General features: G+C 70.3%; 51 protein-coding genes and 1 pseudogene (2 of these 52 cut by a window edge). 44 read left to right on the forward strand and 8 right to left on the reverse strand.

From position 1 onward, the window contains the following. Positions 1-366, forward strand: partial view of a hypothetical protein gene (locus tag JOF40_RS08655; RefSeq protein WP_209674469.1) — the 3' portion only. Its footprint begins 195 nt before the window's first position; the window shows 366 of its 561 coding nt (coding positions 196-561); its start codon lies off the left edge, out of view; it ends in the stop codon at positions 364-366. 4 nt (positions 367-370) lie between these two features. Continuing rightward, a complete protein-coding gene (locus tag JOF40_RS08660; protein ID WP_246152914.1) occupies positions 371-1,402 on the forward strand; it encodes an AMP-binding protein in 1,032 nt (343 codons plus the stop codon). A gap of 94 nt (positions 1,403-1,496) precedes the next feature. Here JOF40_RS08660 and JOF40_RS08665 read toward each other — a convergent pair whose 3' ends face one another. Further along, complete coding sequence (locus JOF40_RS08665) at positions 1,497-2,156, reverse strand: SDR family oxidoreductase (RefSeq protein ID WP_129185498.1); 660 nt, start codon at positions 2,154-2,156, stop codon at positions 1,497-1,499. Between the two features lie 120 nt (positions 2,157-2,276). Here JOF40_RS08665 and JOF40_RS08670 point away from each other — a divergent pair, with 120 nt between their 5' ends. The 7 genes from JOF40_RS08670 to JOF40_RS08700 all read left to right on the forward strand — a co-directional run bounded on the left by JOF40_RS08670 (position 2,277) and on the right by JOF40_RS08700 (position 12,302). Beyond that, positions 2,277-3,221, forward strand: coding sequence for an o-succinylbenzoate synthase (locus JOF40_RS08670; protein ID WP_129185499.1), 945 nt, complete (start codon positions 2,277-2,279; stop codon positions 3,219-3,221). After that, positions 3,218-4,774 carry a 2-succinyl-5-enolpyruvyl-6-hydroxy-3-cyclohexene-1-carboxylate synthase gene (gene menD / locus JOF40_RS08675; RefSeq protein ID WP_129185500.1) on the forward strand — a complete coding sequence of 519 codons (1,557 nt, stop codon included), beginning with the start codon at positions 3,218-3,220 and terminating at the stop codon, positions 4,772-4,774. The genes JOF40_RS08670 and menD overlap by 4 nt, the downstream gene beginning before the upstream one ends. A gap of 68 nt (positions 4,775-4,842) precedes the next feature. Next, complete coding sequence (locus tag JOF40_RS08680) at positions 4,843-6,423, forward strand: GMC family oxidoreductase (protein WP_129185501.1); 1,581 nt, start codon at positions 4,843-4,845, stop codon at positions 6,421-6,423. A gap of 63 nt (positions 6,424-6,486) precedes the next feature. Further along, entirely contained in the window at positions 6,487-8,004 is a 1,518-nt protein-coding gene (locus JOF40_RS08685) for an aldehyde dehydrogenase family protein (RefSeq protein WP_129185502.1), read from the forward strand. A gap of 152 nt (positions 8,005-8,156) precedes the next feature. Next, positions 8,157-11,063: a helix-turn-helix transcriptional regulator gene (locus JOF40_RS08690; protein ID WP_129185503.1), complete on the forward strand. Its 2,907-nt coding sequence runs from the start codon at positions 8,157-8,159 to the stop codon at positions 11,061-11,063. Positions 11,064-11,103: 40 nt separating this feature from the next. Next, on the forward strand, positions 11,104-11,868 hold the full coding sequence (locus JOF40_RS08695; protein WP_129185504.1) for an SGNH/GDSL hydrolase family protein: 765 nt from the start codon (positions 11,104-11,106) through the stop codon (positions 11,866-11,868). Positions 11,869-11,873: 5 nt separating this feature from the next. Then, positions 11,874-12,302 carry a hypothetical protein gene (locus JOF40_RS08700; protein ID WP_129185505.1) on the forward strand — a complete coding sequence of 143 codons (429 nt, stop codon included), beginning with the start codon at positions 11,874-11,876 and terminating at the stop codon, positions 12,300-12,302. A 21-nt stretch (positions 12,303-12,323) separates the two neighbouring features. On the opposite strand, the gene JOF40_RS08705 is transcribed toward JOF40_RS08700, so the two are convergent. Further along, positions 12,324-13,574, reverse strand: a complete 1,251-nt coding sequence (locus JOF40_RS08705) for an isochorismate synthase (RefSeq protein WP_246152912.1) — start codon at positions 13,572-13,574, stop codon at positions 12,324-12,326. Between the two features lie 68 nt (positions 13,575-13,642). Between JOF40_RS08705 and JOF40_RS08710 the strand changes: the two genes are divergently transcribed. The 16 genes from JOF40_RS08710 to JOF40_RS08785 all read left to right on the forward strand — a co-directional run bounded on the left by JOF40_RS08710 (position 13,643) and on the right by JOF40_RS08785 (position 31,407). Beyond that, on the forward strand, positions 13,643-14,395 hold the full coding sequence (locus tag JOF40_RS08710) for a demethylmenaquinone methyltransferase (protein ID WP_209674471.1): 753 nt from the start codon (positions 13,643-13,645) through the stop codon (positions 14,393-14,395). A 144-nt stretch (positions 14,396-14,539) separates the two neighbouring features. Further along, positions 14,540-14,899: an NADH-quinone oxidoreductase subunit A gene (locus tag JOF40_RS08715; RefSeq protein ID WP_119702611.1), complete on the forward strand. Its 360-nt coding sequence runs from the start codon at positions 14,540-14,542 to the stop codon at positions 14,897-14,899. Further along, positions 14,899-15,453 (forward strand): NuoB/complex I 20 kDa subunit family protein, encoded by a 555-nt coding sequence (locus JOF40_RS08720; protein WP_056605838.1) that lies wholly within the window; start codon positions 14,899-14,901, stop codon positions 15,451-15,453. Before JOF40_RS08715 ends, JOF40_RS08720 begins: the two co-directional genes overlap by 1 nt. Before the next feature lie 13 nt (positions 15,454-15,466). Next, a complete protein-coding gene (locus JOF40_RS08725; RefSeq protein ID WP_129185508.1) occupies positions 15,467-16,216 on the forward strand; it encodes an NADH-quinone oxidoreductase subunit C in 750 nt (249 codons plus the stop codon). Next, the gene (locus JOF40_RS08730) at positions 16,213-17,556 is read left to right on the forward strand and encodes an NADH-quinone oxidoreductase subunit D (RefSeq protein WP_129185509.1); all 1,344 of its coding nucleotides are present in this window, start codon (positions 16,213-16,215) and stop codon (positions 17,554-17,556) included. Before JOF40_RS08725 ends, JOF40_RS08730 begins: the two co-directional genes overlap by 4 nt. 124 nt (positions 17,557-17,680) lie before the next feature. After that, entirely contained in the window at positions 17,681-18,463 is a 783-nt protein-coding gene (nuoE, locus tag JOF40_RS08735; protein ID WP_129185510.1) for an NADH-quinone oxidoreductase subunit NuoE, read from the forward strand. A gap of 164 nt (positions 18,464-18,627) precedes the next feature. Next, positions 18,628-19,971 carry an NADH-quinone oxidoreductase subunit NuoF gene (nuoF, locus tag JOF40_RS08740; protein ID WP_129185511.1) on the forward strand — a complete coding sequence of 448 codons (1,344 nt, stop codon included), beginning with the start codon at positions 18,628-18,630 and terminating at the stop codon, positions 19,969-19,971. Further along, positions 19,971-22,391 carry an NADH-quinone oxidoreductase subunit G gene (locus tag JOF40_RS08745; protein WP_129185815.1) on the forward strand — a complete coding sequence of 807 codons (2,421 nt, stop codon included), beginning with the start codon at positions 19,971-19,973 and terminating at the stop codon, positions 22,389-22,391. The genes nuoF and JOF40_RS08745 overlap by 1 nt, the downstream gene beginning before the upstream one ends. Continuing rightward, on the forward strand, positions 22,384-23,631 hold the full coding sequence (gene nuoH / locus JOF40_RS08750) for an NADH-quinone oxidoreductase subunit NuoH (protein WP_129185512.1): 1,248 nt from the start codon (positions 22,384-22,386) through the stop codon (positions 23,629-23,631). The genes JOF40_RS08745 and nuoH overlap by 8 nt, the downstream gene beginning before the upstream one ends. Then, the gene (nuoI, locus tag JOF40_RS08755) at positions 23,628-24,227 is read left to right on the forward strand and encodes an NADH-quinone oxidoreductase subunit NuoI (RefSeq protein WP_129185513.1); all 600 of its coding nucleotides are present in this window, start codon (positions 23,628-23,630) and stop codon (positions 24,225-24,227) included. The genes nuoH and nuoI overlap by 4 nt, the downstream gene beginning before the upstream one ends. After that, positions 24,224-25,003 carry an NADH-quinone oxidoreductase subunit J gene (locus JOF40_RS08760; protein WP_129185514.1) on the forward strand — a complete coding sequence of 260 codons (780 nt, stop codon included), beginning with the start codon at positions 24,224-24,226 and terminating at the stop codon, positions 25,001-25,003. Before nuoI ends, JOF40_RS08760 begins: the two co-directional genes overlap by 4 nt. Before the next feature lie 20 nt (positions 25,004-25,023). Then, positions 25,024-25,293 (forward strand): NADH-quinone oxidoreductase subunit NuoK, encoded by a 270-nt coding sequence (gene nuoK, locus JOF40_RS08765; RefSeq protein ID WP_245343497.1) that lies wholly within the window; start codon positions 25,024-25,026, stop codon positions 25,291-25,293. Between the two features lie 13 nt (positions 25,294-25,306). Further along, positions 25,307-27,199, forward strand: a complete 1,893-nt coding sequence (gene nuoL / locus JOF40_RS08770; RefSeq protein ID WP_129185516.1) for an NADH-quinone oxidoreductase subunit L — start codon at positions 25,307-25,309, stop codon at positions 27,197-27,199. Continuing rightward, a complete protein-coding gene (locus JOF40_RS08775; RefSeq protein ID WP_129185517.1) occupies positions 27,196-28,749 on the forward strand; it encodes an NADH-quinone oxidoreductase subunit M in 1,554 nt (517 codons plus the stop codon). The genes nuoL and JOF40_RS08775 overlap by 4 nt, the downstream gene beginning before the upstream one ends. Next, the gene (gene nuoN / locus JOF40_RS08780) at positions 28,746-30,383 is read left to right on the forward strand and encodes an NADH-quinone oxidoreductase subunit NuoN (protein ID WP_129185518.1); all 1,638 of its coding nucleotides are present in this window, start codon (positions 28,746-28,748) and stop codon (positions 30,381-30,383) included. Before JOF40_RS08775 ends, nuoN begins: the two co-directional genes overlap by 4 nt. A 34-nt stretch (positions 30,384-30,417) precedes the next feature. Beyond that, the gene (locus JOF40_RS08785) at positions 30,418-31,407 is read left to right on the forward strand and encodes a polyprenyl synthetase family protein (RefSeq protein WP_129185519.1); all 990 of its coding nucleotides are present in this window, start codon (positions 30,418-30,420) and stop codon (positions 31,405-31,407) included. Positions 31,408-31,539: 132 nt separating this feature from the next. On the opposite strand, the gene JOF40_RS08790 is transcribed toward JOF40_RS08785, so the two are convergent. Continuing rightward, positions 31,540-33,561, reverse strand: a complete 2,022-nt coding sequence (locus JOF40_RS08790; protein WP_129185520.1) for a right-handed parallel beta-helix repeat-containing protein — start codon at positions 33,559-33,561, stop codon at positions 31,540-31,542. Further along, the gene (locus tag JOF40_RS08795; protein ID WP_129185521.1) at positions 33,558-34,820 is read right to left on the reverse strand and encodes a glycosyltransferase; all 1,263 of its coding nucleotides are present in this window, start codon (positions 34,818-34,820) and stop codon (positions 33,558-33,560) included. Before JOF40_RS08795 ends, JOF40_RS08790 begins: the two co-directional genes overlap by 4 nt. A 113-nt stretch (positions 34,821-34,933) precedes the next feature. Here JOF40_RS08795 and JOF40_RS08800 point away from each other — a divergent pair, with 113 nt between their 5' ends. Then, positions 34,934-35,947: a right-handed parallel beta-helix repeat-containing protein gene (locus tag JOF40_RS08800; RefSeq protein WP_129185522.1), complete on the forward strand. Its 1,014-nt coding sequence runs from the start codon at positions 34,934-34,936 to the stop codon at positions 35,945-35,947. A gap of 13 nt (positions 35,948-35,960) precedes the next feature. On the opposite strand, the gene rarD is transcribed toward JOF40_RS08800, so the two are convergent. Next, positions 35,961-36,869: an EamA family transporter RarD gene (gene rarD, locus JOF40_RS08805; protein ID WP_209674473.1), complete on the reverse strand. Its 909-nt coding sequence runs from the start codon at positions 36,867-36,869 to the stop codon at positions 35,961-35,963. 44 nt (positions 36,870-36,913) lie between these two features. Here rarD and JOF40_RS08810 point away from each other — a divergent pair, with 44 nt between their 5' ends. The 13 genes and pseudogenes from JOF40_RS08810 (at position 36,914) to JOF40_RS08870 (ending at position 47,998) form a co-directional block, all read left to right on the forward strand. Beyond that, positions 36,914-37,507 (forward strand): class I SAM-dependent methyltransferase, encoded by a 594-nt coding sequence (locus JOF40_RS08810; protein ID WP_129185523.1) that lies wholly within the window; start codon positions 36,914-36,916, stop codon positions 37,505-37,507. Between the two features lie 173 nt (positions 37,508-37,680). Next, a complete protein-coding gene (locus JOF40_RS08815; RefSeq protein ID WP_129185524.1) occupies positions 37,681-38,514 on the forward strand; it encodes an SDR family oxidoreductase in 834 nt (277 codons plus the stop codon). A gap of 159 nt (positions 38,515-38,673) precedes the next feature. Next, entirely contained in the window at positions 38,674-39,390 is a 717-nt protein-coding gene (locus JOF40_RS08820; protein ID WP_209674475.1) for a YwaF family protein, read from the forward strand. Positions 39,391-39,492: 102 nt separating this feature from the next. Continuing rightward, positions 39,493-39,858: an NADH-quinone oxidoreductase subunit A gene (locus JOF40_RS08825; RefSeq protein ID WP_129185525.1), complete on the forward strand. Its 366-nt coding sequence runs from the start codon at positions 39,493-39,495 to the stop codon at positions 39,856-39,858. Then, positions 39,849-40,418 (forward strand): NADH-quinone oxidoreductase subunit B, encoded by a 570-nt coding sequence (locus tag JOF40_RS08830; RefSeq protein WP_425458200.1) that lies wholly within the window; start codon positions 39,849-39,851, stop codon positions 40,416-40,418. The genes JOF40_RS08825 and JOF40_RS08830 overlap by 10 nt, the downstream gene beginning before the upstream one ends. Then, positions 40,415-40,981 (forward strand): NADH-quinone oxidoreductase subunit C, encoded by a 567-nt coding sequence (locus tag JOF40_RS08835; RefSeq protein ID WP_246152904.1) that lies wholly within the window; start codon positions 40,415-40,417, stop codon positions 40,979-40,981. The genes JOF40_RS08830 and JOF40_RS08835 overlap by 4 nt, the downstream gene beginning before the upstream one ends. Further along, positions 40,974-41,942: a complex I subunit 1/NuoH family protein gene (locus JOF40_RS08840; protein ID WP_129185527.1), complete on the forward strand. Its 969-nt coding sequence runs from the start codon at positions 40,974-40,976 to the stop codon at positions 41,940-41,942. Before JOF40_RS08835 ends, JOF40_RS08840 begins: the two co-directional genes overlap by 8 nt. Positions 41,943-42,231: 289 nt before the next feature. Next, positions 42,232-42,456, forward strand: a pseudogene (locus tag JOF40_RS20240) (4Fe-4S binding protein); the annotation flags it as partial. Positions 42,457-42,677: 221 nt separating this feature from the next. Then, positions 42,678-43,175, forward strand: a complete 498-nt coding sequence (locus JOF40_RS08850) for an NADH-quinone oxidoreductase subunit J family protein (RefSeq protein ID WP_246152902.1) — start codon at positions 42,678-42,680, stop codon at positions 43,173-43,175. Continuing rightward, a complete protein-coding gene (gene nuoK / locus JOF40_RS08855) occupies positions 43,175-43,471 on the forward strand; it encodes an NADH-quinone oxidoreductase subunit NuoK (protein WP_129185529.1) in 297 nt (98 codons plus the stop codon). Before JOF40_RS08850 ends, nuoK (JOF40_RS08855) begins: the two co-directional genes overlap by 1 nt. Beyond that, positions 43,468-45,177, forward strand: coding sequence for an NADH-quinone oxidoreductase subunit 5 family protein (locus tag JOF40_RS08860; protein ID WP_129185530.1), 1,710 nt, complete (start codon positions 43,468-43,470; stop codon positions 45,175-45,177). The genes nuoK (JOF40_RS08855) and JOF40_RS08860 overlap by 4 nt, the downstream gene beginning before the upstream one ends. Further along, positions 45,174-46,604, forward strand: coding sequence for a complex I subunit 4 family protein (locus JOF40_RS08865; RefSeq protein WP_188111887.1), 1,431 nt, complete (start codon positions 45,174-45,176; stop codon positions 46,602-46,604). The genes JOF40_RS08860 and JOF40_RS08865 overlap by 4 nt, the downstream gene beginning before the upstream one ends. Next, positions 46,601-47,998, forward strand: a complete 1,398-nt coding sequence (locus JOF40_RS08870) for an NADH-quinone oxidoreductase subunit N (protein ID WP_129185532.1) — start codon at positions 46,601-46,603, stop codon at positions 47,996-47,998. The genes JOF40_RS08865 and JOF40_RS08870 overlap by 4 nt, the downstream gene beginning before the upstream one ends. A 5-nt stretch (positions 47,999-48,003) precedes the next feature. Here the strand turns inward: JOF40_RS08870 and JOF40_RS08875 are convergent, their stop codons facing one another. Together JOF40_RS08875 and JOF40_RS08880 are read right to left on the reverse strand one after the other, a co-directional pair. Next, positions 48,004-49,395, reverse strand: a complete 1,392-nt coding sequence (locus tag JOF40_RS08875; RefSeq protein ID WP_188111886.1) for a carboxylesterase family protein — start codon at positions 49,393-49,395, stop codon at positions 48,004-48,006. Positions 49,396-49,453: 58 nt separating this feature from the next. Beyond that, positions 49,454-50,698 carry an ROK family protein gene (locus JOF40_RS08880; RefSeq protein WP_129185534.1) on the reverse strand — a complete coding sequence of 415 codons (1,245 nt, stop codon included), beginning with the start codon at positions 50,696-50,698 and terminating at the stop codon, positions 49,454-49,456. Between the two features lie 136 nt (positions 50,699-50,834). Between JOF40_RS08880 and JOF40_RS08885 the strand changes: the two genes are divergently transcribed. From JOF40_RS08885 to JOF40_RS08905, 5 genes are read left to right on the forward strand one after another with little or no spacing between them, the layout of a single operon-like run. Next, positions 50,835-51,863 carry a substrate-binding domain-containing protein gene (locus tag JOF40_RS08885; protein ID WP_129185535.1) on the forward strand — a complete coding sequence of 343 codons (1,029 nt, stop codon included), beginning with the start codon at positions 50,835-50,837 and terminating at the stop codon, positions 51,861-51,863. Between the two features lies 1 nt (position 51,864). Next, positions 51,865-52,878 (forward strand): ABC transporter permease, encoded by a 1,014-nt coding sequence (locus JOF40_RS08890; RefSeq protein WP_129185536.1) that lies wholly within the window; start codon positions 51,865-51,867, stop codon positions 52,876-52,878. After that, positions 52,875-53,666 (forward strand): ATP-binding cassette domain-containing protein, encoded by a 792-nt coding sequence (locus JOF40_RS08895; protein ID WP_129185537.1) that lies wholly within the window; start codon positions 52,875-52,877, stop codon positions 53,664-53,666. Before JOF40_RS08890 ends, JOF40_RS08895 begins: the two co-directional genes overlap by 4 nt. After that, positions 53,663-55,201 (forward strand): class I adenylate-forming enzyme family protein, encoded by a 1,539-nt coding sequence (locus tag JOF40_RS08900; RefSeq protein ID WP_129185538.1) that lies wholly within the window; start codon positions 53,663-53,665, stop codon positions 55,199-55,201. Before JOF40_RS08895 ends, JOF40_RS08900 begins: the two co-directional genes overlap by 4 nt. Before the next feature lie 28 nt (positions 55,202-55,229). After that, complete coding sequence (locus tag JOF40_RS08905) at positions 55,230-56,825, forward strand: cellulase family glycosylhydrolase (protein ID WP_188111885.1); 1,596 nt, start codon at positions 55,230-55,232, stop codon at positions 56,823-56,825. Positions 56,826-56,844: 19 nt separating this feature from the next. On the opposite strand, the gene JOF40_RS08910 is transcribed toward JOF40_RS08905, so the two are convergent. Next, positions 56,845-56,884 carry the 3' portion of a hypothetical protein gene (locus JOF40_RS08910; protein WP_129185540.1) on the reverse strand. The gene runs 170 nt beyond the window's last position, so 40 of the gene's 210 nt are visible here — the last part of the coding sequence; its start codon lies off the right edge, out of view; the stop codon is at positions 56,845-56,847.

The following is a 56,884-nucleotide window of genomic DNA, read 5'->3' on the forward strand; positions in this document are numbered from 1 at the left end:
TGGGAGGCAGTCGGGTCGGCCCTCGGCATGAGCCGCCAGGCCGCCCAGCAGCGCTTCGGCCACAAGACCCCCGCCGTCCCCGGCACGACCGAGCACCGTCAGCTGGTGGGGCTCACGGCGTTCAGCGAGATGGAGCAGCTCGACCTGTGGGGACGTCACGGCTGGCACTCGATCGGCTACGGGCCGCTGTTCCACGACGTCGAGCGGTCGGAGACGCAGTGGGAGCACAAGCGCGCCGTGGTCGGCAGCCGCAGGGCCCGCGACCTCGAGGCCCAGGGCTGGGAGCGGATCGGCTCGATGTGGTTCCCGTGGGTCTACTTCAAGCGTCCCCTGCCACTGCCGGCCGTTCCGGGTGAGCCGGGCTGACGACGTGAGTGCGTCCCTGCGGCCCGTGGCCGGTCCCGCCCGTGAGGTGCTCGAGCTCGTTCGCGCCTGGGTCCGTGACGGCGGCGACCCGATCGTCGTGCGCACCTCGGGCAGCACCGGCGAGCCCAAGGACGTCGTGCTGTCGCACGCGGCCGTCACGTCCTCGGCGCGCGCCAGCCTCGACCGGCTGGGCGGACCGGGCGGGTGGCTGCTGGCGATGCCGGTGACGGGCGTGGGCGGCCTGCAGGTGCTGGTCAGGTCGGCGCTCGCCGGCGTCGATCCCGTCTTCGCCGACGACCACGCCTCGCTGGCCGATGCGGTCGCGGCGGTCCGCGGACCGCGGCGCTACGCCTCGCTCGTCCCCACCCAGGTGCACCGCCTGGTCGAGGCCGGTGAGGTGGACGCGCTGCGGTCGCTCGACGGGCTGCTGATCGGCGGCGCTGCCGTGTCGCCCGACCTGCTCGCGGCGCTCGACGAGGTGCGGGTCGTGCGCACCTACGGCATGAGCGAGACCAGTGGCGGATGCGTCTACGACGGGGTGCCGCTCGACGGAGTGCGGTTGCGCGTCGACGACGCCGGTCAGGTGCACGTCTCGGGGCCCGTGCTGTTCGACGGCTACGCCGATGCCGCTGCGACCGCCCGGGTGCTGAGCGACGGCTGGTTCGCCACAGCCGATCTCGGGACGATCGACGCATCCGGACGGCTCAGCATCACAGGCCGCCGCGACGACGTCGTCATCAGCGGCGGCGTCAACATCGCACTTCCGGCGGTGACCGAAGCGCTGCAACGGCTCGACGGCGTCCGCGACGCGATCGCTCTCGGCGTGCCCGATGTCGAGTGGGGGCAGCGGGTGGTGGCGTACGTCGTGCCAGCCGGGGATGTGTGCCTCGACGCGCTGCGGCTGGACGAGCTGCGCGACGGGGTCGAGGCCTGCGGGCTGCCCCGCACGTGGGCGCCTCGCGCGCTCGTCCTCGTCGACGAGCTGCCGTTGCTGCCCGGCGGCAAGGTCGACCGTCAGGCGCTACAGGGCCGCTGACCCCGCCGTCCGGGGTGGTGCGCTGGCGTCCACGATCGCGACGCGGGTGGACGCCGACGCACCGCCCACGGGACGGGGTCGGCGGCGCTGGACGCTAGCGCACCGCCGCGGCGATGGCGTCGGCGATCGGGGTGGACCCGCCGACGAGCTCCCACTGTTGGCGGTGCGTGGCCGGGTCGTCCAGCACCGCGGCGATGACCGCGGCGACGTCGGCGCGCGGGATCTGGCCCCGGTCGACCTTCTCGGCGATCGTCACCTGCCCCGTCGGGGCGTCGTCGGTCAGACCGCCGGGACGGATGATCGTCCAGTCGAGGTCGCTCGCGCGCAGGACGACATCGGCCTCGCGCTTGGCGTCGACGTAGGCCTTCCAGGAGTCCTCGACGTCGTCGGCCAGGGGCTCGTCGACGCTGATCGCCGAGATCTGCACGAAGCGGCGGACGCCCGCAGCCGTGGCCCCCGCGATCGACTTGAGCGAGCCGCCGAGGTCGACGGTCTTCTTGCGCTCGACATTGCCGTCTCCGCCACCGCCTGCGGCGAACACCACGGCGTCCGCGCCGGTGAAGGCCTGTGCGAAGTCGTCGTCGCCCGACGCCTCGATGTCGAGCAGGACGACCTCGGCCCCGAGCTCCTGCAGCTCGGCGGTGTGGTCGGGGTTGCGGACGAGGGCGACGGGCTGGTGGCCGCCGTCGACCAGGACGGGGATGAGGAGGCGGGCGATCTTGCCGTGGCCTCCGACGATGGCGATTCGGGTCATGCCGTCACCTCCTTCGAAGAAGGACGGTAAGTAGGTACCGGCATGACCTGTGTCTGTCGTTTCACTCGCTGGCGCTCGCTCATGCCTCCAACGTAGGTCGGTGCCGGTAAGTTGCCAGTCGTGCAGCCCCGTACCTTCTCGATCCCGATGCCGACGACGTTCCGCGGCATCACCCGGCGCGAGGGGATGCTTCTCGAGGGCCCTGCAGGCTGGGCGGAGTTCAGCCCCTTCCTCGACTACGACGCCCGCGAGAGCGCCCCGTGGCTGGCCGCGGCGATCGAGTCGGCCGAGCGCGAGTGGCCGACTCCGCTGCGCGACCGGGTGCCGGTCAACTGCACCGTTCCCGCGATCGGGCCCGAGCACGCGGCTGCGATCGTCCGCCGCAGTGGCTGCTCGACGGCCAAGGTCAAGGTCGCCGAGAAGGGCCAGACGCTCGCCGACGACATCGAGCGCGTCGAGGCGGTGCGCGACGCCATCGGGCCGCGCGGACACGTGCGGGTCGACGCCAACGGCGGGTGGACGGTCGACGGTGCGGTCAGTGCGATCGCCGCGCTCAACCTGGCCGCGCACGGTCTGGAGTACGTCGAGCAGCCGTGCGCGTCGGTCGAGGACCTCGCCGCCGTCCGCCGCCGTGTCGGCGTGCCGATCGCCGCCGACGAGTCGATCCGCCGAGCCGACGACCCGCTGCGCGTCGCCCGGCTCGGGGCCGCCGACATCGCGGTTCTCAAGGTCGCGCCACTGGGCGGGGTGCACGCGTGCCTGCGTATCGCCGAGCAGATCGGGCTCCCGGTCGTCGTCTCCAGCGCCGTCGACACGTCGATCGGGCTCGCCGCCGGGCTGGCCCTCGCCGCGGCGCTGCCCGAGCTGCCGTACGCCTGCGGACTGGCCACCACGTCGTTGCTCGACGGGGACGTCGTCGCGTCGCCGCTCGTCCCGGTCGACGGATCCCTGCCCGTCGGTCGGCAGTCGCTCGACCTCGCCGCCTACGACCTGGTCGCGGCCGACGGCGAGACGGACGCCCGCTGGCAGGCCCGTCTCTCAGCCGTCCGGGCGGTGCTGGCATGAGCGAGCAGACCTCGGTGGGAGTCGCCCGCCGTCTCGTGATGCAGCTCCTGGCCCACGAAGTCAACGACGCGGTGCTCGCGCCCGGATCGCGCTCGGGTCCCCTGGCCCTGGCCCTGGCCGCTGCCGACGACCAGGGGCTCATCCGTCTGCACGTGCGGGTGGACGAGCGCGAGGCCGGGTTCCTCGCGCTGGGTCTGGCCAAGGCCTCGCGGCGTCTCGTCCCGGCGGTGACCACCTCCGGCACCGCGGTGACCAACCTGCACCCGGCGATGCTCGAGGCGTCGCACGCAGGCGTCAGCGTCCTGGCCGTCACTGCCGACCGCCCCGGGCACCTGCGGGGCACCGGGGCCAACCAGACGACCGACCAGCGCCGCATCTTCCCGGGAGTCGACTTCATCGATCGGGTCAACGCGATCACCGGCCGTGTGCAGCACCTCAACCTCGAGCTCGACGAGCCGCTGATCGAGCCGGTCGAGTGGGAGTTCCCGACGAACTCATCGGTGGTGGGCTTCTCGGCACCGGGCGACTCGATCCGCCTCGACCTCGGCCCGCGCACCGTCGTGGTCGCGGGCGACGACGCCCGCCAACCCGCCCGCGTCGTGGCTCGCGACGCCCGCTGGCCCCTGCTGGCCGAGCCGTCCTCGGGTTCGCGCAACGGCGAGGCGCTCGTCGCCTACCGCCAGCTGCTGGCGCACTCGCCGCTGGCCGGCCAGGTCGAGCGGGTCGTCAGCTTCGGCCACGCCACGCTCACGCGTCCGGTGTCGCGGCTGCTGGCCCGCACCGACATCCCGATCGTGCACGTCGGCTCGCAGGCGACCTTCCCCGTCCCTGCCGGACCCAACGTGACGTTCACGGGCGGCGTCGAGGTCGAGGCTGCGGACGACGGTCAGTGGCTCGACGAATGGCTCGCCGCCGACGCGCTCGCGACCGCCGCGATCGACGGACTCACTGCTGGCACGCACTACGAGCTGGCCCGCGCGGTCAACGCCGCCGTGCCGCCGGGCGGCCTGCTGTTCGTCGGCTCGTCCAGCCCGATCCGCGACCTCGACCTCGTGGCCCGCCCGTACCCCGTGGGCGACAAGCGGCTGATCATCGCCAACCGCGGCCTGGCCGGCATCGACGGCGTGCTGTCGTCGGCGATCGGCGCGGCCCTCGGTCGTCCGTCGAGCCGGGCGATCGCCTACGTCGGCGACCTGACGTTCCTGCACGGCAGCAACGGCCTGCTGATCGGGCCGGGGGAGCCGCGACCCGACCTGACGATCGTGGTGGCCTCCGACGACGGCGGCAGCATCTTCACGACGCTCGAGCAGGGCGCTCCCGACTACGCGGCATCGTTCGAGCGGGTCTTCGCGACGCCGACGGGTGCTGACATCGGCGCGCTGTGCGCCGGCTACGGCGTCGCGCACCGGGTCGTCGAGGTGCCCGACGTCGCCGCGGCGCTCGCCGAGGACGTCACCGGCATCCGGGTGCTGGAGGTGCCGGTCGACCGGACAGGCCGTCGCGAGCTGGACGCCCGGATCGCGGCCTCGGTCGCTGCCGCGCTGGCTCGTTGACAGTGGTTGTGTCAGCGACATACTCGCAGTAGGTTTGTGGCCCACGTCACCTGCCGGAAGAAGGAACCATGGGCCAGGAGTCCTTCGACTACATCGTCATCGGATCGGGCAGTGCCGGCGGGGTGGTCGCGGCTCGGCTCTCCGAAGATCCGCAGGTGTCCGTCCTGATGCTCGAGGCAGGCCCGCAGGACGACGACGAGATGATCCACATGCCGCTGGGCTTCTCGACCCTGTTCAAGACCAAGTGGGACTGGAACTACGAGACGACCCACCAGAAGCACCTGGCCGGACGCCGTGCCTACTGGCCGCGCATGAAGGCCCTCGGCGGCTGCTCGTCGATGAACGCGATGATCTACATCCGCGGCAACCACGCCGACTACGACGAGTGGCGCGACGCCCACGGCGCCGAGGGGTGGGGCTACGACGACGTCCTGCCGTACTTCAAGAAGGCCGAGACCAACACCCGTCTGGGCAATCCGTTCCACGGCACCGACGGGCCCCTGCACGTCGAGGACCGCCGCTACGACCACGAGCTCAGCACCGCATTCGTCGAGGCCGGCGTCGCCGCAGGCCTCAAGCGCAACGACGACTTCAACGGTGCCGCGCAGGAGGGTGTCGGCCTCTACCAGGTCACGTGCAAGAAGGGACGGCGCTGGTCGGTCGCGGACGCCTACATCCGTCCGGCCGAGGACCGTCCCAACCTGACGATCCTCACCGAGGCCTTCGCGACCCGCATCATGCTCGAGGGCAACCGCGCCGTCGGCGTCGCCTACACGCGCGGCGGGGAGTCCTTCGTCGTGCGGGCCGACGCCGAGGTCGTCCTCAGCGGAGGGACGATCAACAGCCCGCAGCTCCTGATGCTGTCGGGCATCGGACCCGGCGCACATCTGCGCGAGATGGGTATCGACGTGGCCGTCGAGTCGTCCGGAGTGGGGCAGAACCTGCAGGACCACCCCGTCTCCGGCGTGCTCAGCTACACCAAGGACACCACCGACATCGCCGAGATGCTGGGCCTCGGCAACCTGGTCAAGTGGCGTGCCACGGGCAAGGGGCCGCTCGGCTCCAACGTCGCCGAGGTGGGGGCGTTCCTCGCCTCCCGCGACGACCTCGACCTGCCCGACATCCAGCTGCACGTGGCCCCCACGGGCTTCTACGACAACGGCGTGCACGAGCCGACGCGGCGGGCGCTCACGACGGCGGTCACGCTCGTCAACGTGCAGAGCAAGGGCCACATCAGGCTGCGGTCGGCCGACCCGACGTGGCACCCCGAGATCGAGCCCGGCTACTTCGACGACCGCGCCGACCTCGACGCGATGATCAGCGGGTACCGCCGGACGCTCGACATCCTGCGTGAGGGGCCGATCGCCCGCTACATCGACGAGCCGTGGATCCCCGCGACGGCCGAGCCGACCGACGACGACATCATCGAGACGATCGGTCGACACGGCCAGACGCTCTACCACCCCGTCGGCACCTGCGCGATGGGCACGATCGAGGGCAGCGTCGTCGACGCCGAGCTCAAGGTGCACGGCGTCGAGGGCCTCCGGGTCGCCGACGCGTCCGTCATGCCGCGGGTGCCTCGCGGCAACACCAACGCCCCCACCATCATGATCGGCGAGAAGTGCGCCGACCTCATCAAGGCCACCTAGGGCTGTGCCTCCCAGAAGCCAGTGCCATGCAGTTCCCAGTGCCCACCAACATCAGGAGACCCGATGACCGCCACGCTGGACCCGACCACCGCCACGGATGCACCGGTCGAGACGTTCGACTCGTTGAACCCGTCCAACGGCGACCTCGTCGGCACCTACCCGGTCGCGTCGAAGGCGGACGTCGATGCCGCCGTCGCGCGGGCGCGTGAGGCGGCCGGCTGGTGGGGGTCGCTGTCCTTCGCCGAGCGTGCCGAGCACCTGCTCACGTGGCGCAGCGTCATGACCCGCCGCATCGCCCAGCTCGCCGACCTCTCGCACCGCGAGACCGGCAAGCCGCACGGCGACGCACAGCTCGAGATCGTCCTCGCGATCGACCACGTCGCCTGGGCCGCCAAGAACGCCAAGAAGGTGCTCGGACCGCACAAGGTCAAGTCGGGCCTGCTGATGGCCAACCAGGCGTCGACCGTCGAGTACAAGCCGCTCGGCGTCGTCGGCGTCATCGGGCCGTGGAACTACCCGGTCTTCACGCCGATGGGCTCGATCGCCTATGCGCTGGCCGCCGGCAACACCGTCGTGTTCAAGCCCAGCGAGTACACCCCCGGCGTCGGCCAGTGGCTCGCCGACACGTTCGCCGAGGTCGTGCACGGCCGCCCCGTGCTGCAGGTCGTCACGGGTCTCGGTGCCACCGGCAACGCGCTGTGCACCGCCGACGTCGACAAGCTCGCGTTCACCGGATCGGGCGCGACGGGCAAGAAGGTCATGGCCGCGTGCGCCGACAACCTGACCCCCGTCATCATCGAGGCCGGCGGCAAGGACTCCCTGATCGTCGACGAGGACGCCGACCTGACCAAGGCCGCGGAGGCAGCGCTGTGGGGCGGCATGTCGAACGCGGGCCAGACCTGCATCGGCACCGAGCGCGTCTACGTCCACGAGAAGGTCTTCGACTCGTTCATGACCGAGATCCTCGACCAGGCCAAGGGGCTGCGGGCCGGAGCCGACGAAGGGGCCAAGATCGGGCCCATCACGATGCCGTCGCAGATCGACGTCATCCGCCGGCACATTGACGACGCCATCGCCCAGGGCGCGGACGTCGCGCTCGGCGGTGCGGACGCCGTCGGTGAGCGGTTCGTGCAGCCCACGATCCTCACGCACGTCCCCGAGAGCTCGACGGCCATCACGGAGGAGACCTTCGGCCCGACCCTCGCGATCAACCCCGTGCGCAGCATGGACGAGGCCATCGAGCTGACCAATGCGACGTCCTACGGCCTGGCCGGTGCGGTGTTCTCCAAGTCCAAGGGCATGGAGATCGCGCGGCAGATCAGGTCGGGCATGACCTCGGTCAACTCCGTCATCGCCTTCGCCGGCGTCCCGACGCTGCCGTTCGGCGGGGTCGGCCAGTCGGGCTTCGGCCGCATCCACGGCCCCGACGGCCTCAAGGAGTTCACCTACGCCAAGGCCATCACGCGGCAGAAGTTCAAGCCCGTCATGATGTTGACCTCGTTCGAGCGCACCGCCAAGGACGACGGACGCGTCGCCCAGCTCATGACGCTCCTGCACGGGGGCAAGCAGACGCTGAAGTAGGGCGCGGCCCTCGTTCCTCGGGCCTCCCGCTGCTCGTACCTCGCAGCGGCCGGGCTTCGCCCGGGCGCCTGCCTTCGCTCGCTGCGCTCGCTCGGCCTGTGCTGACGGCGAATGAAGGGGCAGTCGCCCCCGAAGCGTCCGAGGCTTCGGCCATGATGGACGGCATGGCCAACCACCGTGCTCCGTCGACGCCGCTGGTGGGTCGCGACCGCGAGCTGGGTCTGCTGCTCGCACTGGCAGGAGTCACCGCGCCCGACGCCCGCGACGTCGTGCTGCTCGGCGGCGATGCCGGCATCGGCAAGACCCGTCTGCTGCGCGAGCTCGGTGCCGCCGCCAGCGACGCGGGCCATCGGGTCATGGCCGGTCACTGCCTCGACCTCGGCGACAGCGCCCTGCCCTACCAGCCGTTCGCCGAGGCGTTCGCGGGTCTGTCCGACGACGATCGTGACGAGCTGGCGGCACGGTTCCCGGCCGTGGGCCCGCTCCTGCCGTGGCCGACGCCCGCCCCGGGACCCGGCGTCGAGCGGGCCGAGCTGTTCGCGTCCGTCGTCGCGGCCCTCGACTCGCTGGCCGACGCGGGTCCCGTCCTGCTGGTCATCGAGGACGCCCACTGGGCCGACGCCTCCACGCGCCACCTGATCCGGTACGTCCTGGCCCAGAGGTTCCGCGGCGCGGTGCACGTCGTGGTCAGCTACCGCGCCGACGACCTGCACCGTCGCCACCCGCTGCGCGAGGCGCTCGCCGAGTGGGTGCGGCTGCCGCGGGTGCGTCGCGTCGAGCTCGAGCCGCTCGCCGATGCCGATGTCGTCGACCTCGTGCGGGCACGGGCCACCGCCGAGCTGCCACCCGATGCGATGAGCGCCGTCGTGCGACGCTCCGGGGGCAACGCGTTCTTCGTCGAGGAGCTGCTCGACGCAGGCCTGGCCGACCACCGCTCGGCGCTGCCCGAGACCCTGGCCGACCTGCTGCTGGTGCGGCTCGAACGGCTCGACGACGCCACGCGGAGGCTCGTGCGGGCCGCCTCGGTCACCGACGGACGGGAAGGCTTCGGGGCGCTCGCCGCTGCTGCCGGCCTGACCGACGACCAGCTCGACGTCGCCCTCGGATCGGCCGTCGACCACAAGGTGTTGCGGCGCGCGGGCGACGACTACGCGTTCCGCAATGCCCTGCTGGGCGAGGCGCTGCGCGACGACCTGCTGCCGGGCGAGCGACGTCGCATCCATGTCGCGTTCCTCGAGGCGTTGACCGACGAGGCTCCGCCCGCGACGATCGCGCGGCACGCCCTGGCCGCCGGCCGACGCGAGACGGCCTTCACGGCCACGGTGCGGGCGGCCGAGGCGGCCGGCCGCGTCGCGGGCTACGACGAGGCGGCCCAGCACTACGAGAGAGCACTCGAGCTGATCGACGCCGCCCCGCCCGGCACCGACGAGATCGATCTCGTGATCGACGCGGCCGACGCGCTCGTGACGTCCGGCCAGCTGCTGCGGGCACTCGGCCTCCTGCGCGACCACCTCGCGGCCCTGGCGACCGACGTCCACCGCGACTGCCACGGTCGCCTGCTCGTCGCGATCGGCAACACGAGCTACTTCGCCAACCTCGACGCCGACGCCGAGGAGGCCAGCGTTCGGGCCATCGAGGTGGTGCCCGAGGGTGCGACGACCCTGCGCGGCGAGGTCGCGGCGCTGCGGGCGCGCGTGCTGTCCAACCGGAGGCACGACCGGGAAGCGGCCGAGTGGGGCGAGCAGGCCCTGCAGATCGGCGAGCAGCTGCGTGTCGACGCGATCGTCTTCGATGCCAAGGCCACCTTGACGCGCATCATGGCGCGCACCGGCGACGCGCCCGGCCAGTCGGTCACGGCGTTCCGTGAGCTCATCGACGCCTCTCGCGCATCTGGGCACGTGCTGGGCGAGCTGCGCGGACTCAACCAGCTGGCGTTCGTGCTGCTCAACGCCGGACAGCTCGACGCCGCCGACGAGGCCTTCACCGAGGGCATGCGTCGTGCCGCCGAGACGGGCTGGTCGTGGGGTCCGTACGGCTTCGACGGCCGCTTCTTCGGTGCGCTGATCGCCTACCTGCGTGGCCGGTGGGACGACGCCGTCGCCCTGTGCCACGTCGATGGAGGCGCTCCTGCGCAGTTCGAGTCCTACCTGGCGGCGATCTCGCTGCTCGTGGCGGCTGGCCGCGGCGAGACGAGTCAGGTCGAGCGGACCCTGCCCCACCGTGCGATGTGGCGACTCGACGAGGCCTCGGCCATCCACAGCACCTCGGCCTTGATCGAGCTCAGCGCCGCCGCTGGCGATCTCGCCGGGGCCCGACAGCACTACGACGACCTGGTCGAGCTGCACCGACGCGCATGGGACTCCCCGGAGTTCCCCGCGACGATCCGGCTGGTCGCGCTGCTGGTGGGCCGCTACGCCGATGCCGTGCAGGTCCTCGACCGCAGCGCGCGGCAGTCGCTCGTCGACCAGCTGCCGGGTCTGGCCGACGACGTCGACCGGGTGGTGGTCGCCACGCCGTCGCTCGGACCCGAGGCTCGGGCGTGGCAGCTGCGGGTCCGTGCCGAGATGGCCCGCCTGCGCTGGCTGGCGGGCCTCGAGGCCGGAGCAGGGACGGATGCGGCCGCGGCCGGCGAGCTGGTCGAGGCCTGGCGGGGCGTGCGCGCCGCCTTCGTCGAGCTCGGCGATCCCTACGAGTCCGCGAGATCGGCTGCTCGTCTGGCAGCAGTGCTCGCCACGTCCGGCGGCGACGCCGAGGCGTCCGCGCTGGTGGCTGAGGCACGGCAGGCTGCCGAGCGGCTCGGGGCACGTCCCCTGCTGGCTCAGCTCGACCTGCTCGTGCCGAGACCGGCGAGGTCCGACGTCGACCTGACGCCGCGCGAGCGCGAGGTGCTGCAGCAGGTCGCCCTCGGTCGCAGCAACGGCGAGATCGGCAGCAGGCTGTTCATCAGCACCAAGACCGTGTCGGTGCACGTCTCCAACATCCTCGCCAAGCTCGGTGCCGCCGGACGCACCGAGGCGGCCGCGATCGCACGTCGCAGGGGGCTGATCGACGAGGGCTGATCGACGAGTAGGGCTGCGTGCCGAGGGCTACGCTGTTCCGGTGACCTTCCACCGCTTCGTCGCGCTCGGCGACTCGTTCACCGAGGGCGTCGGCGACCCCGACGAGACACGTCCCAACGGGGTCCGCGGCTGGGCCGACCGGGTCGCCGAGGTCTTGGCCGGCGACGACTTCACGTACGCCAACCTCGCGATCCGCGGCCGCAAGCTGCTGCCGATCGTCGACGAGCAGATCGAGCCGGCCGTCGCGATGTCGCCCGACCTGGTCAGCATCTACGCGGGTGCCAACGACGTGCTGCGTCCGCGCATCGACGTCGACGTCCTCATCGAGGCCTACGACGCCGCGATCGGACGGCTGACGGGCGCCGGTGCGCTCGTCGTGATGTTCACGGCCTACGACCCCGGCGGATCGCCGGTGTTCGGGGCGCTGCGCGGACGGTTCGCGATCTACAACGAGCTGGTGCGCGAGGTCGCCGATCGCCACGGGGCGACCTTGGTCGACTTCTGGCGGCTGCGCGACTACCGCGACGATCGGTTGTGGGACGGCGACAAGATGCACATGTCAGCGGCCGGGCACCAGCGGATGGCGATCGCGGTGCTCGACGCGCTGGGCGTCGACCACGACCTCGCGCCCCTGCGGCTCGACGAGCGTCCCGTGCTGTCGGCGAGCGACCGACGAGCCGCCAATCTCGAGTGGGCGCGTTCCCACGCCGGCCCGTGGGTCAAGCGGCGGCTCACCGGCACCTCGTCGGGCGACGGCCTCGCCCCGCGGTGGCCGCAGCTCGCCCCCGTGGTGGCGGCAGGCTGACCAGCATGGTCCGTCTCCCGCGGCTCGGCCCGCGGCTCGCCGCCGCACCGACGGACCTCGACGACGACTCGATGGAGCGTCTCGCCGAGTTCACCCGCATGACCGGCGACGACAAGGTCGTCAGCACGAAGCGGCTGCTGTGGCTCGCGGTGGTGTTCGCGGGGCCGCTGAAGCTCAAGGACGACGAGGCCCCCAGGCCGTCCGGCGACGTGGTCGTGCTGAGCCCGCACGCCGTCGTGATGACGCCGCAGCAGCTCGTGGGCGTCGCCAAGGTCAACTACTACCTGACCGAGCTCGACGCCGGTCGGACGATCAAGCCGGCCAAGGTCTACGAGGTGCAGGACGGCAACGGGTGGTGGCACCTCGACGGCCTGCACCGGCTGCTGGCGGCGCGCATCCTCGGCCAGTCGCTCGAGGCCACGGTGTACCGGTAGGTCTGCGCGACGCGGTCAGCGTCAGCTGAGTGCTTCGCGCACGGGGACGAGCTTGGCGTCGGACTCGGCGAGCTCGTCGGCGGGCACGGAGTCGGCGACGATGCCGCACCCCGCGAACAGCCGCACGGTGCGCCCGTCGTCGCCGACCTGGGCCGAGCGCAGGCCGATGCCCCACTCGCCGTCGCCGCGGGCATCGATCCATCCCACGGGGCCGGCGTAGCGTCCGCGGTCGAGCTGCTCGAGCTCGGCGATGAGCCGGACCGCCTCGGCCGTGGGGGTGCCGCCGACCGCCGCCGACGGGTGCAGCGACGCCGCCAGCGTGAGCGCGCTGGCACCGTCCTTCATGACGCCGGTGACGTCGGTCGCCAGGTGCATGACGTTGGGCAGGTGCAGCACGAACGGGGTCTCGGGCACGAACATGTTGGTGCAGTGCGGAGCGAGGGCATCGGCCACCGACCGCACGGCGTACTCGTGCTCCTCGAGGTCCTTGCTCGACCGGGCGAGCGACCCGGCGAGGGCGAGGTCGTGGGTGTCGTCGCCGGTGCGGCGGATCGTCCCGGCCAGCACCCGCGACGTGACGAGTCCGCGTTCGAGGCGCACCAGCATCTCGGGGGTCGACCCGAAGAAGCCGTCGACGTGGAACGTCCAGCAGCTGGGGTAGTCGGCAGCGAGACGGGCCAGGGGAGCGCGGACGTCGAGGGGCTCGTCGAGGGTGGCGACGAGGTCGCGCGCCAGCACGACCTTGTCGAGCGCATCGGCCTCGATGCGGGTCACGGCCTCGGCGACCAGCTGCTGCCACGCCTGGCTGTCGACCGGCCCGTCGGCGAACGTGGCACCCGAGGGCTGGCGCGGGGGAGCCCCGGCCACGAGGGCAGGCACAGCGCCGATGCCGGTGCCGATGACGGTGATCCACGTGACGCCGTCGCGTCGACCGACCACGACCTCGGGCACGACCAGGACGCTGCCCTCGGCGTCGTCGGCGAAGGTGAACGAGCCGAAGGCGACCAGACCCGAGCCCGGTGTGCCCACCTCGTCGCGGACGACGGCGCGCGCCGACAGGTCGCGCCACCAGGCGGCCGCGTCGGCGAAGCGGGAGGCACCCGCGGTGTGCAGCTCGGCGGCCCGGCCCCAGCCCACGAGTCCGTCGCCGCCGTGGACCCACGCGTAGGCGTCATCGGGTGGCAGGAGCGACAGCAGCGCACCGGGGTCGGCGACCGGTGCAGAACGGACCACGAGGGGTCCGCTGCGGGGGTCGACGGCGGGGTGGCTCACAACACTTGAGCCTACTCGCGGGGTCCCGCGGACGCTCAGGATGTGTCGAGACAGACACCCGCCGCGGCATGCGATCGACTCGGCCTGAGGGGGCGGCCGCATCGCCGTGGCCGTACGATTCAGCGGTGAGCAGAGCCGGTCTGGACAAGCAGCCCCACGACGTCGCGAAGATGTTCGACGGCGTGGCCGAGAAGTACGACCTGACCAACGACGTCCTGTCGATGGGGCAGGACCGCCGCTGGCGGCGACGGGTCGTCGACCTCGTGGCGCCCATGCCCGGTGAGGTCATCCTCGACCTCGCGGCCGGCACCGGCACGTCCAGCCAGCCCTTCGCCGATGCCGGCGCGACCGTCGTCCCGTGCGACTTCTCGATCGGCATGCTCGAGGTCGGCAAGCGCGACCGGCCCGACCTGCCGTTCACGGCCGGCGACGGCATGCGGCTGCCGTTCGGCGACGACACGTTCGACGCCGTGACGATCTCGTTCGGCCTGCGCAACATCGTCGACCCGATCGAGGGCCTGCGCGAGCTGCTGCGCGTCACGCGTCCGGGCGGTCGCATCGTCGTGTGCGAGTTCAGCACGCCGACGTGGGGCCCGTTCGACGCGGTCTACACCAACTACCTGATGCGCGCGCTGCCCCCGGTGGCCCGGGCCGTGTCGTCCAACCCCGAGTCGTACGTCTACCTGGCCGAGTCGATCCGCGCCTGGCCCGACCAGAAGGGCCTCGCGCTGCGCATGGTCGAGGCCGGTTGGGGACGTGTCGAGTGGCACAACCTCTCGGCCGGCATCGTCGCGCTGCACCACTCGGTCAAGCCGTCGTAGACGACAGGCTGTACTTAGTGTGACCTAAGTTACATCCCGAATTCGGCGGGCGTAGGGTGAGACCGCGATCACGTTGTGAAGCAATTCACAAGCACACGATCGCGCTGGATCCACGCTTCGGTCGCACAAGACCCGGGAGGTGCCGTGACGGACTACACGCCGATCCTCGTGCTCGGAGGTCTGGCCGCGCTGTTCGCGATCGGCTCCGTGGCCATCGCCCCGCTGACCGGACCCAAGCGCTACAACCGCGCCAAGCTCGACCGCTACGAGTCGGGCATCGAGCCGAGCCCCCTGCCCGAGGGCGGCGGACGCATCCCGGTCAAGTACTTCTTCACGGCCATGATGTTCATCGTCTTCGACATCGAGATCGTGTTCCTGTACCCCTTCGCGGTGGCCTTCGACCAGATGTCCTGGTTCGCGGTCTTCGCGATGATGCTGTTCCTCGTCAACGTCACGATCGCCTACGCCTACGAGTGGCGCCGCGGCGGAATGGAGTGGACCTGATGGGTCTTGAGGAAAAACTGCCCAGCGGTGTCCTGCTGTCCACGGTCGAGGGACTGGCCGGCTACATGCGCAAGGCCTCGTTCTGGCCCGCGACGTTCGGGCTGGCCTGCTGCGCGATCGAGATGATGACGTTCGGCGCTCCGCGCTTCGACTCCGCGCGCTTCGGCATGGAGGTCTTCCGCCCGTCGCCGCGCCAGGCCGACCTGATGATCGTCGCGGGCCGCGTCAGCAACAAGATGGCCCCCGTCGTGCGCCAGATCTACGACCAGATGGCCGGACCCAAGTACGTCCTCGCGATGGGTGTCTGCGCCAGCTCGGGCGGCATGTTCAACAACTACGCGATCGTGCAGGGCGTCGACCACGTCGTCCCCGTCGACATGTACCTGCCGGGCTGCCCGCCGCGGCCCGAGATGCTGATCGACGCGATCCTCAAGCTGCACGACCAGATCCAGCACACCAAGCTCGGCTCGAACCGTCTGGCCGAGATCAAGGAGGACGAGCGGACGGCGCTGCTGGCCACTCCGACCTCGGCCATGAAGGGGCTCATGCGATGACGGGTGAGCAGCCATGACCGATCCCAAGGGCGATCGCGACGCGCGCGACGCAGGCACCGAGACGCAGGACGTCTCGCACGAGTCGCACGACAACCTCGTGCGAGCCGACGTCACCCAGCTCGAGGTCGTCGAGATCCGCGAGGGGGCCTTCGGTGCTCACGGCACGGGCGACACCAGCGGCTTCGGCGGACTGACCCGCCCCGTCGTCATGCCCGGACCGAGCCAGCGTCCCTTCGGCGGCTGGTTCGACGAGGTCGCCGACCGGTTCGCGGGCGGCCCGGGGCTGGACGGCGCGATCGAGAAGATCGTCGTCGACCGCGGCGAGATCACCTTCTACGTCCGCCGGCAGCTGCTGCTGGAGGCCGTGACCCACCTGCGCAACGATCCCGTGCTGCGCTTCGAGTTCTGCTCCAGCGTGAGCGGTGTCGACTTCCCTCACGAGACCGGCCGCGAGCTGCACGTCGTCTACCACCTGCTGTCGATGACCCACAACCGTCGCATCCGCGTCGAGACCACGACGCCCGACGACGACCGGCACGTGCCCAGCGTCGTCCCGATCTACCCGACGGCCGACTGGCAGGAACGGGAGGCGTGGGACATGTTCGGCATCATCTTCGACGGTCACCCCGCGCTCACGCGCATCCTCATGCCGGACGACTGGCCCGGCCACCCCCAGAGGAAGGATTACCCCTTGGGTGGCATCCCGGTCGAGTACAAGGGCGGCACGATCCCGCCCCCGGACCAGCGCAGGAGCTACTCATGACTCAACAGAGCTCGACGATGGGCAGCGATCCCTACGCCGGCACCACCGACTCGTCCGAGGGGCCGGTCTTCACCGTCACTGGCCAGGACTGGGACACGATCGACGTCTCCGACCTGCAGGGCGACCGCCTCGTCATCAACATGGGTCCGCAGCACCCGTCGACGCACGGCGTGCTGCGGCTCGTGCTCGAGATCGACGGCGAGACCGTTCGCGACGCGCGCGCCGGCATCGGCTACCTGCACACCGGCATCGAGAAGAACATGGAGTTCCGCACCTGGACGCAGGGCGTGACGTTCTGCACCCGGATGGACTACGTTGCCCCGTTCTCCAACGAGGCCGCCTACGTCATGGCGGTCGAGAAGCTGCTCGGCATCGAGGCACCCGAGAAGGCGCAGGCCATGCGGGTGCTGCTGCTCGAGCTGAACCGCATCTCGTCGCACCTCGTGTGCCTGGCCACGGGCGGCATGGAGATCGGTGCCCTCACCGTCATGACCTGCGGCTTCCGCGACCGTGAGCTGATCCTCGACCTGTTCGAGATGATCACGGGCCTGCGTATGAACCACGCCTTCTTCCGTCCCGGCGGCGTCGCCCAGGACCTGCCCGAGGGCGCGATCGAGAAGATCCGTTCCACCGTCACGCTGCTCAAGAAGCGCCTGCCCGAGTACGCCGCGCTGTGCAACGCCAACCCGATCTTCAAGGGGCGGCTCAAGGGCGTCGGGCACCTCGAGCTCGCCGGCTGCCTCGCGCTGGGCCTGACCGGGCCCGTCCTGCGGTCGACCGGCTACGACTGGGACCTCCGCAAGAAGCAGCCCTACTGGGGCTACGACACGTACGACTTCGAGGTCGTCACCCGCGACGAGCCCGACGCCTACGGACGGTTCCGGGTGCGGCTCGACGAGATGTGGGAGTCCATCAAGATCGTCGAGCAGGCCACCGAGCGGCTCGCCGGCATGGAGGGCCAGCCCGTCATGGTCGCCGACAAGAAGATCGCCTGGCCCGCGCAGCTGAGCGTCGGTGCCGACGGCCAGGGCAACTCCGCCGAGCACATCAAGCACATCATGGGCGAGTCGATGGAAGCGCTGATCCACCACTTCAAGATCGTCACCGAGGGCTTCAGGGTGCCGGCCGGCCAGGCCTACGGGGCCGTCGAGGCACCGCGTGGCGAGATCGGCTGCCACCTGGTCTCCGACGGCGGCACGCGTCCGTACCGGGCGCACTTCCGCGATCCGTCGTTCGTCAACCTGCAGGGCACGTCGGTCATGAGCGAGGGCGGCATGATCTCCGACGTCATCGTCGCCGTGGCCAGCATCGACCCGGTCATGGGCGGTGTCGATCGGTGAGCCTTCAGTCGCTGCGCTCCCTCGGCTCGCCGATCGCCGGACGACTTCGTCGTCCCCGCGCTCCGCGCGGCCGCTACCCTCGCTTCGCTCGGGCCGTGGTTGCGTCCGGATGGGATGGTTCTCGATGACGCTTTCTGACACCACCAAGGCCGAGCTCGTCGAGCTGGGGTCTCGGTATCCGGAGGCTCGTTCGGCTCTGTTGCCGATGCTGCACCTGGTGCAGTCGGTCGAGGGCAACGTCACGAACGAGGGCATCGAGGTGTGTGCCGACATCCTCGGCATCACGGCGGCCGAGGTGTCGGGCGTCGCGACGTTCTACACGATGTACAAGCGTCGGCCGATGGGTCGCCACCACGTCGGCGTGTGCACCAACACGCTGTGCGCCGTCATGGGCGGCGACCTGATCTTCGAGCGGCTCAAGGGTCACCTCGACGTCGGCAACGACGAGACGACCGACGACGGTGCCGTGACCCTCGAGCACATCGAGTGCAACGCGGCCTGCGACTTCGCGCCCGTCATGACGGTCAACTGGGAGTTCTTCGACAACCAGACGCCTGAGTCGGCGATCGAGGTCGTCGACCGGCTGCGCGCCGGAGAGACGGTGCAGGCCACCCGCGGCGCGACGATCACGAGCTGGCGCGAGGCCGAGCGGGTCATCGCGGGCTTCGAGGACGGACTGGTCGACGAAGGCCCCACCGCGGCCGGAGCGTCGCTCGCCGGCTTCGAGATCGCCCAGGAACGTGGCTGGGCGGCTCCCGCGTTCGGGGCTTCGACGGCCGCGGACGGCGAGGGCGCCGCCGACACCAAGCTCGAGGCCGAGCAGCAGGCCGACACCACGCGCGCCGGCACCGAGACGCTGATCGAGGAGTCTCCGGCGGACACGGCAGAAGAGGGAAACGATGACTGACCTGCTCGTCCCGACGGTCCACCGATCTTTCGGCCTTTCAGCAGCTCCGACGGCCGAAACGCAGAAAGCTCCGTCCCTGGCGGCGTCGCAGGGGACCGATGTCTCTGCCTTTGCGTCGCCAGGGCAGCCGCAACGCAGAAAGATCGGTCCACACGGAGGCAACGATGACTGATCTGCTGACCCCCGTCCTCACCGCCGACTGGGGCACCGACCGTGCCTGGACGCTGGCCGAGTACCGCAAGACGGGTGGCTACGAGGCGCTCGAGAAGGCCCTGAAGATGGCTCCCGCCGAGGTCGTCGAGCTGGTCAAGGAGTCGGGCCTGCGCGGCCGCGGCGGTGCAGGCTTCCCGACCGGGATGAAGTGGGGCTTCATCCCCCAGGACAACCCGAAACCGAAGTACCTGGTCGTCAACGCCGACGAGTCCGAGCCCGGCACGTGCAAGGACATCCCCTTCATGATGGCGACGCCGCACACCCTCATCGAGGGCGTCATCATCGCGGCGCACGCGATCGGTGCCCAGCAGGCGTTCATCTACGTCCGCGGCGAGGTGCTGCACGTCATCCGTCGCCTGCGCGCCGCGTGCCGCGAGGCGTACGAGGCCGGCTACCTCGGTGACGGCCTGAACGGCAAGGGCATCCTCGACAGCGGCATCAGCATCGATCTCGTGATCCACGCCGGGGCCGGTGCCTACATCTGCGGCGAGGAGACGGCGCTGCTCGACTCGCTCGAGGGACGTCGCGGCCAACCGCGCCTGCGTCCGCCGTTCCCGGCCGTCGAGGGTCTCTACGCCAGCCCGACCGTCATCAACAACGTCGAGTCGATCGCCTCGGTGCCCTCGATCGTCCGCGGCGGCCACGAGTGGTTCGCCTCGATGGGCACCGAGAAGTCCAAGGGCTACGTCATCTACTCGCTGTCGGGGCACGTCAAGAAGCCCGGGCAGTACGAGGCCCCGCTGGGCATCACCCTGCGCCAGCTGATCGACCTCGGCGGCGGCATGCGCGAGGGAGCTGCGCTCAAGTTCTGGACGCCCGGCGGGTCGTCCACTCCGCTGCTGACCGCGGAGCACCTCGACATGCCGCTCGACTACGAGTCGGTCGGCGCGGCCGGCTCGATGCTCGGCACCCGTGCGCTGCAGATCTTCGACCAGACGACCTCGGTCGTGCGGGCCGTGCTGCGCTGGACCGAGTTCTACAAGCACGAGTCGTGCGGCAAGTGCACCCCGTGCCGTGAGGGGACGTGGTGGCTCGTGCAGACCCTGCAGCGCCTCGACGCCGGCGAGGGCAAGGAGGGCGACATCGAGCTGCTCGTCGACCTCTGCGAGAACATCCTCGGACGCTCGTTCTGCGCCCTGGGCGACGGTGCCACGAGCCCCATCACGTCGGCGATCCAGCACTTCCGCGAGGAGTTCGAGGCCGGCATGCACACGCCGTCGAGCGAGCTCTTCCCGCCCGCGGCGTCGATGCTGTTCACCGACCGCTCCTTGAGCCTGTCGAAAGGACGTGCGTGATGACCGTGCAGGACGTTTCGACCAGGTCAACGGGCGACGTGCCCGTCGAGCTCGTCACGCTGACGATCGACGACGTCGAGGTCAGCGTGCCGAAGGGCACCCTGGTCATCCGCGCCGCCGAGCTCGTCGGCACCGAGATCCCGCGATTCTGCGACCACCCGCTGCTCGACCCCGTCGGGGCGTGCCGCCAGTGCCTCGTCGAGATCACCGATGCCGGCAACGGTCGCGGCTTCCCGAAGCCGCAGGCCTCGTGCACGATCGAGGTCGCCGCGGGCATGGTCGTCAAGACCCAGGTCACGTCGCCCGTCGCCGAGAAGGCGCAACGCGGCAACATGGAGTTCCTGCTCATCAACCACCCGCTCGACTGCCCCGTGTGCGACAAGGGCGGCGAGTGCCCCCTGCAGAACCAGGCCATGACGCACGGCCAGGGCGAGTCACGGTTCACCGAGACCAAGCGGACGTTCCCCAAGCCGATCAAGGTCTCCGAGCAGGTGCTGCTCGACCGCGAGCGCTGCGTGCTGTGCGCCCGGTGCACGCGTTTCTCCGAGCAGATCGCCGGCGACCCGTTCATCGCGCTGATCGAGCGCGGTGCCCACCAGCAGGTCGGCATCTACGAGGAGGAGCCGTTCAGCTCGTACTTCTCGGGCAACACGATCCAGATCTGCCCCGTGGGCGCGCTGACCAGCGCCGACTACCGCTTCCGCTCCAGACCGTTCGACCTCGTGTCGGCACCGTCGATCGCCGAGCACGACGCGAGCGGCTCGGCCATCCGGGTCGACCACCGTCGCGGCAAGGTCATGCGCCGGCTCGCCGGTGACGACCCCGAGGTCAACGAGGAGTGGATCACCGACAAGGACCGGTTCGGCTTCGCATGGGCCACGCAGGGCGATCGTCTGACGACGCCGCTCGTGCGCAACTCCGCGACGGGTGAGCTCGAGGTCGCCTCGTGGCCCGCGGCCCTCGCGGTCGCCGGTCGCGGGCTCGCCGCCGCAGGTGGCAAGGTCGGCGTGCTCACGGGCGGACGACTGACCGCCGAGGACGCCTTCGCGTACGCGAAGTTCGCCCGCACCGTGCTGCGCACCAACGACGTCGACTTCCGCGCCCGGGCGCACTCGGCCGAGGAAGCCGCCTTCTTGGCCTCGCACGTCGCCGCCACCTCGCTCGACGTGACCTTCACCGATCTCGAGAGCGCATCCGTGGTGGTGCTGGTGGGCTTCGAGCCCGAGGACGAGAACGGCAGCATCTTCCTGCGCCTGCGCAAGGGCGCGAAGACCCGCGGCGTCCGGGTCGTGGCGATCGCCAGCCACGCGACGCGCGGGCTCCGCAAGATGTCGGGCGAGCTGGTGCCCACCGTGCCGGGCGACGAGCCCGCCGCGCTGGCAGGTCTCGACCTGCCCGCCGGCGCGATCATCCTGGCGGGTGAACGCCTGGCAGCCGTGCCAGGTGGCTTCAGCGCGGCGCTCGCCGCGGCAGACGCCTCGGGTGCCCGTCTGGTGTGGGTTCCGCGACGCGCCGGAGACCGCGGAGCCGTCGAGGCCGGATGCCTGCCGACACTGCTGCCCGGCGGACGCCCGCTGGCCGATGCCGAGGCACGCGCCGACCTGGCCGCCGCCTGGGGAGTCAAGACGATCCCCGCCACCAAGGGTCGCGACACGTCCGCGATGCTCGCCGCCACATCGTCCGGGACGCTCAAGGCTCTGCTGGTCGGTGGCGTCGAGATCGACGACCTGCCCGATCCTGCGGCCGCCCGCGCGGGCCTCGAGGCCGCGGAGTTCGTCGTGAGCCTCGAGGTGCGGCACAGCGCCGTCACCGCCCTGGCCGACGTCGTGCTGCCGATCGCTCCGGCCGTCGAGAAGCCCGGCACGTTCGTCAACTGGGAGGGCCGCGTCCGCACGTTCGACGCCGTCCTGCACCAGCCCGCCTCGCTGACCGACATCCGCGTGCTGGCCGGCATCGCCGAGGAGATGGGGCAGTCGCTGGGCTTCCGCACCGTCGCCGCGGCGCGCCGCGCTATGGCCGAGCTCGGCCCCTGGGATGGTGCGCGGGCCGAGGCCCCCGCGGTCGCGGCGAAGGGCCTTTCGACAGGCTCACGGGGCAAGAAGGGGACGGTCGTGCTCGACTCCTGGCGACTGATGGTCGACGACGGACGCGGTCAGGACGGCCAGGCGCAGTACAAGGCCACGGCCCGCCCGGCGGTGCTCCGCGCGAGCGCGGCGACGCTGGGTGCGTTCGGCATCGACCCCGGCGGCCCGGCCTCGATCTCGACGACGGCGGGCAGCGCGACGTTCTTCACGGAGGTCGCCGACCTGCCCGACGGAGTCGTGTGGGCACCGGCCAACTCCGGGGTGAGCCTGCGGGCCACGCTCGGGGCGGGCTTCGGCGACCGCGTCACGCTGACGGCGGGAGCCGACCATGAGTGATCTGTTCGGGAACGAGCCGTTCTGGGTCGTCGCGCTCAAGGCGCTGCTGATCTTCGTCTTCCTGCTGCTCTATACGCTGTTCAACATCTGGTTCGAGCGGCGCGTCGTGGCCAAGATGCAGCACCGCATCGGCCCCAACGTCAACGGTCCGTTCGGCCTGCTGCAGAGCCTCGCCGACGGCGTCAAGCTGGCGCTCAAGGAGGACATCGTCGTCAAGGCGGCCGACAAGGCCGTCTACATCCTCGCGCCGATCCTGGCCGTCATCCCGTCGTTCCTGGCGTGGGCGGTCATCCCATTCGGCCCCGAGGTGCGCATCCCGTTCACCGACACCGTCACCCCGTTGCAGCTGACCGACCTGCCGGTCGCGGTGCTCTACGTCCTGGCCGTCACGTCGATCGGCGTCTACGGCATCGTGCTGGCGGGCTGGGCGTCCGGCTCGATCTACGCGCTGCTCGGCGGCCTGCGCTCCAGCGCCCAGGTCATCTCCTACGAGGTGGCGATGGGCCTGTCGTTCGTGTCGGTGTTCATGTACGCCGGCTCGATGTCGACGTCCGAGATCGTCGCCGCGCAGAGCGACATGTGGTACTTCATCCCGCTGTTCCCCTCGTTCGTCATCTACTGCATCGCGATGGTCGGCGAGACCAACCGTGCGCCGTTCGACCTCCCCGAGGCCGAGGGCGAGCTGGTCGGCGGGTTCCACACCGAGTACTCGTCGCTCAAGTTCGCGCTGTTCTTCCTGGCCGAGTACATCAACATGGTGACGGTGTCGGCGCTCGCGACGACCCTGTTCCTGGGCGGCTGGCGCGCCCCGTTCGGCATCGGGCAGATCAACGACGGCTACTTCAACACCGGCTACTGGCCCGTGCTGTGGTTCTTCGGCAAGACGCTCGCGTTCATCTTCATGTTCGTCTGGCTGCGCGGCACGCTGCCCCGCATGCGGTACGACCAGTTCATGACCTTCGGCTGGAAGATCCTGATCCCGATCTCCCTGGTCTGGATCGTCGCGGTCGCGTTCATCCGCAAGGCCAAGAGCGAGGACATGCTCGACCAAGGCGTCATCGTGCCCGTCGCGATCGTGTTCGGGGTGCTCGCCCTGCTGACCTTCCTCATCCCCGAGAAGAAGCAGGAGCCCGAGCCGGACGAGGTCGAGTTCGACGCCTTCGCCGGCGGCTACCCCGTCCCTCCGATGCCCGGCCAGCGCGCCGAGCACACCACCGACACCAGCGAGGTGAACTCATGACGAACCCGGTCAAGGAGACGCTCTGGGACCCCATCGCCGGCTTCGGCGTGACGTTCCGGACGATGTTCCGCAAGCCCGTCACCGAGCAGTACCCGTTCACCAAGGTGCCGACCGCGCCGCGCTTCCACGGCCGCCACCAGCTCAACCGCTGGCCCGACGGCCTCGAGAAGTGCATCGGCTGCGAGCTGTGCGCGTGGGCCTGCCCGGCCGATGCGATCTACGTCGAGGGCGCGTCCAACATCGACGACGCCGACGGCTCCGGGCGCTTCAGCCCGGGGGAGCGGTACGGCCGCGTCTACCAGATCAACTACCTGCGCTGCATCCTGTGCGGGCTGTGCATCGAGGCGTGCCCGACGCGTGCGCTGACCATGACCAACGAGTACGAGCTGGCCAACGACAACCGCGCCGACCTCATCTGGGAGAAGGGCGACCTGCTCGCCCCGCTGCTGCCGGGCATGGTCGAGCCGCCGCACGAGATGATGATCAGCGACGACCACCACGACTACTACCGCGGCAAGCAGCTGCCCATCGTCGCGGTGTCGGCGGGTTCGCCAGCCTCAACGGGCGAGACGACGGGCGTGGGGGGCGAGGAGTGACGACCTTCTGGATCCTCGCGCCGATCATGGTGATCGCCGCGCTGGGACTCATCTTCGCCCGCAAGGCCGTGCACGCGGCGCTCGCGCTGGCCGTCGTCATGATCAGCCTCGCCGTCCTCTACGCCGCGCAGGGCGCACCCTTCCTGTTCGCGGTGCAGATCATCGTCTACACCGGCGCGATCATGATGCTGTTCCTGTTCGTCCTGATGCTCGTGGGCGTCGACACCTCGGAGTCGCTGCGCGAGACGATCGGCGGCCAGCGGCTCGCCGCGACCGCGGTCGGCCTGTCGTTCGGCATCGTCATGGTGACGGTCGTGGGCCAGGGCGTGTCATCCTCGGTCGTGGGGCTCAAGGACGCCAATGCCGGCGGCAACGTCGAGGGCCTCGCCGCCTTGATGTTCGGGCCCTACATCCTCGCGGTGCAGTTCACCGCGGCGCTGCTCATCACGGCGGTGCTCGGGGCCATGGTCATGGCGCACCACGAGAGCCTCGTGCCGAGGCGGACGCAGGCCGATCTGGCCCGTCAGCGCATGCGCGACTATGCCGAGTCGGGCGTCCACCCCGGCAACGCGCCCACCCCCGGCGTCTTCGCGCGGCACAACGCCGTCGACACCCCGGCCCTGCTGCCCGATGGCAGCCCGCTGGAGGCGTCGATTTCCGACAGCATCATCGGACGCGGGCAGGTGCGCGACGGCTACGACGAGGCGGTCGAGGAGATGACGCAGCAGCTCGAGGCGTCCGACGGCGAGCGCGACGAGGACGGTGACGGCAAGTGAACGAGTACATCACCCTGTCGATGATCCTGTTCACGATCGGAGCCGTCGGCGTCCTCGTGCGGCGCAACGCGATCATCGTGTTCATGTGCGTCGAGCTGATGCTCAACGCCACCAACCTGGCGTTCGTGAGCTTCTCGCGCCAGCACGGCAACCTCGACGGCCAGCTCGCCGCCTTCTTCGTGATGGTCGTGGCCGCCGCCGAGGTCGTCATCGGCCTGTCCATCATCATCTCCATCTACCGCGCGCGACGGACGACCTCGGTCGACGACGCGAGCCTGCTGAAGTCCTAGGAGCGCCGAGACCGTGTTCGATCTTCAGTGGCTGCTCATCGCCATTCCCCTCGCCTCCGGTGCCCTGCTGCTCATCTGGGGCAAGGAGTCCGACCGTTTCGGCCACCTCATCGGCACCGCGGCGTCCGCGGCCTCGTTCGTGCTCGGCGTGGTGCTGTTCGTCGCCCTGCTGGGTGACGCCGCCGACGACCGGTCGCACGCCACGTCGCTGTTCACCTGGATCGACGCCGGCACGTTCCACGTCGAGATGAGCTTCGTGTACGACCAGCTGTCGGCGCTGTTCGTCCTGCTCATCACGGGCGTCGGCACGCTGATCCACGTCTACTCGATCGGCTACATGGAGCACGACGAGCGGCGACGCCGGTTCTTCGCGTTCCTCAACCTGTTCATCGCCGCGATGCTGACGCTGGTGCTGGCCGGCGACTACCTCGTGCTGTTCCTCGGCTGGGAGGGCGTCGGCCTGGCCTCGTACCTGCTGATCGGCTTCTGGCAGCACAAGCCCAGCGCCGCTGCTGCCGCCAAGAAGGCCTTCGTCGTCAACCGGGTCGGCGACATCGGCATGGCCCTGGCGATCATGCTGATGTTCGCCCAGTTCGGCACCTCGGCGATCGCGGCGGTCAACGCCGCAGCGCCCGGTGCCACCGACGCCGTCACGACCTCACTGGGCCTGCTGCTCCTGCTCGGCGCGTGCGGCAAGTCGGCGCAGGTGCCCCTGCAGAGCTGGCTGCTCGACGCGATGGAGGGCCCCACCCCGGTGTCGGCCCTGATCCACGCGGCCACGATGGTCACCGCCGGCGTCTACCTCGTGGTGCGCAGCAACGCGATCTTCGACGCCTCCGAGGTGGCCCGCACCGCGGTCATGATCGTCGGTCTCGTGACGCTGCTCGCGGGTGCCTGGATCGGTTGCGCGAAGGACGACATCAAGAAGGCGCTGGCCGGCTCGACGATGAGCCAGATCGGCTACATGATGCTCGCCGCGGGACTCGGCCCCGCCGGCTACGCGTTCGCGATCTTCCACCTCATCACGCACGGCTTCTTCAAGGCCAACATGTTCCTCGGTGCCGGGTCGGTCATGCACGGCATGACTGGGCCCGACGGTGAGGGCGACGTCGACATGCGGCACTACGGCGGCTTGCGCACGATGATGCCGGTCACGTTCGCGACGTTCGCCCTCGGCTATCTAGCGATCATCGGCTTCCCGGGGTTCTCCGGCTTCTGGTCCAAGGACAAGATCATCGAGACCGCGTTCGGCGAGAACCTCTGGGTGGGGCTGGGTGCCCTGCTGGGTGCCGGCGTCACGGCGTTCTACATGACGCGCCTCATGATGATGACGTTCTTCGGCGAGCAGCGCTGGAAGGACGACATCCATCCGCATGAGTCCCCGAGGGTCATGACCTGGCCGCTCATCGCGCTCGGAGCGCTGTCGCTGCTGGGCGGCGTGCTGCTGATCGGCGACTGGATCGTCGAGTGGCTCGAGCCCGTCGTCGGCCACGGCGAGCACCACGAGCTGACGATCCCGGCCATCGCGTTGACCGTCATCATCACGCTCGTCGCCGCCTCGGGCGTCGCGCTGGGCTACATCACGTACGGCACGAGGCCCATCGCGGCCGAGACACCGGCCGACAGCTCGGTGTCGGTCCTCGCCCGCGTCGGCCGCCACGAGCTGTACGGCAACGAGATCAACGACGCCGTCGTCGTCCGTCCGACCCGTCACCTGACCCGCTTCCTGGTCTGGTTCGACGGCAAGGGCATCGACGGCTTCGTCACCGGCCTGGCCGACCGCCTCGGCGACACCTCGCAGTTCCTGCGCAAGCCGCAGACCGGCTTCGTCCGTTCCTATGCCCTCACGATGTTCGCTGGCGTGGCCATCGTCGTCCTGTGCCTCCTGGCGGTGACCCTCGCATGATCCTCTCGATCCTCGCCGCGACCCCGATCGTGGGCGCCCTCGTGCTCGCGCTGATGCCGCGCGGCGCGACCCACAGCTCTCACCTGCAGGCCAAGGCCGTCGCCCTCGGCGTCTCGCTCGTCACGCTGGTGCTGTCGCTGGTCGTGCTGGCCCGCTACGAGCCCACCCGGGGCGGCTACCAGCTCACCGAGGAGCACACCTGGATCCAGGCCTTCGGCGCCCACTACTCGATCGGCGTGAACGGCATCGCGATCACGCTGGTGCTGCTGACGACGATCCTGGTGCCGATCGTCGTCCTCGCCTCGTTCGACGACCGCCTGCCCGACCCGAAGGGCACCAACGCCTACTTCGCGTGGATGCTGGCCGTCGAGGGGCTCGCGCTCGGTGCCTTCATGGCCACGGACGCGTTCTTGTTCTACGTCCTGTTCGAGGCGACGCTGATCCCGCTGTACTTCCTGATCGGCAGCTTCGGCGGACCCGGTCGGTCGTACGCGGCGGTCAAGTTCCTGATCTACAACCTGGTCGGCGGCCTGCTGATGCTCGCCGCGATCGTCGGGCTGTACGTCGTCAGCTCACGCCAGGGCGATGCGTCCTACCTGCTGAGCGATCTCAAGAACCTCGACATGGGCCAGAACACCGAGCGCCTCCTGTTCCTCGGCTTCATGGCCGCGTTCGCGATCAAGGCACCGCTGTGGCCGCTGCACACGTGGCTGCCCGATGCCGCCAAGGAGGCGACGCCCGGCACGGCGGTGCTGATGGTCAGCGTCGTCGACAAGATCGGCACGTTCGGCATGATCACGTGGTGCCTCAACCTGTTCCCCGAGGCTGCCGACTGGGCGAGCCCCGTCATCATCACGCTCGCGGTCATCAGCATCGTCTACGGTGCCCTGCTCGCGATCGGGCAGGACGACATCCGCCGGCTCATCGCGTTCACCTCGGTGTCGCACTTCGGCTTCATCATCCTCGGCATCTTCGCGTTCACGTCGACGTCGATGGCCGGCTCGACGCTCTACATGTTCAACCACGGACTCTCGACCGCGGCGCTGTTCCTCGTCACCGGCATCATGGTGTCGCGGCGCGGATCGGCGAAGATCTCCGACTTCGGCGGCGTCCAGAAGATCGCGCCGATCCTGTCGGGCGTCCTGCTGCTCGCAGGCCTGTCGAGCCTCTCGCTGCCCGGCCTCGCGCCGTTCGTGTCGGAGTTCCTGGTGCTGGCCGGCACATTCACCGTGTCGATCCCGGCCGCGGCCGTCGCGACGCTCGGCATCGTCCTCGCGGCGCTCTACATCCTGATCATGTACCAGCGCACCATGACCGGTCCGCTGGCTCCCGGGGCCGAGGGCGTCACCGACCTGCAGCCGCGCGAGATCGCAGCACTGACCCCGGCGATCATGCTGATCATCGGGCTCGGCTTCTTCCCGCAGCCCGTGCTGAACGCGATCAACCCGGCCGTCGACACCGTCGTCAGCCACCTCGGCAAGAGCGATCCGGTGCCGAAGACGCCCACGCCGATCTCTGCGCAGACCACGGACGAAGGAGGCCACGAATGAGCACGCTCCTGTCGAGCACCTCGCTCGCGTCGGCCACCGACCTGCCGCCGATCCCCGCCGCCGACATCGAGTACTCGCTGATCGCGCCCCTGCTGATCATCGCCGGAGCCGCGATCGTGGGCGTGCTCGTCGAGGCGTTCTGGCCGCGGGCCACCCGCTTCACCGCCCAGGCGGTGCTGGCCTGCCTCGCGATCGTCGCGGCGCTGGCCGACACGGTCTGGGTCTACACCGATCTCGACCGCGTCGAGGCGAGCCTGCAGGCGCGCGGCCAGGTGGCCGCCGAGGGCGCGCTGTCGGTCGACGGCCCGGGCGTCTTCACATGGGGCATCCTGCTGGTGTTCGGGCTGCTCAGCATGCTGCTGTTCGCCGAGCGACGTCTCGAGGGCGGGCTGAGCCAGTTCACCGGACGCGCTGCCGACGCACCCGGCTCGGCCGCCGAGGCCGACGCCGTCCGTCGTCGCCTCGAGCACAGCGAGGTGTTCCCGCTCGCGCTGTTCGCGCTGGTCGGCATGATGCTGTTCGCGACCGCCAACGACCTGCTGACGATGTTCGTCGCGCTCGAGGTGCTGAGCCTGCCGCTCTACATCCTGTGCGGGCTCGCCCGACGTCGCCGGCTGCTGAGCCAGGAGGCGGCGCTCAAGTACTTCCTGCTCGGGGCGTTCTCGTCGGTGTTCTTCCTGTACGGCGTCGCGCTGGCCTACGGCTACTCCGGCAGCTTCGAGCTGTCGGCGATCGACACCGCCGTCACCAACCGCACCGGCAGCGAGACGATGCTCCTCGCGGCGACCGCGCTGATGGCGGTGGGCCTGCTGTTCAAGATCGGTGCCGCGCCGTTCCACACCTGGACGCCCGACGTCTACCAGGGCGCGCCGACCCCCGTCACGGCATTCATGGCCGCCGGCACCAAGGCGGCGGCGTTCCTCGCCCTGCTGCGGGTCTTCTACGTCGCCTTCGGTGGTTCGCAGTGGGACTGGCGGCCGACGATCGTGGCGATCGCGATCATCACGATGTTCCTGGGCGCCGTCGTCTCGATCTCGCAGACCGACGTCAAGCGGATGCTCGCGTACTCGTCGATCGCCCACGCGGGCTTCCTGCTGGTCGGCTTCGTCGGCGTCTACGCGGGCGTCGCCGGGTCGGACCGCGTCACGTCCGTCTCGAGCGTCCTGTTCTACCTCGCGGTCTACGGCCTGTCGTCGATCGGCGCGTTCGCGGTCGTGACGCTCGTGCGCGACTCCGGCGGCGAGACGACCCACCTGTCGAAGTGGGCCGGACTCGGTCGGACGTCACCGCTGCTCGCCGGTGCGTTCGCGATTTTCATGCTGTCGTTCGCTGGCATCCCGCTGACGGGCGGCTTCATCGGCAAGTGGGGCGTCTTCAGCGCCGCATACTCCGGCGGGTTCTGGTGGCTCGTGGTCGTCGGCGTGCTGGTCAGCGCCCTCGCGGCGTACTTCTACGTGCGGGTCATCGTGCTGATGTTCTTCACCGACCCGGTCGGCGACGGCCCGACGGTTGCCGTCCCCAGCCTGCTGACTACCGTGGTGATCGTCGTCGCTGTGGTGGGTACGGTCGGACTCGGTATCATTCCGGGACCGGTGCTGGATCTCGCACAGCATGCGGGCGCGTTCGTGCGCTGAACCACTTGCGAGTTCCACCGGCTAGGAGATCTGCGTGTCCACTCTGGGTGTCTCGTTCACCGACGCAGCCCTCGAGGCGCGGGTGTCCGCCGGGGTCGACGAGGTCGAACGGCAGCTCGTGGCGGCCGTCGACAGCCCGTCGCGGCTCGTCGCCGAGGCCGCGGCGCACCTGCTCAACGCCGGCGGCAAGCGGTTCCGGCCCCTGCTGGTCATGCTGGCCGCGGAGTTCGGCGATCCCAGCCGTCCAGAGGTGGCCAACTCAGCCGTCGTGGTCGAGCTGACCCACCTCGCGACGCTGTACCACGACGACGTCATGGACGAGGCCGACATCCGCCGCGGGGCGCCCAGCGCCAACTCGCGCTGGGGCAACTCGGTCGCGATCCTGGTCGGCGACTTCCTGTTCGCGCAGGCGTCCGACCTGGTCTCCGACCTCGGCCCCGATGCCGTCCGTATCCAGGCCCGCACGTTCTCACGCCTCGTGCAGGGACAGATCCGCGAGACGATCGGACCCGACGAGACCGAGGACGCCCTCGCGCACTACCTCGGGGTGGTCGCCGACAAGACCGGCTCGCTGATCGCGACGGCCGCCCGGTTCGGTGCCATGATGGCCGGCGCGAGCGACGACGTCCAGGAGACGCTCACCGAGTTCGGCGAGCGCATCGGTGCGGCGTTCCAGCTGGCCGATGACGTCATCGACGTCGCCAGCGAGACGGGCGATTCGGGCAAGACGCCCGGCACCGACCTGCGCGAGGGCGTCCCCACCCTGCCGACGCTCATCGCGCTGCGCTCCACCGACGACGCCAGCGCGCGGCTGCGCGAGCTGCTGTCGAAGCCGCTGACCGACGACGCCGAGCACGCCGAGGCGCTCGCGCTGCTGCGCGTCCACCCGGCGATCGCCGAGGCGCGGTCGTACGTGCAGGCCGAGGCCGACGCGGCCGGCGTCCTGCTGGCCAAGCTGCCCGACTCCCCGGCGCGCGCGGCCCTGCAGGAGCTCTGCGACACCGTCGCGACCCGCCTCGGCTAAAGCGCGCGGCTGATCCGCTGGGGGCACCTCCCGCTTGCGGGGGAGTGGTGCGGACTGGACGATCTGGGACGGCGTGTCTGTCCACTGCGCAGCACTCGGGGCCCGGAATGCACCACTCGCGAGGCAGTCGGGCTACGCCTGCGTGCGCTGTTCGTGTTGCCTGAGCCAGCGCTCCACGACGGCGACCGGCACCTGCAGGGTGCGGGCGACGTGGATGGGCGACTTGCCGCCCTGCAGCACGGCGTGGATCGCGAGGTCCTCGGCCGAGGCGAACTGCCCCATCGCCCCGCGGGTGACGAGGCGGTCGGTGCGGGTGACCTCCTCGGGGGGTGGGGGCGGGGGCGGGATGGTCGCGGGCCTCGTCTCGACAGGTGCCGTGGCTGACGCGGCGGCCGGTGCGAGGACGGGGTCGAGGACGATCGCGGGGGCGACGGGCGTCCCGCGGCGGCGCGCCTTCGCCATCGCGATGACGGTCTCCTCGGTCAGCCGTCGGAGATCGCGGTGCATGCGATGGCGACGCAGGATGAACGTGACGCCGATCGCCGGTACCAGCAGGATCGCGACCCACAGCGGGGCGAATGGGTTGTGCTCGACCCACTCCAGGACGCGGTGCGTCGTCCGCCATCCGGTGGTGGTGTTGTCGGCGACCGTCACTGTGCCGGACGCCTCGGGCACCGCGAAGGCGTCGGGTCCCTCGCCGACCACGGTGTTGCCGCGGATCGTGCCGGCAGCCCTCGCGCCGGCAACGGAGACCGCGATGCCTCGTCCGACGGTGATCTCGTTGTCGACGACCTCGACCTGTGAGGAGGTCACGTCGACGCCCGAGGTCGTGCCCACGAGCGTGCTGCGGCGGAGGACGACGCCGCGCGCGCCGTCGTCGACCTGCACGACGGGTCCCCGCCCCGAGGTCAGCGAGCTGTCGCGCACCACGGTGCTGGTCGAGCGTCCGACGAGGCGCAGTGGTCGCCGGTCCTGCGTGACCGTCAGCCCGTCGAGCGCGACCTCGTCGGTGCCCGAGACCTGCACGCCGCCGGAGGCGTTGCCGCTGACGGTCGTGCGCGACACCGTCAGCCCCGTCGCGCTGTCCACCCCGTAGCCGAGTGCGTTGGGGCCGCTCGCGCGCGGGCGGCCGTCGATCGTGATCCCGTAGCCGGCACTGCCGGTCAGGCGGGCGTCGACGATCCGCAGCTTGCTGCTGTGGTCGTGGGCCCGCAGTCCGTTGAGGCCCGCGCCGTCGACCGTGACGGCCGTGAGCCGCGCCCCCGTCGACCGGTCGAGCTCGATGCCGTCCCGGTCGGTGCCCGTGATGGACGTGCGGGCGACCGACACGCCCTTGGTGCCGTAGAGGTACAGGCCGATGTGGTCGTCGGCGATCCGGCTGTCGCGGACGCGCGCCCGGCCGGGGTCGAATGTCGTGCCGGTCACGGCCGTGCCGCCGGTACGTCCGCTCCAGAACCCCAGGTGGGTGAGCACCGTGTCGCGGAGGTCGAGCCGTCCCGAGTGGGCCCGCAGGTAGCCGCGACCGTCCGTGACGTCGGTGTCGCCCGTGCCGGCCACGGTGTCCCAGCCCTCGACCGTCAAGGGCTTGCTCGTCGATCCCCGCAGCGACAGGGAGCCGCCCCACGCGACGATGCTCGCGAACGAGTCGTCGGCACCGCCGAGGCGCAGGGTCAGGCCGGGGCGGTGGATCTCCAGCCTGGCACCCGTGCGGACGACGACCGACTGGTCGAGCGTGACGACCGACGGGCTCGTGCGCGTCGCGGCACCCAGCGTCACGAGGTCGTCCAGGCCGTAGGCACCACCCACGTCGCGGCGGTCGAGCACGACCGTCCGCACCCCGCCGCTCGTGCTGGTGCCGAGCGAGACGGCCTTCCAGATGCGGGCGTCCTCGTCCTCCACCAGCTGCGCCTGCGCGATGTCGCCCGCGGCAGGTGCGGATGCGTCGGGCAGTGCCCTCGCCGACGGTGCGGCCGCGGCAGGACGGTCTGGGCGGTTCGGGGCGTCATCGGTCCGGTCGGCACCGAGGGCGATGCCGACGACCGCCGCGGCGATCAGCACGGCGACTCCGGCGAATGCCGCGATGCGCCGTCGGCGGCTCACGGTCGTGCCGCGCTCCTCGTCGGTCAGGCCGGGCGACGGCAACTCGTCGCTCATCGGGCCACCTCGGGAGTCGTGTCGGGAACGGTGACGCTCTTCTCGCTCTGCCCCTCGCCGCCGATCGAGTCGTCGGTGCGGGTCAGCCAGCCCTGCTTGTTCATCGTCACGAGCGCGTAGACCTTGATCGGCAGGGCGATGAACGCGACGACGACGCTGACCAGAGGCAGGAGCCAGATGTCCTGGGGGCGGCGCCGCAGGTGCGACAGGCTGCGGATGCCCCGGCCGATCATGAGCCATGAGCAGGCCAGGCCGAGCGTCGCCCCAGGGTGCTCGCTGCGCAGCGACAGCACGACGTAGGTCATGGCGACGGCCATCGTGACGGGGGTGAAGAGGATCTGCATGACGGTCAGCTGCGAGATGAACGGGACCCGGAAGATCCAGCCGTTGCGGATCGCCGTGAGGTAGCAGCGGTACGAGTTGCGACTCCACCGGATGCGCTGCTTGACGAAGGCGCGGAACGTGTCGGGGAACATCGACAGGGCGCGGGCGCTGTCCTGGTGGCCGACGCGGTAGCCCTGTGACAGCACGAGCCACGTGAGCCGGCCGTCGTCGCCGGCGATGCACTCGCGTCCCAGGAAGATCTCGTGCTCGAGGTCGGCGATACGGGGCAGCACGACGCTGGACCGGTAGGCGGCGGTGCGTCCCGAGGCGCAGATGACGCCGCCGAACCGTCCCATCGCCGGGGCGTAGTCGCAGTAGCGGAGGTCGATGATCCAGTCGGCCACGCGACGCCAGATGCTGGTGGAGGGACGGTAGACGTTCTGGCGGGTGCTGACCGCCCCGATCGCGGGATCGGCGAACGGCATCTGCACCGCCGCGAGGAGTCCCTCGTCCCACGCGGTGTCGGAGTCGACGAGCACGACGAGCTCGGTGTCGACCATGCGCATCCCGACGCCCAGCGCGGACCGCTTGCCGCGGTGCTGGAACATGACGGCCTCGACGGTGGGGTCACCCAGGGCCTCGATGCGGCGCTGGGCCTCGGTGTCGGCGACGTCGAGCACGATCAGGATGCGGTCGGGTGCCTGGTGCCGCCACGTCGCCAGGCACCGCATCAGCACGTCGGGATCCTCGTGGAACGACGGGACGACGACCGAGACGGAGGTCTCGAACTCGTTGACGGTCGGCCGGCTCGTCGCCGACAGCACCTTGCGCAGCAGCCACACGCCCCAGGAGATCGCACCGAACAGGCCGAACGGCACGAGCCACGTCAGCGAGGACGGCAGCGCCGAGGCGTCGACCGACCACGAGGGTGTCATCGCGCGTCCTGACGGGGTTGGGGGGCGTCCGTCGCCCCCACGACGCTGGAATGCCGCCGAGATCCCCGTGTCCCGACTGCACCTGACATCGTAGGTGTGGGAGGGTTCACCCCGTGTCGGCGAGGTGGCGTCAGATGGTGCGGGGCGGCGTCGGCGTGCTCGGTCTGCTCGGCGTGCTGCTGCTCGCCTCCGGCTGCGGGGCCGGCGCCCCCGAGCGCGGCTCGCTGCCGGGATGCCCCGACGGTGAGCTCGTCAGCGGGGCATCGCAGCTGGTCGACCGGCTCGCGTCGGCCGCCCCCGGCGACGTCCTGCTGCTGCGGCCGGGGACGTACGAAGGGCACTTCGTGATCGACCGGTCCGGGTCGGCCACGGCCCCCGTCGTCCTGTGCGGGGGACGCGATGCGGTGCTCGACGGCGGGTCGACGGCGGACGGCTACGCACTGCACCTCGAGGGGGCCGACCACTGGCGGGTCACGGGAGTCACGGTGAGGGGCGCCGCCAAGGGCATCGTGCTCGACGGCTCGTCCGACAACGAGATCGTCGGCGTGGCGGTCGAGCGGACAGGCGAGGAGGGGGTGCACCTGCGCCGTCACAGCAGCCGCAACATCGTGCGCGACAGCACCGTCACCGGCACGGGGCTGGCCCGCCGCGACATCGGCGAGGGCATCTACGTCGGCTCGGCCGAGGGCAGCTGGTGCCGGCTCACCTCGTGCGAGCCCGATCGCAGCGACGGCAACCGGGTGGTCGGCAACCGGGTGTCGGAGACGTCGGCCGAGCCGATCGACGTCAAGGAGGGGACGACCGGCGGGCTGCTGAGCGGAAACCACCTCGACGGCACGGGCAGCGACGCGGACTCGCTGATCGACGTCAAGGGCAACGGGTGGACGGTCGAGGGCACGATCGGCGCGGGGTCGTCCGGCGACGGTGCCGCGGTCTACCGCATCCTCGACGGCTGGGGGCAGGGCAACGTCTTTCGCGGCAACCGGTTCGAGGTGCCCGCGTCGGGATGGGCCGTGCAGATCGTCGGTCCGGCACGGTCGCAGGGCAACCTCGTCGACTGCACCAACGTCGCGGCGGTCTCCGGCCGGCCGGAGACCGCACGGGTGACCCCCGGCGGGTGTCGCTGAGCCGCGGCGGCGGTCAGATCGCGGCGGCCTCCGCCGTCCGCCTCAGCAACCGGCGACGGTGGACGATCGCATCGGCCGTGAAGACGACCAGCGCGAGCCACACGAGCATGAAGCCGGCCCAGCGGGCGGCGGTCATGTCCTCGCCGAAGATCGTCAGGCCCACGATGAACTGGATGATCGGGCCGAGGTACTGCAGCAGTCCGATCGTGGTCAGCGACAGGCGTGTCGCGGCGGCCCCGAACAGGAGCAGGGGGATCGCCGTCACGATGCCCGTGCCGACCAGGAGAGCCATGTTGGCGGGTCCGTCGTGCCCGAACGTGAGGCTGCCGCGCAGCTGCAGCACCACGAGGAACGTCAGGGCGACGGGGAAGAGGATCGCCGTCTCCATGCCGAGCCCCTCGAACGCGCCGAGGTCGGCCTTCTTCTTCAAGAAGCCGTAGGTCGCGAACGAGAACGCCACCATCAGCGCGATCCAGGGGAGCCGGCCGTAGTCGATCGTCAGGACGACGACGGCCGACCCGCCGACCGCGATCGCGGTCCACTGCACGGGGCGCAGCGTCTCCTTGAGGACGAAGACGCCGAGCAGCACCGTCACGAGCGGGTTGATGAAGTAGCCCAGCGAGGTCTCGATGACGTGTCCGTTGGTGACGCCGTAGATGAACCCGCCCCAGTTGAGGGCGATCGTGACCGAGGCCGCCGTGAGGATCAGCATCAGCCGGCGGTCGCGGGCGATGGCCCGGAACTGGGCCCACCGGCCCATCGCGGTGATCGCCACGAGCACGAACACCATCGACCAGACGAAGCGGTGGGCGAGCACCTCGAGCGCGCCGGCCGGCTCGAGCAGCGGCCAGTAGAGCGGGAAGAACCCCCAGCACAGGTAGGCGCTGACGCCGAAGGCCACGCCGCGGCGGGAGTCGTTCACCCGCCGAGCGTACGCCGCGGGGAGGCCTGGTGGACGATGGGGCGATGACCGACATCCCCCGCTGGTTCACCGACACCAAGGACGGCCACTCGCAGTGGTACGTCGACCGGTTCCGCACGCTGGCCGCGGAGGGTGCCGATCTCGCGGGGGAGGCCCGGCTCGTCGACGCGATCGTCGCTCCCGGCTCGCGCGTCCTCGACGCGGGATGCGGACCGGGACGGCTCGGGGCCGTGCTGCACGACCGGGGGCACACCGTCGTCGGGGTCGACGCCGATCCCGTGCTGATCGCCGCCGCGACCGAGGACCACCCGGGTCCGCGGTGGCTCGTCGGCGACCTCAGCACGCTCGACCTCACCGCCGACGAGGAGCCGTTCGACCTGGCGGTCGTCGCCGGCAACGTCATGGTGTTCGTGGCGCCCGGCACCGAGGTGGCCGTGCTGCGGTCGCTGGCCCGGCACGTCCGTCCCGGGGGCCGCGTCGTGCTGGGGTTCGCGACCGACCGCGAGCTCTCGCTCGCCGACTTCGACGCCGCGGTGGAGGGCGCTGGACTCGTGCTCGAGCAACGCTTCGCGACCTGGGACCTCGTCCCGGTCGACGACGCCTCCGACTTCGCGGTGACGTTCCTGCGCGTCCCCTGATCCGGAGCGTCCCCGGGGACGTCATCACCGACGCTGCGACCCAGGTACCGACGTGATGACGTCCGACCGTCCGACCGGGGACGTCATCATGGCGGTGGCCATCCAGGTACTGACGTGATGACGTCCTGGCTTCGAGTTGCGCTGGAGTGCGCTCCAGGTCGTAGCGTCGATGCATGACTGACAACGCCTCCAAGACCTGGTTCATCACCGGCACGTCGCGCGGCTTCGGCCGCGAGTGGACGATCGCCGCCCTCGAGCGTGGCGACCGAGTCGCCGCGACGGCCCGCAACACCGACTCCCTCGACGACCTCGTGGAGCGGTTCGGCGACGCGATCCTGCCGATCGCCCTCGACGTCAACGACCGAGCTGCCGACGTCGCGGCCGTCCAGAAGGCGCACGACCACTTCGGCCGGCTCGACGTCGTCGTCAACAACGCCGGCTACGGCCACTTCGGGTTCATCGAGGAGATCACCGAGGACGAGGCCCGGGCGCAGATCGAGACCAACCTGTTCGGCGCGCTCTGGGTCACGCAGGCGGCGCTGCCGTTCCTGCGCGAGCAGGGCTCGGGCCACATCATCCAGGTGTCGTCGATCGGCGGCATCTCGGCGTTCCCGCTGGTGGGCATCTACCACGCCTCCAAGTGGGGCCTCGAGGGCTTCTCCCAGGCGCTCGCGCAGGAGGTCGCCGACTTCGGCATCCACGTGACCCTCGTCGAGCCCGGTGGCTTCTCGACCGACTGGAGCGGCGACTCGGCGTCGCGTTCCGAGGAGAACCCCGCGTACGCCGACGTCCGTCGCAGGACGATGGAGCAGCGCAGCTCGCGCAACGCCACCCCCGGCGATCCGCACGCGTCCGCCGCCGCGATCCTCGACGTCGTCGACGCCGAGGTGCCGCCGCTGCGGGTCTTCTTCGGTACGGCCCCGCTCGGCATCGCCAAGGCCGACTACGCCAAGCGCCTGGAGACCTGGGAGCAGTGGAACCACGTCGCCGAGAAGGCACAGGGCTGACCCCTCCCCGAGGGTGGTGACCTTGTCGCCCGTCCTTCAGGCCATCGGCGACCTGGTCGTCCTTGCCGGGTCCGGGCGGTGCCGCAGTCGTCCATCACGGGCGTGACAGGCGACTGACGCACCGCTGGGTGACGAGGACGATGGGCTAGCCTCGCGGTCATGATGCTGGCCGCTGACGAGCGCTTCGAGGCCTACGGCACGTCGCATGTGACGGTGCTGGTGGTCTTCGCGGTCGGCGTCGTGGTCGCGATCGTCGCAGGACGCCGGCTCAGCGGCGGCGACCGCGAGCAGCTCGTGCGGCGGACGTTCGCGGTCGTCCTGCTGTGCGTCACGATCCCGTTGCAGGTCCTGCAGCTGACGCCCGACGAGTGGAACCTGCGGACGTCCCTGCCGTTCCAGCTGTGCGACCTGGCCTGGATGTTCGCCGCCCACGCGCTCTGGACCCGCAACCGGCTCACGTCGACCATCACCTACCTGTGGGGCATCACGCTCACGACCCAGGGCATGCTGACGCCCGATCTCGCGTCGGACTTCCCGGAGCCGCGGTTCCTGATGTTCTGGGGCATGCACGTGCTGATCGTGTGGGCGTCGTTCTTCCTCGTCGTGGGGCTGCGCATCCTGCCGACCTGGCAGACGTACCGCCGCACGGTCGCCGTGACCCTCACGTGGGCGGTCGCGGCCTACGTCTTCAACGTGGTCGCCGGCACCAACTACGGCTATCTCAACCGGCTGCCGCAGAACGCGTCCCTGCTCGACCACCTCGGCCCGTGGCCGCTCTACGTCGTGCTCGAGATCGCGATCGTCGCGGCGGTGTGGGCGCTGCTGACGTGGCCCTGGACCCGCGCGAGCGTGCGCGAGACGTCCAGGGTCGCCTGACGCCCAAGATGTCGGCACTTATCGACCGCACCACGGTCCGGAAAGGTCGATAAGTGCCGACATCTCGTGGGCCGGGGTCGGATCTTGCCTAGAGTGTCTGCCATGGACGCCTACCTCGAGCAGTACGCGGCGGTCGGCGCGATCGTCGTGGCCGGCGTCCTGCTCGCGACCGCGATGCTGGGCGTCAACCGCCTCATGCGCCCACAGGTCGCGTCGCGCGACAAGCTCACGACGTACGAGTCGGGGGTCGACCCGGTCGGGCAGGGCTGGTCGCAGTCGACGGTCCGCTACTACGTCTACGCCTTCCTCTACGTCATCTTCGCGGTCGACGCGGTGTTCCTGTTCCCGTGGGCGCTGGTGCTGGAGCAGATCGGCCACGCCGCCGCCGTCGAGATGGGCGTCTTCGTCGGCGTCCTCGCGGTCGGTCTCGCCTACGCGTGGCGCAAGGGGGTGCTGTCGTGGACGTGACCGGAGCCGTCGACCTGCCGATGCCGACCCTGGCGGCGCCGACCCTCGGTGCGGGGTCGCAGAACGCGCCGAAGGCCGCCCGTTACCTGCTCAACTGGGGGCGCAAGTACTCCCTGTGGGTCTTCAACTTCGGCCTGGCCTGCTGCGCGATCGAGTTCATCGCGACGTCGATGTCGCGCCACGACTTCATCCGGCTCGGCGTCATCCCGTTCGCGCCGGGTCCGCGGCAGGCTGACCTGATGGTCGTGTCGGGCACCGTCACCGACAAGATGGCACCGGCCATCAAGCGCCTCTACGACCAGATGCCGGAGCCCAAGTACGTCATCAGCTTCGGCTCGTGCGCCAACTCCGGCGGGCCCTACTGGGACTCGTACTGCGTCACCAAGGGCGTCGACCAGATCATCCCCGTCGACGTCTACGTGCCCGGGTGCCCGCCCCGGCCCGAGGCCCTGCTCGACGGCATCGTCCAGCTGCAGGCCAAGATCGCCGGTGAGAACCTCGCCGAGCGCTACGCCCGCCCGGCGACATCGCTGCTGAGCCCCCGCATCGAGGCACCGTGACCCTCGAGACCAATGCCTTCGGCCCGCCGCACCGGGTCGTCGAGCGTGCTGCCTGGCACGATGCCGTCGCGGCGCTCGAGGCCGATGGATTCGGCTACTTCGACTGGCTGTCGGCGGTCGACGAGCATCCGGAGGGGTTCCGGCTGGTGCTGCACGTGGCGAGGGTCCCTTCGACGGGCTCAGGGAGCGGGTCAGGCGGCGGGCTCGAGCACCTGCTGCTGGTGACCTACCTCGACCGCGAGTCGCCGAGCGTCCCCTCGATCGCCGACGTCTACGCGGGTGCGGCGTGGCACGAGCGCGAGACCCACGAGATGTTCGGCATCGCCTTCACGTCGTCCGCGTCGGGCGAGGCGGTCGACCTCGACCCGCTGCTGCTGCCCGACGGCTTCGAGGGCCACCCGCTGCGCAAGGAGTTCGTCCTGGCGTCGCGGGTCGCGAAGGCGTGGCCCGGCGCGAAGGAGCCGGGCGAGAGCGACGCCGACTCGGCGCACTCGCCGGGACGTCGACGGGTCAAGCCGCCCGGCGTCCCCGACGACTGGCTGCAGGACGGTCGCGATGGGTGAGGTCGTCGACGTCGTGCTGCGGTGCGTCGTCGTGCTGATGGCGTTCCTGACCCTGCCGCTGCTGGTGGGGCAGATGGAGCACAAGGCCATGGCGCACATGCAGAGCCGGGTCGGGCCCATGGCGGCCGGCGGGTTCCACGGCTGGGCGCAGCTCGTGGCCGATGGGGTCAAGTTCGTCCAGAAGGAGAGCATCACGCCGGTCGCCGCCGACCGCCGCGTTTTCGAGCTGGCACCGGCAGTGGCGCTCGTGCCCTATCTCGTGGCGATGCTCGCGGTCCCGCTCGGCCCCTTCTTCGGGCAGGGAGTCCTCATCGGGCAGGATCTTGACGTCGGGCTGTTCTTCGTGCTCGCGGCCATGAGCGTCGGCGTGCTGGGCACCCTGATGGGCGGCCTCGGCAGCGGCAACAAGTACTCCTACATCGGCGGCATGCGGGTCGCGGCGCAGCTCATGTCGTACGAGCTGCCCATGGTGCTGGCGGCGGCGAGCGTCGCGATGCTCGCCGGCACGCTGTCGCTGGTCGGCATCGCGGACGCCTTCGAGCCGTGGTGGCTGCTGCTGCAGCTGCCGGGTCTCGTGGTGTTCTTCGTCGCGGGTCTGGCCGAGCTGCAGCGCCCGCCGTTCGACGCGCCACTGGCCGATGCGGAGCTCGTGATGGGGCCGCTGACCGAGTACGGCGGGATGCGGTTCGCGATGTTCCTGCTCGCGGAGTACGCCGGCATCGTCGTGCTGGCGGCGCTGACGACCGTCCTGTTCCTCGGCGGCTGGGCGGGGCCGTGGTCCGACCAGCTGGGCTGGGCATGGACGCTGCTCAAGATCGTGGCGGTGTCGTTCCTGGTCATCTGGGCGCGGGTCGCCTACCCGCGGCTGCGCGAGGACCAGGTCAACGTCCTGGCCTGGAAGGTGCTGGTGCCGCTGGCGCTGGCGCAGCTGACGCTCACGACCCTGGTGGTGGTCTGGTGACGATTCCCCAGAACGACCGATCTTTCTGCGTTCGTGCTGCTCTGACGACGTCAACGCCGAGACATCGGTCCCTCCGCGCACGTCGGTGCACCGATGTCGCTGCGTTGATGCAGCCGGGACGACCGGAACGCCGAAAGATCGGTCACCCTGAGGGCGGAGGGGCGTCATGAGCTGGGGCAAGGGACTGTGGCAGGGGCTCGCGGTGACGTGGCGCAACCTGACCCGGCGCAGCATCACGGCGCACTACCCCGACGTGCAGCCCGATCTGCCTCCGCGCAGCCGCGGCGTCATCGCTCTGCAGGAGGAGAACTGCACCTCGTGCATGCTGTGCGCCCGGGAGTGCCCCTCGTGGTGCATCACGATCGACTCCCACAAGGAGGTCATCCCCGCAGCCACGGAGGGCGGCCGTGACCGCAGCCAGAACGTGCTCGACCAGTTCGACATCGACTACTCGATCTGCATGTACTGCTCGATCTGCATCGAGGTGTGCCCCTTCGACGCCCTGCACTGGTCGCCGGAGTTCGCCTACGCCGAGGGCGACCTCAAGGACCTGACGCACGACATGAACCGGCTCCGCACCTGGATGGACACCGTGCCGCCACCGCAGGCCCTCGACCCGGGGGCCGAGCAGGGCAAGGAGCTGGACGCGTACGAGCGGACGCGGGCGACCGAGGCCGTACCGCCCGTTGTGCCTGTCGAGACGTCCTTTCGACAGGCTCAAGGAGCGGGGGACGAGTGAACGGCACCGAGGTGGTCTTCGCCCTGCTGTCGGTCGTCGCGGTCGGCTCGGCCGTGCTCGCGATGACGTGCCGTCAGCTGGTGCACGCCGCGCTGTGGCTCGTCGTGACGCTCGGCGCGGTCGCGGGGTGCTTCGTGCTGATGACGGCCGAGTTCGTCGCCTGGGTGCAGGTGCTGGTCTACGTCGGCTCGGTCGTGGTGCTCGTGATCTTCGCGCTGATGCTGACCCGTCAGGGTGCCGGCACGACCGCGGAGGTCACCGGCAACCGGTGGATCGCTGCGGTGCTGGGTCTCGTGGCCGCGGTCGGTCTCGGGGCGACGATGATCGCGGGATTCGGTGGCCAGCGCATCGAGGGACGCCGCATCGGCACGGCCGCCTCGATCGGCGAGGCGCTGTTCACCGACTGGGTGCTGCCGTTCGAGATCCTCAGCGGGGTGCTGCTGGCTGCGCTGGTCGGCGCGATCGTCATCGCACGATCGGGGTCGAACCGCTGATGTCGCTGCTCTACCCGCTGCTGCTGTCGTCTGCCCTGTTCGGCATCGGGCTCTACGGCGTCCTGGCCCGGCGCAACGCCGTGCTGATGCTGCTGGGCGTCGAGCTGATGCTCAACGCCGTCAACCTCAACCTGGTCGCATTCGACGCGTGGTTCGCGGATGCCCTGCACACGGGGCAGGTGCTGACGCTGTTCACGATCGCGCTGGCCGCGTCCGAGATCGGCCTGGGCCTCGCGATCGTCCTGGCACTGTTCCGGGCCGTGCGCACCGTCGACGTCGACGAGGTGGGGCGATGATCCGGCGGTGGGCGTACGTCGGGCTGACCGCGGTGCTGGCGGTCGTCGTCGCGGTGTGGGCGGTCCCCGACCTGGGGCGCGACGGTTTCGCGTTTGCGGGCTTCGCGCCGGATGCGTCACCGCCTCTGCCGTCCTTGTCGCCGGACCTCTTCCTGTGGTTCGGATCGGCCGAGATCGTCCTGCTCGCGGTCGGCGTCGGGCTGCTCGTGCAGATCTACTCGACGGCCTACCTCGGACACCACCCCCGCTACCGCTCGTACGCGCTGGTCATCATCCTGTTCCTCCTCGCGATGATCGCGGTCGTCGGCACGACCAACCTGTGGGTGCTGCTGGTGGGGTGGGAGGTCATGGGCGTGTGCTCGTACCTGCTGATCGGGCACGAGTGGGAGACGCCCGCGGCGCGCGCCGGAGCCGCGAAGGCCTTCCTGGTCACCCGCGTGGCCGACCTGGGGCTGGTCATGGCGATCATCGTGATCGGCGAGACCTACGGGACGTACGACATCATCGGGGCTCAGGTCGCCGAGTCCGAGAACCCACGCAACGCGACGGCGATCGGCCTGCTGGTGCTGGTCGCGGTGATCGGCAAGTCGGCGCAGTTCCCGCTGCAGTCCTGGCTGCCCGACGCGATGCCCGGGCCCACGCCCATCACGGCGCTGATCCACGCCGCGACGATGGTCGCCGCCGGCGTCTACCTCGCCGCCCGGCTGTTCCAGCTGTACTCCGACTCGACGGTCGTCCTCACGACGATGGCCGTCATCGCCGCGATCACGATGCTGTTGGGCGCGCTGTTCGCCCTCGTGCAGACCGACCTGAAACGAGCGCTCGCCTGGTCGACCGTCAGCCAGCTCGCGCTGATGCTCTCTGCCGTCGCGGCCGCCGATCCCGAGGTGGGCCTGGACCACCTGGTCGCCCACGGCGTGTTCAAGGCGCTGCTGTTCCTCGGCTGCGGATGCCTGATGCACGCGGTTGGCACCAGCGCGCTGTCGGCGATGGGCGGCCTGCGTCGCCCGATGCCGGTCACGTTCTGGACCATGACGATCGGCTTCGCCGCCCTGGCGGGCCTCGTGCCCACGGCGGGCTTCTTCACCAAGGACTCGGTGTTGGACGCGATCGTGCGATCGGCGAACGGCGACAGCATGAGCAACCTTGCCGTCGGCACCGCCTGGGGATTGCTGGTCGTGGCCCTGCTGACGTCGGTGGTCACCGCCGCGTACGCGGCCCGGCTGTGGGCCCTGGTGTTCCTCGGGCCTCCCGTCGAGCGGCTCGACACCCACCGCACGCCGCTCGCGATGAGCGGCCCGCTCGTCGTCCTCGCCGTCGGGACGTTCGCGCTGTCGATCGGGCAGACGGTTCACCTGGGCGTCGCGGCCATCAGCACCGTCATCGCGGTCGCGGGAACCGGCGTGGGCCTGGAGGTTGCTCGCCGGGGCGTGTCGCCACGGTGGGCGGCACCCGTCCTCGCCGCCGAGGCTGGCCTCGACCGTCCCTTCTCGCGCTGGCTCCCGGTGTCGGCGTCAGCGGTCGCCCGCACCGTCGTCGACCTCGACCGCGACGCCGTCGACGTCTACCCGCGGGGCGGGGCGTCCGCCGTGCAGGCCGTGTCACGCGGCCTCGGCCGGGCGCAGTCGCGCAACGTGCAGCGCTACGCGACGGTGCTGGCCGCCGGCGCCCTGGTGCTCGTCGTGGTGGCGGTGATGGTCCGGTGATCGCCGCAGCCCTCGTCATCCCGTTCGTCGTCGGCTTCGGCCTGATCGTCGGTCGCCGGTTCATCGACGGTCGCCGCGCCGCGTGGCTCGGCGCCGCCGCGATGACGTCGAGCCTCACGCTCTACGCGGTCTCGTGGGAGGGACGCGGCACGGTCTCGGGCGAGATCGACGTCCCCTGGATCGAGTCGCTGGGTGCCCGCCTGCACCTCGGCGTCACGGCGGTGTCGTGGCCGTTCGCGCTGATGACGGCGTTCATCGCGATCCTGTGCTGCCTGTGGCTCGCGGTCGAGGGCACGTCGCCGGCGCTGGTGGGGCTCGTCCTGGTCATCAGCGCCTCGTCGCTGGGGGTCTTCAGCTCGCTCGACGCCCTGCTGCTGTTCGTGTTCTTCGAGCTGGCGCTCGTGCCGATGTGGTTCGTGATCGCGTGGTGGTCGGACGGCCCGCCCGACGTCGCTCGCCGGGCCGCGACACGCTTCCTGCTGTTCACGGTGGCCGGATCGGCGCTGTTGCTCGTCGGCATCGTCATCGCGGCGACGCGGGGCGGCAGCCTCGAGCTGATCACCATCCGTCCCGACGCCGTGGCGATCGTGCTGATCACGCTGGGGTTCGCGGTCAAGACTCCCGTCGTGCCGCTGCACACGTGGCTGCCCGACGCCCACAGCGCGGCGCCCACGGTCGGCTCGGTGCTGCTGGCGTCGGTGTTCCTCAAGCTCGGCACCTACGGCCTGCTCGTCTTCGTCGGGCCGTCCGACCGGATCGGGGTCGTCGCACCCTGGCTCGCGGTCGCAGGAGCCGCGGGCATCGTCTGGTCGGCGCTGGCCTGCTACGTGCAGGACGACCTCAAGCGGCTCATCGCCTACTCGAGCATCGGCCACATGGGCTTCGTCGTGCTCGCGATCTCCACGCGCAGCGACGTCGGGGTGGCCGCGGCGGTGTTCGGGTCGATCGCCCACGGCCTCGTGACAGGTCTGCTGTTCTTCGCCGCCGGATCGATGAAGGACCGCTACGGGACGTCGTCCATGCGGGCGATCGGCCGCGGGCTCTACGGTCGCGCGCCGTGGCTGGCCGTGACGTTCGTGCTGGCCGCCGTCGCGAGCCTCGGGCTGCCCGGTCTCGCCGGCTTCTGGGGCGAGGTGCTGTCGCTCCGTGCGGCCTACGAGGTCGGCGAGGTGCTCACCCGTCCGGTCGCCTGGACAGGCCTGGGGCTAGCCCTGCTCGGCATCGCGCTGACGACTGCGTACTTCGTCCGCGCGATCCGCCTCGTCGCGCAGGGCGAGCCCGTCCCGCACGAGGGCGACCGCGACCTCGTGCGACGTGAGCTCGCCGTGATGGGCGCGCTCGTGGTCGCCGTCGTCGTGCTGGGCCTCGCGCCGCAGCTGCTGCTCGACCTGTTCGAGCCGATGTCGTGGATGGCGGTGGCGCGATGAACATCCCCGTCGACTGGACCGTCGCCGGCCCCGCCACGATCGTGCTGGTCGGGGCGCTCGTGGCCCTGATGGTCGACGCCTTCTACTCGCGCCGCACGTGGCTGGGATCGGGTCTGCCGGCCAGCATCGCCACGGTCGCGGCGACGGCCGAGCTCGTCCGCGGCGACGCGTCGGCCTACCCGTTCGCCTTCTCCCTCGTCGTGCTGATCGGGACGCTGTTCGTCGTCGTCGCGTCCAACGTCATGAACTTCGAGAATGCGATGCCGCCGGGGGAGTACCACTTCCTGCTGATGAGCGCGGCCGCCGGAGCGCTGCTGATGGTCAGCGCCCGCGACCTCGTGACGCTCGTCGTGGCGCTGGAGCTGCTGTCACTGCCGTCGATCGCGCTCGTCGGTCTGCGGCAGGGCGACCAGCGCGCCATCCGGTCGGCCTGGACGTTCTTCCTCGCCTCGGTGGTCTCGACGGCCGTCACCCTGATGGGGGTGTCGCTGCTGTACGGCGTCACCGGCACGCTGCGCTACGACGAGCTGGCAGACGCGCTCACGGTGCCCGACGTGCCCCGCAGCGTCGTGTCGGTCGCGGTGGTGCTGACGGTCGTCGGCCTGCTGTTCAAGCTGGGTGCCGTGCCGTTCCACCTGTGGATCCCCGATGCCTACGAGGGTGGCTCGGTCATGGTCGCCGGCTTCCTGTCGGCCGTCTCCAAGGCGGCGGCGCTCGGGGCGCTGCTGGTGCTGCTCGCCGTGTCGCTGCCCGCGGCCAGCGACAGCTGGCAGCCGGTCGTCGCGGTCGTCGCCGCCGTCACGATGACGATCGGCAACATCGGGGCACTGCGGCAGGACGATGCGATCGGGCTGCTCGCCTGGTCGTCCATCGCCCAGGCCGGGTTCCTGCTGGCACCTGCTGTCGCCGTCTCCGGGCCGTTCGGCCTGACGCCTGCGGTGCAGTACCTCGCGGTCTACGCGCTGGCCAACCTCGTGGCGTTCGCGGCGCTCGCGGTGCTGCTGCGGCTGCGGGGCAGCACGCGGCTCGACGACCTGAGGGGCCTGGCCCGCACCGATCCGTGGATGGGCGTGCCGCTGGTGTTCGCGACGCTGACGCTGGCAGGGTTCCCGCCCGCCGTCATCGGCTTGGTGACCAAGTACGTCGTGATCCGCCCCGTCGTCGAGGACGGCCACGTGTGGCTGGGCGTCGTCATGGGCGTCAACGTCATGCTGGGCCTGGCCTACTACCTCCGCATGATCGTGACACTGTGCGGCCGGCAGGACGGCGAGCCCTACGTCAGCCCGTCGCCGCCCATCTCGGTGCGCTTCGCGAAGTCGACCGTGCTGATCGGCACCGCCGCGCTCATCGCGGTCAGCGCCTGGCCCGACCTGCTGCTGTCGCACCTGCCGTAGCCGGATCAGCAGGTCGGGACAGGCGCGTTGAACGGATTGCCCAACGCGGGGCCGGACGTCACGTCCAACGGTGCGACGTCGTCGGCCCCGCCCCCGAAGCGCCGTGCCCGAGCGGTGGGACCAGCGGCTGGCCACCCGGGGTCCCCGTCGCGGACGAACCGGACCCAGCCGTCGTGGAGGCGAGCGGCGAGCGCCGCCGAGGGGCTGTGACCCAGTGCCTCGGCCGAGCCCTGGGCGGTGAGCAGGTCCCACACGTACGGCAGGTCGTGGCAGTGGGCGGCCGTGCGGGTCGCCGAGCTGACCTCCCGGAAGTCATACAGCCAGGTCTGGGCGTGACCGGCCTCGTCGCGGGCAGCCGCGAGGTCTGCGGCCGGGCGCCGGAACATGTGGTCGGTCATGAGGTGGCCGACCGGGTCGCCGAGAGGGGGGTCCTCGAACTCGTCGGCCGTCGTTCCGATCAGCAGAGGCCTCGGCGACCGCAGCCAGGCGCGGCCCATGGGAGACGGGAGCAGGTCGCTGTCCTCCGCGGGCCCGAAGTGCAGGTCGACACGTCCTCGTCGGAGGCTTCTCTGCAGCGTCGCGGCGAATGGATGGTCAGGAGCGCCCGGTGCGTCGACCGCCATCTGTCCGGCCTGGAGGTCGAGGACGATCTCGGGGTCGATCGACGCCCACTCCTCGCCGGTTCCGGAGATGCCGGCAGCCGATGCCATCTGCAGGCCATCGATCTGGTGATCGCGGGTGCGTGTCAGCGACGGGGCGGGAGAGGTGACGGCGACCGAGCGGAACAGGCCGTCGGTCCGAGGGGCGGCCATCAACGCGAGGGCCGCGCCACCGCCGGCCGACTGCCCGGCGAGGGTGACCGTGTCGGGCGAGCCGCCGAAGCTCGAGATGTTGTCGTGCACCCACTCCAGGGCGCACAGCACGTCGAGCAGGCCACGGTTGCTGGGGCGCCGGGCGATCCAGCCGAAGCCCTCGAACCCCAGCCTGTACGACACCGACACCGTCACGATCCCGTCGCGGTTGAACGACCCACCGTCGTACCAGGGGCTGGCCGGGGAGCCGGCGATGAAACCCCCGCCGTGGACCCACACCAGCACGGGCAGGCGCGCGTCTGCGTCGCCGGGTGCGGGAGTGAACACGTTGAGGTTGAGGATGTCCTCCCCGGCGATGCTCGGCTCGGGGATCGTCGTCTGCTCGCTGAGCGGGCGGCGTTGTGGCGTCGGCCCGTGGTGATGGGCGAGGCGGACGCCGCTCCAGCGCGCACGCCGCTGGGGTGCGGCGTACGCGAGGGGGCCGATCGGTGCGTCGGCGAACGGGATGCCGAGGAACGCCGCGGAGCCGCCGCGCCAGATGCCTTCGACGGGTCCACATGGCGCGCGGACGATCGGGTTCCGCATGAGTGCCCTCCCGGACTGTACGAAGAGGGACGACGATAGCGCGAGATAGCGACTTATTTCAAGACATGAAATTGCTGAGCCACAGCGGAGTTCCCAGCAGCTGCTCCACGGCATGCCCCGCAGCGCCGATCCGAGCGGCCCGAGCGCCCAGACGGCCCGGGACGATGAAGCCATCCTCGGGAGCGGCCCAGGCGAAGTCGAACGAGTCGTCGCCGAGCTGCAGGGTCTGCGGCAGGCCGAGGTGGTCGAAGACGTCCGCCCAGTAGCCGCCGAGGACGACTCGAGCGGGGTCGAAGGTCAGGGCGATGTCGAGCGTGACACTGGCGATCACCTCGCCCGCGGACGCCACGGCCGACCTGGCCTGAGGGTCGCCCCCGCGCACGCGCTCGACCAGCTCTGCCACCGCGACCGAGATGCCGGCCGACCCGGCCAGGGCCGACAGCCCGGCGTCGCCGAGCACGGCCTCGGGCCCGGCCTCGGCGATGAAGCAGCCGTGGCGACCGCACACGCACGGTCGGCCGCCGGGCCTGACCAGGATGTGCCCCGGCTCGAAGCCGATGCCTCGGTTGCCGGTGACCAGGCGGCCGCCGGTGATGACCCCGCCACCGATGCCGGTCAACGACTTGAGGTAGACGACGTCGGCAGGGGCGGGAGATCCCGGGTCGCCCAGGGCCTGCGCCTCGGCGATCGTCGCCATGTTGGCGTCGTTGACCAGCAGGCAACGCCCGGCCAGATCCGGGCGCAGTGCGGTGATGGCAGCGAGCAGGTCGAAGCGCCGCCACTCGAAGTCGCTCGAGGCGAGCACGACGGGCGGATCGCCCGCGAGCGGGGCCGGCATGATGACCACGACCATGCCGAGATCGACCCCCAGCTCGCGCAGCGTGCGGGTGTGATCGTCCAGCAGGGTGGTGATCACGGCCACGACCGCGTCCGGATCGCCGAGCGGGCGCCCGTGGGGTGCGCCGTCGAGTCGCAGCCTCCGGCCGGCGAGATCGGCGGTCTCGACCAGCACGTCGCTCACGGTGATCTCGACCGAGGCGATCGCCATGCGCGAGCCGTCGAACACGATCGGTGCCACCGGCCTGCCGCCGCGGGGTCCGGCCGTTCCGGGGGTCTCTCGCAGCAGCCCGGCGGTGACCAGCTCGGGCACCATCGTGGTCAGGCTGGCACGAGCAAGACCGGTTCGAGCCGACACCTCTGCTCGGGTGGTCGGTCCGTGCCGTCGGACGTCCTGCACCAGGAGCGCGAGGTTCTGACCTCGTACGCCGGCGACGTCTGCTGGGCGTCCTGTGCGGGGGCTCACAGCGCCATGATGCCGTACGCACCGTGGAATGGCGCGCGCGGCACCGGTGAATTCAAGGCTTGAAATAACTCCGCGATGTGGTTAGAGTCTGTGCCCGCGGTCACATCGACCGCCGCCATGTCGAAAAGAGAACCCCATGAAGATGCGCAGTCGCCCCTTGGCCATCGCAGCGATCGTTGCGTCGTCGACGCTCACGTTGGCCGCCTGCTCCAGCGGCACATCGGCCGAGTCGACGCCCGCGAAGAGCACGGGGGGAGCCTCAGCTCTCGGCAAGGGCGTCAAGGTCGTCGTCGTCGGCGGCCCGCTCTCCGATCCGTTCTTCTCCGCGGTCGACAAGGGCGGATCGGCCGCGGCGGCCGCGATGGGCGCTTCCTACGACTACACGGCACCGAAGGACTTCAGCAACGCCGTCGCAGACCTCACCCAGCTCACGCAGGCCGCGATCACCAAGAAGGCCGACGTCCTCGTGATCGGCGACTTCATCCCCGCCGCCCAGGATGCCGAGATCAAGAAGGCCGTCGATGCAGGCATCACGGTCGTGGTGTTCAACTCCGGCATCGACAGCTGGCAGAAGATCGGCGCGGTCGGCTTCGCCGGCGAGAACCCCGAGGCGACCGGCAAGGCAGCGGGAGCGGCGTTGAGCAGCGGTGGTGCCAAGAACCTCGTCTGCGTCAACCACATCCCCGAGAACCCGGTCCTCCAGGTCAGGTGCGATGGGGCGATCGCCGCGGTGAAGGCCGCTGGCGGTACCGGCGAGACACTGACCATTCCCTCGGCCGAGAGCAGCGATATCCAGGGTGACACCCAGAAGATCAAGGGCTACCTCAAGTCCAATCCTGACGTCGACGGTGTCTTCACCCTGGGTACCAACGTCGCCGTGGCTGCCGAGGCAGCGGTCGAGCAGTCCGGCAAGGACGTCACGATCGGCACGACGGACCTGTCGACTCAGGTGCTCGACGACGTCAAGAGCGGCAAGCTGGCGTTCACGATCGACCAGCAGCCGTTCCTGCAGCTCTACCAGGCGGTCACGGCCGGCGTCATGGACCGTGTCCTCGGACTGCGCACCCTCGACGACATCGAGACGTCGCCGCTGATGATCACCCGGGACAACGTGGACCAGGTCATCGACGTGCAGAAGAAGTTCGGCGTGCGAGGGGCGTCCTGAGGTGGCTTCGATCATCGACGTGACCCGCGCCGGGTCGGCGGTCATCCGCCGACCCGAGGCGGGCTCCGCGGTCGGGGCGGTGTTCGTCTTCGCGTTCTTCGGCCTCTTCGGGATGAGCGCAGGTTTCTGGTCGACCGACGGCTACGTGTCGTGGCTGGCGGTGGCCGCCGAGCTCGGGATCATCGCGTTGCCCATCGGGATGCTGATGATCGCCGGCGAGTTCGACCTCTCGATCGGGTCGGTCCTGGCAGTCAGCTCGATGACGACCGCGATATCGGTCACCCAGTGGGGCCTTCCCCTGATCGTCGGGGCAGCGTTGTCCCTGGCCATCGGTGCCCTGGTCGGCGTGGTCAACGGCTTCCTGGTCGTGCGCACGGGGCTGCCGAGCTTCATCGTCACCCTCGTGATGCTGTTCTCGGTCTCGGGTGGCTCGCTCGCGCTGAGTCGGGCCGTGACCGGCACGACCTCGGTGTCGATGGTGTCGTCCGGATTCGCTCACGATCTGTTCGCAGGGCACGTCGGACCCTTCAACGTCTCGCTGCTGTGGTGGCTGGTGGCCGTCGCGGGGGCTCAGCTCGTCCTGCAGGGCACGCGGCTCGGCAACTGGATCTTCGTCATCGGTGGCGACGCCGACACCGCGGTCCTCAACGGTGTGGCGATCGGCAAGGTCAAGCTCGGCCTCTACGTCTACAGCGGTCTGTCGGCCGCATTCGTCGGCATCATCCAGGCCGTCGAGTTCGGCAACGCCGACGTGACCCGCGGGCAGAACTTCGTCTTCCAGGCGATCGTCGCGTCGGTGGTGGGCGGGTGCCTGCTCTCGGGTGGCTACGGATCCATGATCGGTGTGATGTTCGGCGCGATCACCTACTCGATCGTCAGTGTGGGCATCTTCTACACCGGATGGAATCCCGACCTCGTCCAGCTGTTCGTTGGCATCCTGCTGTTCATCGCCGTGATCGGCAACAACTTCGTACGCCGTCTGGCGATGGCCAAGACCGCAGGAGGTCAGCAATGACGACCATGCTCAGCGCCGAGAACATCACGGTGACGTTCTCGGGCAACTACGCCGTCCACGACGTCAGCCTCCATGTCGACCCCGGGTCGGTGCTGTGCCTGCTCGGCGACAACGGTGCCGGCAAGTCCACTCTCATCAAGGTGCTCTCGGGCGTCTACCAGCCGTCGAGCGGCAACCTGCGTCTTGACGGCGACGTCGTGACATTCCCCTCTCCGCGGGCCGCCCGCGAGGCCGGGATCTCGACCGTGCACCAGTACGGCGGCACGGCTCCGTTGATGAGCGTCGACCGGAACTTCTTCATCGGGTCCGAGCTGACCAGGCGCGTGGGTCCGATCAGGTTCCTGCACCGGTCGAGGATGCGGTCGGAGGCGCTGCAGGCGATCTCGGAGCTCGGCCTCACCCGGGTCACGAACGCTCGCCAGCTCGTGGGCACCATGTCGGGCGGCGAGCGCCAGGCGCTGGCGATCGCTCGGGCGGTCTACTTCGGGGCCCGCGTGCTGATCCTCGACGAGCCGACGTCTGCGCTCGGGGTCAAGGAGGCGGCTCTGGTGCTGCGGCTCATCGACCAGGTCCGAGCCTCCGGTGTCGCCGTCATCTTCATCACCCACAACGCGCAGCACGCGATGGCCATCGGCGACCGGTTCCAGGTGCTGATCGGCGGCAGGACCGCCGCAGACTTCGCTCGCGGGGAGAAGACCCGCAACGAGGTGCTGGATCTCATGGCCGGTGGCGAGGAGTTCGCGGCCCTGGCCGGCGACCTGGGCGGCTCGTTCGGAGGAGACGCGTGAGCGTGTCGTGGATCGAGCAGCACGCTCTGCGTCAGCCTCACAACGAGGCTCTGATCGATCTCGAGACCGGGCACGTCCTGACGTACGGAGAGCTCTGGGCACGGGTGAGGTCGATCGCGTACGCGCTCCAGAGCTCCCACGACGTGGTGCAGGGAGATCGAGTGGCGGTGTTGTCGCGCAACGACACCCGCTTCTTCGAGACGATGTACGCCTGCGCCCTGCTGGGAGCGATCGTGGTGCCCCTCAACTGGCGGCTGACGCCGTCGGAGCTCGGCCAGATCGCTCGTGATGCAGACCCCGCGGTGCTGATCGCCGAGAGCTGGGCCTGCGATGCGGCAGCTGAGATCGCGGCGGATGCGCGTGCGTCGTTGGCGCTGCTCGGATGGTCGAGCGAGAGAGCAGGGGGTGACGACTTCGAGCGCCTCGCGTCCGCCGACGTCCCCCAGGACTGGACCGCGCCGCAGGTGGACGAGGACGAGGTCTGGACGATCATCTACACCTCGGGAACCACCGGCACGCCCAAGGGAGTGCAAGCCAGCCATCGCAACGTGCTGGCGAGCATCGTGGGCATCGTGATCGCGCACGGCGTCGGTCCCGACAGCCGGTGTCTGACGGTTCTGCCGACGTTCCACGTGGCGGGCCTCAACGTCTTCGCGAACCCGGTGCTGCTCATGGGCGGCACCGTGCTCGTGGCCCGCACCTTCGACCCCGCACAGGCCTTGCGCCTGCTGCGCGACGAGCTGCCCGCCGTGACGCACTTCGGCGGGGTGCCGGCGAACTACCAGTTCATCGAACAGCTGCCCAACTTCACCGAACGGCCGCTACGGCCGTTCGTGGGCGCGATCGGTGGCTCCCCGGTGCCCGAGAGCCTTCTTGCGTCATGGCGGGCCCACGGTGCGGCGCTGTCGACCGTCTTCGGGATCACCGAGGCGGGGGCCTGCGTGGCCAGCGTCCCGTCCTCGGTCGAGGACGCTGGTGCGGGAGTCGTCGGGATCCCCGTGCTCCACGCGCGCTGTCGGATCCGGGGCGAGCGTGGCGAGACGCTCGAGGCCGGCCAGGTGGGCCAGCTGGAGGTCGCCGGCGATGTCGTGACGGCCGGTTACTGGCGCAACGCGGAAGCGACTGCCGAGGCCTGCACCGCGGACGGGTGGCTGCGTACGGGCGATGCCGGATCGATCGACGCCGACGGTCGGGTGCGACTCGTCGACCGGTGGAAGGACATGTACATCTCCGGCGGGGAGAACGTCTACCCCGCGGAGGTCGAGAACGTCCTGGCCGCCCATCCGGGAGTCGCGCAGGTTGCCGTCGTCGGCGTCCCCGACGCCACGTGGGGCGAGGTGGGCATCGCGTACGTCATGGCGGCTGCGGGCGCGGCGTGCTCGACCGGCGAGCTCATCGGCTGGTGCAACGAACGTCTGGCGCGCTACAAGGTGCCGCACACCGTCGTGCTCGTCGCCGACCTGCCGCGCAACGCGACGGGCAAGACCCTGAAGGGCGAGCTGCGGGCGCGAGCCGCGCAGTACGTCACCCCATGAACGTCACCCCATGAACAAGGAGACTCCCATGAGATCACGAGCTGTCCCCGTCGCCGGGGCGCTGCTGCCCCTGGTCCTGCTGGCCTCGGCCGTGACCAGCACCAGCCCTGCCTCGGCGGACTCCGGAGCGACGTCGTCGTCGTGCTCGCTCACGCCGGGCCCCACCAGGACCGGCAACCCAGCCGCGCCGGTCGGCGGCGTCATAGGCACCGGCGAGGGGCCAGCTGTCGAGAAGAAGGTGACGAGCAACGGCCAGTGGCTGCTGGACGATCAAGGGCGCGTCGTGATCATGCACGGGACCAACCAGATCAGGAAGCTCGCGCCCTACACCCCGAGCAGCATCGGGTTCGGGGCCGACGACGCCGACCGCATGGTGGAGGCCGGGTTCAACACGATTCGCCTCGGCGTCATCTGGAAGGCGCTCGAGCCGGCACCCGGCCAGTACGACCAGAAGTACCTGGAGGACCTGGCCGGCACCGTCAAGCTCTTCACGGACCGCAGGATCAACGTCGTCTTCGACTTCCATCAGGACATGCTCAACGAGGCGTTCAACGGCGAGGGCTTTCCTGACTGGGCGATTCGCTCGGACGGGCTGCCGACGAGCCCCAACTGCGGCTTTCCGCTCAACTACTTCGTGATGCCCGCGCTGCAGCGCGCCTGGGACCACTTCTGGGCCAATGACTACACGGACGCGACGGGGCGGCCGATCCAGACGGCGTTCACCGACATGTGGAAGCTCGTCGCCAAGCAGTTTCGCGACGACCCCTACGTCGTCGGCTACGACATCTTCAACGAACCATTCCCCGGGACGCTGTACGCGCTGTGCCTCAGCCCGTTCGGCTGCGCGCAGGAGAAGCGGCTGGAGTCGTTCGAGCGCAAGGTCATGACGGGCATCCGCTCGGTCGACCCTCAGACGACCCTGTACTACGAGCCGTGGGTGACGTCCGGCTCGGGCGGCGGTACGAGCATGGGAGACCCCGGCATCGGGAACTCCGGGTTCTCCTTCCACAACTACTGCTTCACGGGCATCACCGGCCTTGGGCCCAACACGCCGATCATCGCCGACGTGTGCGACACGTTCGCCGAGAAGATCCCGCTCGACGTCGCAGCTCGTCGGGCCAAGGCGGGTCTCGGCGCGCCCATCATGTCGGAGTTCGGTGCCGTCTCGGACGCGCCGGTGCTGGACCGTATCGCCAACAACGCCGATCGCGTGATGTCGAGCTGGCAGGCCTGGGCCTGGTTCAACGAGGACCCCTCAGGCGAGCGTCCTCATGAGGGCATCGTCAAGGATCCAGCCAAGCCCCCCACCGGTTCCAACCTCAACACCGCGCTGATCGATGCCTTGACGCGGCCCTATCCGCGGGCGATCGCTGGCACCCCGTCGTCCTTCGGGTACGCCTCGGGCACGGGCGTCTTCCAGCTGAAGTACTCCACGGCCAAGGTCGACGGCGGACGGTTTTCGGCCGGTTCGCGGACCGTGCTGTTCGTGCCGCGCCAGGACTATCCGACCGGGGCCCGCATCAGCGTCACCGGCGGACGGGTCGTCAAGCATGCGGGGGACATCGTCGAGATCGTGTCCACATCGGGCGCGACCTCCGTGGAGGTGACGATCCGGCGCAACTGACGGGGGCGCGCGGCGGCCGTCAGGCGCCGAGGATCGTCCAGAGACGGCTGATCTGTCCA

It is taken from the genome of Aeromicrobium fastidiosum (assembly GCF_017876595.1).
Lineage (GTDB): Bacteria > Actinomycetota > Actinomycetes > Propionibacteriales > Nocardioidaceae > Aeromicrobium > Aeromicrobium fastidiosum.

Excerpts from the sequence above, each read along its gene's own strand:
- JOF40_RS08885 (WP_129185535.1), top strand. The coding sequence starts at position 50,835 with ATGAAGATGCGCAGTCGCCCCTTGGCCATCGCAGCGATCGTTGCGTCG.
- nuoK (WP_129185529.1), top strand. The coding sequence starts at position 43,175 with ATGTCGCTGCTCTACCCGCTGCTGCTGTCGTCTGCCCTGTTCGGCATC.
- JOF40_RS08745 (WP_129185815.1), top strand. The coding sequence starts at position 19,971 with ATGACCGTGCAGGACGTTTCGACCAGGTCAACGGGCGACGTGCCCGTC.
- JOF40_RS08870 (WP_129185532.1), top strand. The coding sequence starts at position 46,601 with ATGAACATCCCCGTCGACTGGACCGTCGCCGGCCCCGCCACGATCGTG.
- JOF40_RS08685 (WP_129185502.1), top strand. The coding sequence starts at position 6,487 with ATGACCGCCACGCTGGACCCGACCACCGCCACGGATGCACCGGTCGAG.
- JOF40_RS08840 (WP_129185527.1), top strand. The coding sequence starts at position 40,974 with ATGGGTGAGGTCGTCGACGTCGTGCTGCGGTGCGTCGTCGTGCTGATG.
- nuoK (WP_245343497.1), top strand. The coding sequence starts at position 25,024 with ATGATCCTGTTCACGATCGGAGCCGTCGGCGTCCTCGTGCGGCGCAAC.
- JOF40_RS08795 (WP_129185521.1), bottom strand. The coding sequence starts at position 34,820 with ATGACACCCTCGTGGTCGGTCGACGCCTCGGCGCTGCCGTCCTCGCTG.
- JOF40_RS08680 (WP_129185501.1), top strand. The coding sequence starts at position 4,843 with ATGGGCCAGGAGTCCTTCGACTACATCGTCATCGGATCGGGCAGTGCC.
- nuoN (WP_129185518.1), top strand. The coding sequence starts at position 28,746 with ATGAGCACGCTCCTGTCGAGCACCTCGCTCGCGTCGGCCACCGACCTG.
- JOF40_RS08895 (WP_129185537.1), top strand. The coding sequence starts at position 52,875 with ATGACGACCATGCTCAGCGCCGAGAACATCACGGTGACGTTCTCGGGC.
- JOF40_RS08790 (WP_129185520.1), bottom strand. The coding sequence starts at position 33,561 with ATGAGCGACGAGTTGCCGTCGCCCGGCCTGACCGACGAGGAGCGCGGC.
- JOF40_RS08720 (WP_056605838.1), top strand. The coding sequence starts at position 14,899 with ATGGGTCTTGAGGAAAAACTGCCCAGCGGTGTCCTGCTGTCCACGGTC.
- JOF40_RS08810 (WP_129185523.1), top strand. The coding sequence starts at position 36,914 with ATGACCGACATCCCCCGCTGGTTCACCGACACCAAGGACGGCCACTCG.
- JOF40_RS08665 (WP_129185498.1), bottom strand. The coding sequence starts at position 2,156 with ATGACCCGAATCGCCATCGTCGGAGGCCACGGCAAGATCGCCCGCCTC.
- JOF40_RS08775 (WP_129185517.1), top strand. The coding sequence starts at position 27,196 with ATGATCCTCTCGATCCTCGCCGCGACCCCGATCGTGGGCGCCCTCGTG.
- JOF40_RS08690 (WP_129185503.1), top strand. The coding sequence starts at position 8,157 with ATGATGGACGGCATGGCCAACCACCGTGCTCCGTCGACGCCGCTGGTG.
- JOF40_RS08875 (WP_188111886.1), bottom strand. The coding sequence starts at position 49,395 with ATGCGGAACCCGATCGTCCGCGCGCCATGTGGACCCGTCGAAGGCATC.
- JOF40_RS08710 (WP_209674471.1), top strand. The coding sequence starts at position 13,643 with ATGCGATCGACTCGGCCTGAGGGGGCGGCCGCATCGCCGTGGCCGTAC.
- JOF40_RS08815 (WP_129185524.1), top strand. The coding sequence starts at position 37,681 with ATGACTGACAACGCCTCCAAGACCTGGTTCATCACCGGCACGTCGCGC.
- nuoF (WP_129185511.1), top strand. The coding sequence starts at position 18,628 with ATGACTGATCTGCTGACCCCCGTCCTCACCGCCGACTGGGGCACCGAC.
- JOF40_RS08730 (WP_129185509.1), top strand. The coding sequence starts at position 16,213 with ATGACTCAACAGAGCTCGACGATGGGCAGCGATCCCTACGCCGGCACC.
- JOF40_RS08825 (WP_129185525.1), top strand. The coding sequence starts at position 39,493 with ATGGACGCCTACCTCGAGCAGTACGCGGCGGTCGGCGCGATCGTCGTG.
- nuoE (WP_129185510.1), top strand. The coding sequence starts at position 17,681 with ATGACGCTTTCTGACACCACCAAGGCCGAGCTCGTCGAGCTGGGGTCT.
- JOF40_RS08700 (WP_129185505.1), top strand. The coding sequence starts at position 11,874 with ATGGTCCGTCTCCCGCGGCTCGGCCCGCGGCTCGCCGCCGCACCGACG.
- JOF40_RS08860 (WP_129185530.1), top strand. The coding sequence starts at position 43,468 with ATGATCCGGCGGTGGGCGTACGTCGGGCTGACCGCGGTGCTGGCGGTC.
- JOF40_RS08725 (WP_129185508.1), top strand. The coding sequence starts at position 15,467 with ATGACCGATCCCAAGGGCGATCGCGACGCGCGCGACGCAGGCACCGAG.
- nuoH (WP_129185512.1), top strand. The coding sequence starts at position 22,384 with ATGAGTGATCTGTTCGGGAACGAGCCGTTCTGGGTCGTCGCGCTCAAG.
- JOF40_RS08905 (WP_188111885.1), top strand. The coding sequence starts at position 55,230 with ATGAGATCACGAGCTGTCCCCGTCGCCGGGGCGCTGCTGCCCCTGGTC.
- nuoI (WP_129185513.1), top strand. The coding sequence starts at position 23,628 with ATGACGAACCCGGTCAAGGAGACGCTCTGGGACCCCATCGCCGGCTTC.
- JOF40_RS08820 (WP_209674475.1), top strand. The coding sequence starts at position 38,674 with ATGATGCTGGCCGCTGACGAGCGCTTCGAGGCCTACGGCACGTCGCAT.
- menD (WP_129185500.1), top strand. The coding sequence starts at position 3,218 with ATGAGCGAGCAGACCTCGGTGGGAGTCGCCCGCCGTCTCGTGATGCAG.